At 40.8% G+C, this 57671-nt stretch carries 46 protein-coding genes, 1 pseudogene and 1 riboswitch; of the genes and pseudogenes, 22 read left to right on the forward strand and 25 right to left on the reverse strand.

What is annotated here, in order from left to right:
• Window positions 1-220 precede the first annotated feature (220 nt).
• From L2735_RS13420 to L2735_RS13445, 6 genes are all read right to left on the reverse strand, one after another.
• Window positions 221-1546, reverse strand: coding sequence for a hybrid-cluster NAD(P)-dependent oxidoreductase (locus L2735_RS13420; RefSeq protein ID WP_248985191.1), 1326 nt, complete (start codon window positions 1544-1546; stop codon window positions 221-223).
• A gap of 101 nt (window positions 1547-1647) precedes the next feature.
• The gene (hcp, locus tag L2735_RS13425; protein WP_248985192.1) at window positions 1648-3306 is read right to left on the reverse strand and encodes a hydroxylamine reductase; all 1659 of its coding nucleotides are present in this window, start codon (window positions 3304-3306) and stop codon (window positions 1648-1650) included.
• Window positions 3307-3591: 285 nt separating this feature from the next.
• A complete protein-coding gene (locus tag L2735_RS13430; protein ID WP_248985193.1) occupies window positions 3592-5175 on the reverse strand; it encodes an FG-GAP repeat domain-containing protein in 1584 nt (527 codons plus the stop codon).
• 174 nt (window positions 5176-5349) lie between these two features.
• Complete coding sequence (locus L2735_RS13435) at window positions 5350-6138, reverse strand: EcsC family protein (protein ID WP_346348138.1); 789 nt, start codon at window positions 6136-6138, stop codon at window positions 5350-5352.
• Window positions 6139-6269: 131 nt separating this feature from the next.
• Window positions 6270-6764 carry a peptidylprolyl isomerase gene (locus L2735_RS13440; RefSeq protein WP_248985195.1) on the reverse strand — a complete coding sequence of 165 codons (495 nt, stop codon included), beginning with the start codon at window positions 6762-6764 and terminating at the stop codon, window positions 6270-6272.
• 128 nt (window positions 6765-6892) lie between these two features.
• On the reverse strand, window positions 6893-8239 hold the full coding sequence (locus L2735_RS13445) for a M20 metallopeptidase family protein (protein WP_248985196.1): 1347 nt from the start codon (window positions 8237-8239) through the stop codon (window positions 6893-6895).
• 195 nt (window positions 8240-8434) lie between these two features.
• Between L2735_RS13445 and L2735_RS13450 the strand changes: the two genes are divergently transcribed.
• The 3 genes from L2735_RS13450 (at window position 8435) to L2735_RS13460 (ending at window position 11527) form a co-directional block, all read left to right on the forward strand.
• Window positions 8435-8881, forward strand: a complete 447-nt coding sequence (locus tag L2735_RS13450; protein ID WP_248985271.1) for a cold shock domain-containing protein — start codon at window positions 8435-8437, stop codon at window positions 8879-8881.
• Between the two features lie 83 nt (window positions 8882-8964).
• On the forward strand, window positions 8965-9495 hold the full coding sequence (locus tag L2735_RS13455) for a GNAT family N-acetyltransferase (protein ID WP_248985197.1): 531 nt from the start codon (window positions 8965-8967) through the stop codon (window positions 9493-9495).
• Between the two features lie 202 nt (window positions 9496-9697).
• Window positions 9698-11527, forward strand: coding sequence for a mechanosensitive ion channel family protein (locus L2735_RS13460; protein WP_248985198.1), 1830 nt, complete (start codon window positions 9698-9700; stop codon window positions 11525-11527).
• Window positions 11528-11623: 96 nt separating this feature from the next.
• Here L2735_RS13460 and L2735_RS13465 read toward each other — a convergent pair whose 3' ends face one another.
• A complete protein-coding gene (locus L2735_RS13465) occupies window positions 11624-11884 on the reverse strand; it encodes a DUF5062 family protein (protein ID WP_248985199.1) in 261 nt (86 codons plus the stop codon).
• A gap of 173 nt (window positions 11885-12057) precedes the next feature.
• Between L2735_RS13465 and L2735_RS13470 the strand changes: the two genes are divergently transcribed.
• The 4 genes from L2735_RS13470 to L2735_RS13485 all read left to right on the forward strand — a co-directional run bounded on the left by L2735_RS13470 (window position 12058) and on the right by L2735_RS13485 (window position 18506).
• The gene (locus L2735_RS13470) at window positions 12058-13197 is read left to right on the forward strand and encodes a phosphotransferase (RefSeq protein WP_248985200.1); all 1140 of its coding nucleotides are present in this window, start codon (window positions 12058-12060) and stop codon (window positions 13195-13197) included.
• Window positions 13198-13471: 274 nt separating this feature from the next.
• A complete protein-coding gene (locus tag L2735_RS13475) occupies window positions 13472-16729 on the forward strand; it encodes an nSTAND1 domain-containing NTPase (protein ID WP_248985201.1) in 3258 nt (1085 codons plus the stop codon).
• Window positions 16730-16744: 15 nt separating this feature from the next.
• On the forward strand, window positions 16745-17125 hold the full coding sequence (locus L2735_RS13480; protein WP_248985202.1) for a DP-EP family protein: 381 nt from the start codon (window positions 16745-16747) through the stop codon (window positions 17123-17125).
• A gap of 142 nt (window positions 17126-17267) precedes the next feature.
• Window positions 17268-18506: a sensor domain-containing diguanylate cyclase gene (locus L2735_RS13485; RefSeq protein WP_248985203.1), complete on the forward strand. Its 1239-nt coding sequence runs from the start codon at window positions 17268-17270 to the stop codon at window positions 18504-18506.
• 202 nt (window positions 18507-18708) lie between these two features.
• Here L2735_RS13485 and L2735_RS13490 read toward each other — a convergent pair whose 3' ends face one another.
• A complete protein-coding gene (locus L2735_RS13490) occupies window positions 18709-18978 on the reverse strand; it encodes a DUF6482 family protein (RefSeq protein ID WP_248985204.1) in 270 nt (89 codons plus the stop codon).
• Window positions 18979-19167: 189 nt separating this feature from the next.
• Here L2735_RS13490 and L2735_RS13495 point away from each other — a divergent pair, with 189 nt between their 5' ends.
• On the forward strand, window positions 19168-19545 hold the full coding sequence (locus tag L2735_RS13495; protein ID WP_248985205.1) for a DUF805 domain-containing protein: 378 nt from the start codon (window positions 19168-19170) through the stop codon (window positions 19543-19545).
• A gap of 340 nt (window positions 19546-19885) precedes the next feature.
• Window positions 19886-20014: riboswitch (glycine riboswitch) on the forward strand.
• Window positions 20015-20445: 431 nt separating this feature from the next.
• Window positions 20446-21825 carry an alanine/glycine:cation symporter family protein gene (locus L2735_RS13500; protein WP_248985206.1) on the forward strand — a complete coding sequence of 460 codons (1380 nt, stop codon included), beginning with the start codon at window positions 20446-20448 and terminating at the stop codon, window positions 21823-21825.
• A gap of 74 nt (window positions 21826-21899) precedes the next feature.
• Here the strand turns inward: L2735_RS13500 and L2735_RS13505 are convergent, their stop codons facing one another.
• On the reverse strand, window positions 21900-22631 hold the full coding sequence (locus L2735_RS13505; RefSeq protein ID WP_428848315.1) for a substrate-binding periplasmic protein: 732 nt from the start codon (window positions 22629-22631) through the stop codon (window positions 21900-21902).
• A 373-nt stretch (window positions 22632-23004) separates the two neighbouring features.
• On the opposite strand from L2735_RS13505, the gene L2735_RS13510 reads away from it, so the two are divergent.
• Window positions 23005-24495: a BCCT family transporter gene (locus tag L2735_RS13510; protein ID WP_248985208.1), complete on the forward strand. Its 1491-nt coding sequence runs from the start codon at window positions 23005-23007 to the stop codon at window positions 24493-24495.
• Between the two features lie 65 nt (window positions 24496-24560).
• Here the strand turns inward: L2735_RS13510 and L2735_RS13515 are convergent, their stop codons facing one another.
• The 3 genes from L2735_RS13515 to L2735_RS13525 form a co-directional block, all read right to left on the reverse strand.
• The gene (locus L2735_RS13515; RefSeq protein ID WP_248985209.1) at window positions 24561-25463 is read right to left on the reverse strand and encodes a cation efflux transmembrane domain-containing protein; all 903 of its coding nucleotides are present in this window, start codon (window positions 25461-25463) and stop codon (window positions 24561-24563) included.
• A 188-nt stretch (window positions 25464-25651) separates the two neighbouring features.
• A complete protein-coding gene (locus L2735_RS13520) occupies window positions 25652-26530 on the reverse strand; it encodes a LysR family transcriptional regulator (protein WP_248985210.1) in 879 nt (292 codons plus the stop codon).
• A gap of 54 nt (window positions 26531-26584) precedes the next feature.
• Window positions 26585-27445, reverse strand: a complete 861-nt coding sequence (locus tag L2735_RS13525; RefSeq protein ID WP_248985211.1) for a hypothetical protein — start codon at window positions 27443-27445, stop codon at window positions 26585-26587.
• Between the two features lie 258 nt (window positions 27446-27703).
• Between L2735_RS13525 and L2735_RS13530 the strand changes: the two genes are divergently transcribed.
• The 3 genes from L2735_RS13530 to L2735_RS13540 all read left to right on the forward strand — a co-directional run bounded on the left by L2735_RS13530 (window position 27704) and on the right by L2735_RS13540 (window position 30333).
• Complete coding sequence (locus L2735_RS13530; RefSeq protein ID WP_248985212.1) at window positions 27704-28018, forward strand: hypothetical protein; 315 nt, start codon at window positions 27704-27706, stop codon at window positions 28016-28018.
• 426 nt (window positions 28019-28444) lie between these two features.
• Window positions 28445-28810, forward strand: a complete 366-nt coding sequence (locus L2735_RS13535; protein ID WP_248985213.1) for a response regulator — start codon at window positions 28445-28447, stop codon at window positions 28808-28810.
• 314 nt (window positions 28811-29124) lie between these two features.
• A complete protein-coding gene (locus tag L2735_RS13540) occupies window positions 29125-30333 on the forward strand; it encodes a conjugal transfer protein TraF (RefSeq protein WP_248985214.1) in 1209 nt (402 codons plus the stop codon).
• 134 nt (window positions 30334-30467) lie between these two features.
• Here the strand turns inward: L2735_RS13540 and L2735_RS13545 are convergent, their stop codons facing one another.
• Together L2735_RS13545 and exaC are read right to left on the reverse strand one after the other, a co-directional pair.
• The gene (locus L2735_RS13545) at window positions 30468-32534 is read right to left on the reverse strand and encodes a S9 family peptidase (protein WP_248985215.1); all 2067 of its coding nucleotides are present in this window, start codon (window positions 32532-32534) and stop codon (window positions 30468-30470) included.
• Window positions 32535-32952: 418 nt separating this feature from the next.
• Window positions 32953-34473 (reverse strand): acetaldehyde dehydrogenase ExaC, encoded by a 1521-nt coding sequence (gene exaC / locus L2735_RS13550; RefSeq protein WP_248985216.1) that lies wholly within the window; start codon window positions 34471-34473, stop codon window positions 32953-32955.
• 184 nt (window positions 34474-34657) lie between these two features.
• Here exaC and L2735_RS13555 point away from each other — a divergent pair, with 184 nt between their 5' ends.
• Window positions 34658-35566 (forward strand): AraC family transcriptional regulator, encoded by a 909-nt coding sequence (locus tag L2735_RS13555; protein WP_248985217.1) that lies wholly within the window; start codon window positions 34658-34660, stop codon window positions 35564-35566.
• Between the two features lie 179 nt (window positions 35567-35745).
• On the forward strand, window positions 35746-35997 hold the full coding sequence (locus tag L2735_RS13560; protein ID WP_248985218.1) for a DUF2999 family protein: 252 nt from the start codon (window positions 35746-35748) through the stop codon (window positions 35995-35997).
• Between the two features lie 169 nt (window positions 35998-36166).
• On the opposite strand, the pseudogene L2735_RS20195 reads toward L2735_RS13560, so the two are convergent.
• Window positions 36167-36364 (reverse strand): annotated as a pseudogene (locus tag L2735_RS20195) (hypothetical protein); the annotation flags it as partial.
• A 162-nt stretch (window positions 36365-36526) separates the two neighbouring features.
• Between L2735_RS20195 and L2735_RS13570 the strand changes: the two are divergent.
• On the forward strand, window positions 36527-37567 hold the full coding sequence (locus L2735_RS13570; protein ID WP_248985219.1) for a polysaccharide lyase family 7 protein: 1041 nt from the start codon (window positions 36527-36529) through the stop codon (window positions 37565-37567).
• 412 nt (window positions 37568-37979) lie between these two features.
• Window positions 37980-39803, forward strand: coding sequence for a S8 family serine peptidase (locus L2735_RS13575; RefSeq protein WP_248985220.1), 1824 nt, complete (start codon window positions 37980-37982; stop codon window positions 39801-39803).
• Between the two features lie 95 nt (window positions 39804-39898).
• On the opposite strand, the gene L2735_RS13580 is transcribed toward L2735_RS13575, so the two are convergent.
• Entirely contained in the window at window positions 39899-41068 is a 1170-nt protein-coding gene (locus L2735_RS13580; RefSeq protein WP_248985221.1) for an MFS transporter, read from the reverse strand.
• A gap of 511 nt (window positions 41069-41579) precedes the next feature.
• Between L2735_RS13580 and L2735_RS20115 the strand changes: the two genes are divergently transcribed.
• Entirely contained in the window at window positions 41580-41810 is a 231-nt protein-coding gene (locus tag L2735_RS20115) for a polysaccharide lyase family 7 protein (protein WP_248985272.1), read from the forward strand.
• A 151-nt stretch (window positions 41811-41961) separates the two neighbouring features.
• On the opposite strand, the gene L2735_RS13590 is transcribed toward L2735_RS20115, so the two are convergent.
• The 5 genes from L2735_RS13590 to L2735_RS13610 form a co-directional block, all read right to left on the reverse strand.
• Complete coding sequence (locus L2735_RS13590; protein WP_248985222.1) at window positions 41962-43452, reverse strand: lytic polysaccharide monooxygenase; 1491 nt, start codon at window positions 43450-43452, stop codon at window positions 41962-41964.
• 788 nt (window positions 43453-44240) lie between these two features.
• Window positions 44241-44975 (reverse strand): hypothetical protein, encoded by a 735-nt coding sequence (locus L2735_RS13595; RefSeq protein ID WP_248985223.1) that lies wholly within the window; start codon window positions 44973-44975, stop codon window positions 44241-44243.
• Window positions 44976-45029: 54 nt separating this feature from the next.
• Window positions 45030-46196, reverse strand: a complete 1167-nt coding sequence (locus tag L2735_RS13600; protein WP_248985224.1) for a BamA/TamA family outer membrane protein — start codon at window positions 46194-46196, stop codon at window positions 45030-45032.
• Window positions 46197-46647: 451 nt separating this feature from the next.
• Window positions 46648-48441 (reverse strand): sensor domain-containing diguanylate cyclase, encoded by a 1794-nt coding sequence (locus L2735_RS13605; RefSeq protein WP_248985225.1) that lies wholly within the window; start codon window positions 48439-48441, stop codon window positions 46648-46650.
• A 257-nt stretch (window positions 48442-48698) separates the two neighbouring features.
• Window positions 48699-50027 carry an MFS transporter gene (locus L2735_RS13610; RefSeq protein WP_248985226.1) on the reverse strand — a complete coding sequence of 443 codons (1329 nt, stop codon included), beginning with the start codon at window positions 50025-50027 and terminating at the stop codon, window positions 48699-48701.
• Between the two features lie 299 nt (window positions 50028-50326).
• On the opposite strand from L2735_RS13610, the gene L2735_RS13615 reads away from it, so the two are divergent.
• Window positions 50327-50791 carry a YHS domain-containing (seleno)protein gene (locus tag L2735_RS13615; RefSeq protein ID WP_248985227.1) on the forward strand — a complete coding sequence of 155 codons (465 nt, stop codon included), beginning with the start codon at window positions 50327-50329 and terminating at the stop codon, window positions 50789-50791.
• 425 nt (window positions 50792-51216) lie between these two features.
• Here the strand turns inward: L2735_RS13615 and L2735_RS13620 are convergent, their stop codons facing one another.
• Window positions 51217-51657, reverse strand: a complete 441-nt coding sequence (locus L2735_RS13620; protein WP_283104641.1) for a hypothetical protein — start codon at window positions 51655-51657, stop codon at window positions 51217-51219.
• Window positions 51658-52175: 518 nt separating this feature from the next.
• On the opposite strand from L2735_RS13620, the gene L2735_RS13625 reads away from it, so the two are divergent.
• The 3 genes from L2735_RS13625 to L2735_RS13635 all read left to right on the forward strand — a co-directional run bounded on the left by L2735_RS13625 (window position 52176) and on the right by L2735_RS13635 (window position 55136).
• Entirely contained in the window at window positions 52176-52664 is a 489-nt protein-coding gene (locus tag L2735_RS13625) for a TIGR00645 family protein (RefSeq protein ID WP_248985228.1), read from the forward strand.
• 337 nt (window positions 52665-53001) lie between these two features.
• The gene (locus L2735_RS13630; protein ID WP_248985229.1) at window positions 53002-53979 is read left to right on the forward strand and encodes a DUF1852 domain-containing protein; all 978 of its coding nucleotides are present in this window, start codon (window positions 53002-53004) and stop codon (window positions 53977-53979) included.
• A gap of 122 nt (window positions 53980-54101) precedes the next feature.
• Window positions 54102-55136, forward strand: coding sequence for a methionine synthase (locus L2735_RS13635; RefSeq protein ID WP_248985274.1), 1035 nt, complete (start codon window positions 54102-54104; stop codon window positions 55134-55136).
• A gap of 285 nt (window positions 55137-55421) precedes the next feature.
• Here the strand turns inward: L2735_RS13635 and L2735_RS13640 are convergent, their stop codons facing one another.
• From L2735_RS13640 to L2735_RS13650, 3 genes are read right to left on the reverse strand one after another with little or no spacing between them, the layout of a single operon-like run.
• The gene (locus L2735_RS13640) at window positions 55422-56147 is read right to left on the reverse strand and encodes an amino acid ABC transporter ATP-binding protein (protein ID WP_248985230.1); all 726 of its coding nucleotides are present in this window, start codon (window positions 56145-56147) and stop codon (window positions 55422-55424) included.
• On the reverse strand, window positions 56140-56820 hold the full coding sequence (locus tag L2735_RS13645; protein WP_248985231.1) for an amino acid ABC transporter permease: 681 nt from the start codon (window positions 56818-56820) through the stop codon (window positions 56140-56142). The genes L2735_RS13640 and L2735_RS13645 overlap by 8 nt, the downstream gene beginning before the upstream one ends.
• 7 nt (window positions 56821-56827) lie before the next feature.
• Entirely contained in the window at window positions 56828-57565 is a 738-nt protein-coding gene (locus L2735_RS13650; RefSeq protein WP_248985232.1) for a basic amino acid ABC transporter substrate-binding protein, read from the reverse strand.
• Window positions 57566-57671: the final 106 nt, after the last annotated feature.

The raw sequence follows: 57671 nt of genomic DNA on the forward strand, positions 1-57671 counted from the left end.
AGAGACTTTGTGGTGTAGTTATTCTACATAAAAAGTCGATAACGCAGTAAAAATGGCCAACAAACGCTGCCCAAAGGGTTCGACTAAAAGTGTTTTACTCTTTGTTGGATGCATATTTTTAAAAAGAAGTGCTTAGATGACTAGGCATCAATCCATCCGCCTCAATTAAAACACTTTTATCTCGAACAAAATTTAACCAGCAAAGATCAACACGCCCTAGCTACATTTTTAAGGTCACATCTGAAGTGATTTTAGTTGAACAAGCCAATACATAACCCGCTACTATTTCATCTTCAGTCAGTGTCATTGTACTACTCGACTCTGTCGTTCCTGAGGTGACTTGGCATTTACACGCGCCACAAACACCGCTTCGACACGCTGCAATAATCGGTAAACCTTCAGACTCAATACCCTCTAATAAGGTTTGCTCAGCCGATAATGGAATATTTTTATCCGCGATTTTTAGCATGAACTGCGCACTGCTATTAGCATCACTACTTACTTTATTAATAACACTGCTAGTGTTAGCAGCGCCGCCAAAGCTTTCTTGATGGAAGTTAGCCATGTTAAAACCACTGGTCTCAATTAACGATTTAACGGCTGCCATGTAAGGTTCAGGTCCACAAACAAAGATGGTTCTTTGCTTAAAATCAGGAATTAACAACGCAAGTTTTCCAATATCAAAACGGCCTAACATTCTGCTGTCATTGCCAGTGTGGTTAACGCCTTCATTAAGCTCTGGAGCGGATTCCAGTAAATAATTCAGATTAAACTTAGCACTGCGATGCGCCATTGAACTTAAGCCATCAGCAAAGATGATGTCATCGTTACTGCGTGCACTGTGTACAAAGGCGATATCACTGCCGACTCTGGCATCTAGTAACCAGCGAGACATGGAATACATTGGCGTAATGCCACTACCAGCACTTAAAAATAAGTACTTCTCGGCAGGAATATCCACTAAATTGAATACCCCATCTGGGCCTAAAGCTGAGATTACATCGCCTTGATTTACCTGCTCTGCGACAAAGTTTGACACCTTGCCACCTTCAATTCGTTTAACCGTGACCACAATAGAGTAAGGTCGCGAAGGTGAAGAAGACATGGTGTAACTGCGATATACCATCTCTCCATCTATCTCTAACTTGAAGGTAATGAATTGCCCCGGTTTGTAATTAAATTTAACTGGGGTTAAACCCTGAAATCGAAAGCTCACTACATCATGGGTTTCGTGCCACTTTTCTACACAGCGAAGTTTGATGTCGCCGCGCTGCCAATCATCTGCACTGAGTAATGCTTTATCAACATCACTGACTTTTTCAGCTTGTGCGTCAAGTTTTGCTTCAGCATCTGTCACTGTTTTAGCTTCCGAGTTACTGGCCACATTTGCTAAAGCGCTGCTTTTTAGGGCACTAGACATTGAAAAAGTAGCTTTAGGCGCTTCTTTAGCCTTTTCAGCTGAAGTAGGTTGTACTGAAGCTGATTGTGCAGAAGCTGATTGTACTGAGGAGAGTGCTGCTGAAAATGAAAATCCAGATGAGCTCATAGGGCACCTTTCACGAAATCAAGAATTGAAATTGGACGTTTGAAACGAAGAAAATAAAACGGTGATATAAGCTCATCGCTTATATCACCATAAACAGCCTATTAAGCCGCTTTGATCATTGCTTTAAGATCTGATTCAACATCAGTGGTGTTACGAAGGCCGAACTGATCTTCTAACACTTTAGCGAGGTTTTCAGTTAAGAACGCTGGCGGTGTAGGACCAGTACGGATATTTTTAACGCCAAGTGAAAGTAACGTCAGTAATACCACAATCGCTTTCTGCTCAAACCAAGACAATACCAGGCTTAAAGGCAATTCGTTAATGTCACATTCAAAGATATCTTTTAATGCTAACGCTAATTGAATCGCTGAATACGCATCGTTACATTGGCCCACATCTAACAAACGTGGAATACCATTAATATCGCCAAACTCAAGTTTGTTGAATTTGTACTTACCGCAACCAAGGGTCAAGATAATAGTGTCATCAGGTACTGATTTAGCTAAGTCAGTAAAGTAGCTACGTTCAGATTTATCACCGTCACAACCGCCGATTAAGAAGAAGTGCTTAATTGAACCGTTTTTCACATTCTCAACTACTGTTGGCGCCGCTTCCATTAAGGCATTACGGGCAAAACCAATGGTGATCTTATGAGGGATTTCGTCGTAAGTGAACCCTTCAAGCTCAAGCGCTTTTTCAATCACTTCACTGAAGTCTTCGCCTTCAACGTGAGTGACACCAGGCCAACCAACGATACTACGTGTGAAAATACGATCTGAATATTCGCCAACATTTGGATCGATAATACAGTTAGATGTCATCACAACAGCGCCTGGGAAAGTGCCGAATTCACGTTGCTGATTCTGCCATGCACTGCCGTAGTTGCCCACAAGATGCGGGTACTTTTTAAATTCTGGGTAAGCTAATGCAGGTAGCATTTCGGCGTGGGTAAAGACGTTAATGCCCTTACCTTCAGTTTGTTTCAAGATAAGCTCAAGATCTTTCATGTCATGACCAGACACTAAAATCGCTTTACCTTTAACTGACTTGGTGTTCACTTCAGTCGGTTCAGGATGACCAAATGCACTGGTTTCACCGGCATCGAGCATTGCCATTACGCGGTAGTTTAGTTGGCCGATTTCCATCGCAGTGCCAAATAACTTATCGCCATCAACTGAATCTTCACCTAGGAATGACATGATTTGATGGAACTCACCAGCAACGTCTGCATCTGTTTGCTCTAATACGCGTGCATGCTCCATGTAAGCCGCTGCGCCCTTAAGGCCGTACAAACATAATAAGCGAAGGCCAAGAATATCTTCATGCACATCGCCACGGTTAGGCAGTGCCATTGGCGCTTGCTCTAACATTTCAGGTTTTGAAGCTGCAAGGTTTAGTACGCCTTGAGCGATAACCGCTTCAGGTTCAACACCTTTGTCTGCGCAAGCTTGCTCGTAAGCCGCTTTTAATTCGTTACGGTAATCTTGTGCTTGATAGGCATAGTCCATCAAACGTTCATCATCGAAGTTCACGTTAGTTAACGTGGCAAAGAAAGCTTTTGGCACAAAAGTATCAATTTCAGCGTTAATAATATCGAACTCACGCGCTTTAACTGCGTAGGCTGATACGCCTTGTAGCATATAGATAAGTAGATCTTGAAGATCCGAAGTCGACGCTAGCTTGCCACACATACCTTGTGAATAACTACAGCCATTGCCTGCAGGGGTTCTTACTGTTTGCTCACATTGAATACAGAACATTGCCTTTCTCCTGATGATGATTTCAATCATGCATTTAATTTACATGTTTAAGGTTAGTTTACGCTCATCATTAAAAAGCTAAACAGATTTTTACGATCTTTATCTGATAATTAGAAGCAGATCACTTTCAGCAAATGCTAATGTAATAGTGATTTTTAATAAAATGATGCTTATTCATAAGCTTAAATAATAGCCTCTTTATGCATAGGGTTAATGGCAAAACGGCACAAAAAAGCCAACCCGAAGGTTGGCTTAAAAGTAGAGCACTTAAATGCTAGCTAGATGCTAATTAGCAATTAATACACTAAAACGACGTTGTAGGCTTTCAGGGTCTTGTCTGCCAAACTTAAGCAATAGATCATCTTTGCCATCAGTATTAATGTCTATTGCTGACAACATTGCGCCTTCTACCGGAATTGCCATTTGCCATTCTTCAGCGCGCTTTTTAAAAGGCACTGTGCCCGCCTGACCGTAATATATATTCAGCTCTTCATTATCATCGGATAACAGTAACTCTTTATAACCGTCACCATTGATGTCGGCTAATGCCACTACCGGCTCGCCACTCTGACCAGATGTTAAACTAAAGCTGAGTTCCACTTCTTTGCTCACATTGGCTTTGTCAGCAAAAACACTGGCGTCATTCATTTTAAAAACGTGCACGTCTTGATCAATACTGCCAGACAGTAATGCGCTGACAATTTGAGTCACTCCAATATCAAACCCAGCCACAATCACTTCATCGACATTATCATTATCAAGATCTTCAAAGCGTAAGCCAGTTAAGGTGCCATCGGCTTTTATGATGGTGTTGGCTTCACGGGGGAAGACTAACTTGCCATTGTTGTTAATGCCTAAGTAAATTTCATAGTCATTGACTCTATCAAGTACGCCTGAGCTTTTAGTGTACCTCACCACAAGATCGCTAATGCCATCGCCATTTACATCGCCAATGCGCTCTACTTTTCGGTACAGCAAATCACTTTGATCCAAGTTTTCGCCATAGGCATCTCGCTTGTTCCACCAATCCACGCCACTTATCGGCTGGCTCACCGAGATAAACTCAGCAATCGACGAAAACTGACCATCTTCAAGCTGATGGTAAACTTCTAATGATCCCTCACCCACTTTGATAATATCGTCACGATTATCAAAGTTCATATCACTATGATAAAGCTTGGCATGGCTGTATTCAGCGCCGTTATTTTTAAGCTCTACCACAGGTAATAACGGCAATGACTGCTGAATAAACTCACCGTCAGCACTGCCTAAAAGCACTGCTGTTTCTCTAAAGTCACTGATCAAAATATCCGCTATATCATCATTATTAATATCGACGACAAAATTGCCTCGAGAAATAAAATCAGCTTGAGCCGTCACCGAAATAGATTGAATATCTGCCACTTTCTTTAGCATACCCACCTGGTTAGTCTTGCTTCCAACCTGGGTTTGCTCACTATCGCCTTTCGAAGCTGAGTAAAGCAGTAGAGAATCGTCAGTGACAAAAAACAATTGCTGGATCGCAGAGGTATTGGTTGATTCTAATTCGTTAATATCAAAGCTATAGATATCTTTTGAAAGTAATAACTTATCCTGTAAAACAAGCTTTTCATTATCAAAGCCGTAAATCGCTAACCAGCGATCGTGATTATCGTCAACACCAACCGCAATTAACTCATTACCTTGTTGCTCAAGAATATTGGCACTGATAATCCCTTGAGTCAGCTCAAAGTCAGCGTCGATATGATGAGTGGTAAATTGCGGAGTAAATGAGGTTTCAGCAGCACTGGCTTGAAAGTTAACGGCCAATAATAGCCCTGTGCAACTTGCCAAAAAGGTATTCAAACTGGCTCGATTAAATAAATTCATCCTGAAATCGTATCCTTAGATTCTTATATTACATCAACATTATTGATTGCTTATGTAATTAAGATAGCGAGGATTGATGAAAGTTCACACAGTTTAATTGTTACGAGTTACTTTTACGAATGTGGAAGAGACAAGTGGAAGACATAAGTAGACGATTAAAATTAAATAAGCCGCTTAGGTTAACAGTAATCCATCGTAAGCTAAGCGAACGGTTTCTTCACCGTAATGGCGTTCAAGTCGGCGTACAATAAAGTGCCCTCTGGCCATGTCTTGAAAGTGATCGATAAATAAAGTGTTAATGATCGCACCACCTGCTGCGCCAATGGCAGGAACCGCCTGAGCAGCCATTTTTTGGGTGACTTGCACACCAAAGCGCTCGGCAATAACCGCCACCAGCTTAACCATCACAGGGCCAGCCTCTTTGCTTAAGCCTTTGGTTGCTATGTATTCAGCCGCTTCTGCAATGCTATTCGCCAGCACAGTGCGCACGGCAAAGTAACCTTTCTCAGCTTGATCATCCGCCGCTGACTCACCGCCTAATGCAAACACCTCTAAGCAGGCCATTTGGGTTTGGATATCATTAAGCTGCTCGCCTTCACTGCGGGCGACATCTGCAATCGATCGCAGCATGATGGTAGTGGATACAGGTAACTCAATGGCTAACGCTGATAAGCCAAAGAATCCACCGACACCACCGCTCACAGCAACACCTAATTTATGCCAGCGATCAGACGAACTACCAACATAACCGTCTTTCATGGTAAACAAAGCGGCATCAAATGCTTTCATTAACGCCATTTGAGTGACTTTACCAATCCCACCACTGACACTAGCAGGCAGCAAAGAAAATCCTTTCTCAATTGGCGAGCCAATAAAATCAGTCATTTTTGCAGCAAGGCCTGGATTTTCAAGCAATTGCTTGGCCTGAGTTAGCTGTAACATATCTGCTTGAGTAAGACTCACATTGGCTCCTTTGACTGATTGGATTGATTGGATTGATTGGATTGATGAAAGGAGTCGATAAAGGGACTTGTTCATTATCAACCGCTACTTGCTAACTGCCATTTTTCACTTCCAGCATCTATTCGTACCAGCTATTCAGAAATAGTCACTTTTTCAATCACTATGGCAGTTTTAGGTACGTCATCGTGACCTGCAATAGTGGCAGTTTTGGCTTTTTCAATTTCTTTAACGACTTCAATGCCAGTAACCACTTTGCCAAATACCGCATAACCCCAACCATTGTTAGTGGTTGCAGTGTGGTCAAGGAAGGTATTGTCACCCACATTAATAAAAAACTGGCCAGTGGCTGAGTGCGGCGCATCAGTTCTTGCCATTGCAATGGTACCTAATACATTGCTTAAGCCACGATTCGCTTCATTGACAATTGGGTCACGTGTCGGCTTTTCTTTCATCTTGGCAGTAAAGCCGCCACCTTGGATCATAAAACCTTTAATCACTCGATGAAAAATCGTGTGCTCATAAAAGCCATCTTTACAGTACTGTAAGAAATTTTTTGAGCTGACAGGCGCTTTCTCCATATCTAACTCAATGCAAATATCGCCAAGGTTTGTAGTAAACGTAATCATAATTGTAAATACCTGATTTTTTAATGCTTAGTGAGCGACTGATGCAGGCTCAACATGGCTTAATTTGATGCTCATTATACCTGTTCAGAACGTCTAAAGTGACGCGTCGATAGTCATAAATACAAATACTATTGATTAAATAAGTCCATCGCAGTGCGCGTCATCGCTCGTACACCTGTCCTGATCGTTAACGGGTAATCTGGCGCAAATTTGCTTGAATGCAGCGAAGGTAATGCTTCACCACTATCAAGGCTTGCTTGATATTGCTCAGGGTTAACCCCTCCTAACCAAAATAGTGTGATAGGAATATTTTGCTCCGTACGACCATATAAACCAAAATCTTCTCCGGCCATTACAGGCGGTGCTATCACCACATTATTCTTACCTAACTCGGTTTCGATACTGGCTTGCACCTTGGCTGCAAGTTGCGGTTCGTTATAGGTCGATGGGATCGTTTCGTCTTGGTGCACGTATACTTCAGGCATTAATTCATCAGGTAAACCTGCACTTATCGCAATACCTTTAGTAATGCGTTTAATAGCGGCAATTTGTTGTTCACGCACTTCAGGATTATAAGAGCGTAATGTCAACTGTAACTTCACTTCATTAGAAATAATATTATGCTTTGAGCCACCATGAATAGAACCCACAGTCACTACGTTCGGTTCAAGTGGTGAGACTTCACGGCTTGGAATGGTTTGTAGTGCCAGCACTGTTCTTGCAGCAATAACCACAGGATCGATCGTAAGATGAGGGTAAGCGCCATGGCCGCCCTTACCTTTAATAGTAATATCCACTGAGTCCACATTCGCTAAGGCATAACCGCTGACGACACCGACTTTACCCGCTGGAATCCCCGCATTCACATGTAAACCAATCACACTATCAGGGGTTGGAAACTTGCTAAACAAGCCTTCTTTAATCATCGCTTTAGCGCCACCGCCAACTTCTTCAGCAGGTTGTGCCACCATCATCAAGGTGCCTTTCCAATCAGACTTATGTTTAATCAGCTGCTCAGCCGCCCCAATAAAGCTGGTCATATGGATATCATGGCCACAGCCATGCATTATCCCGACGGTATTATTATGCTCATCCACTGTCGTGACTTTCGATGCGTATGACTTACCCGTTTGCTCAATAATCGGTAAACCATCGATATCAGCGCGGATCATCACCACTGGCCCAGCACCATTTTTAAAAATGCCAACAACGCCGTAACCGCCAAAGTTGTCTGTCACCTCAAAACCAAGCTGGGTTAACTCTTTTGCCATTCGCGCGCTGGTGTTTTTTTCTTGATACGACAATTCAGGATTTTGATGTAAGTGAGTATAAAGCTGCTCAAGTTTTGGCATTGACTTCATCACTGATGCATCAAGGTTTTCAGCATGCAGCGATGTACTGCTTATTGCCGCAACTAAAGCCAGTGTTATTGATAATGACGCGGGTATAGCAGCAAAGCGTGCTGGTAATTTCATGTTATATTCCTTGTAATCAGCTAAAAAACTCAGCCGCTGATAAAAACAATTTATTATGTACTGTTAATAACCTAGCATAAGCAATCAACTTCATAATGCTCTGATATTAACCTAGCATAGGGCAGTCAATTTTATAATGTGTTTTAAAGCAGGTTACAGCTTTAATAAAAAGTGGTAAGAGGAAAAATATAAGTGATGATGGAAACAGGTCAATTAGTTCGCTGGAATGGTAGTAAAGGTTTTGGGTTTATAGAACCTGATGCAGGTGGCAAAGACGTGTTTATTCATATCTCAACCCTTAAACATATGGCAAGAAAGCCCATTGTTGGCGATCAAATTGAGTTTACCCAAGAACAGCAAGCTGACGGTAAAGTAAAAGCCATCAAGGCAAATATTGCAGGTGTGGATATTAAGATTAAGTCAAATAATTCAAACCGAGCTAATGGCAACCAAAAATCGTCTCAACATAGGTCCGCTAAAAATAAAGGCCCGATAAAAATGCACAAGGCGACCACGGCTTCAGGCATCATGAGCCGAATTATTATCATTTTAATTATCATTGCTATCGGCCGTTTTGCTTATCAGGCCTACTACGACATTAGTAATGCATCAGGTTCGAGTACTGAAATTGGTCGCTTGTAATCATTAGTACTGTAAATATTATTACTGTAATAACTAGAACAGAAAAACGATCGCCAATTTAGCATCGGAGAATAAGGATATTAATGAAAGTCATCACCGAAACAGAGCGCCTTATCATTCGTGAATTTAATCTTGGCGATGCCCAAGCTGTGCTTGAGTTTAATTCAGAAGAAGTCACCCGCTACACAGGCGATGCTGGTTCATGCAATACCATTAACGATACTGAAAATATTATCCGAGAGATTTGGTTAACCGAATATAAAAAGTTCGGATTTGCTCGCTGGGCAGTGGTACTAAAAGCGACGAATCAAGTGATTGGGTTTTGTGGTTTCAAAAATGATTCACGGATAAATGCTATCGATATTGGCTATCGATTACACCAAGACTTTTGGGGAAAGGGTTATGCCACAGAGTCCAACCTTGCCTGTATTGAATATGCTAAAAAGCATATGCATATAGACATTGTTTATGGCGAAGTGGTGAACCTCAATTTGGGTTCGATAAAGATCATTGAAAAGCTCGGCATGACCTTTATCAGAGAATATCATGATGAAGGTTTTACTATTTTACGCTACGCCATCTCGTTAAAAGGCAACGCTTTGCCTAAAACTTAAATAGTCAACAAGACTTATCATTCCACCGTAATGTAATAGCTAAATTAACCTCTCAAGCCATTTTATTAAATAATCACACGGACTCGCATGTAACTAACGACAAGTAACTTTGTGAAATTTATGATAAATCGTGCTAGCAGTCTGCTGTTAAAACACATATATTTGATGGTGTTTCAGGACTTCTTTTAGGGATAAATTCATTATGCTGCACACTTGGCGTTGGCTATTTTCGATTGTATTACTCATTTCAATCAATTGTGTGTCATTTACTGCTCTTGCTGCCGACGATATTAACGTCAAAAAACTCGCTGAAGCGGAAAAGCGCAGTGAAGCAATTGCAGAAGCCCAAGGCGGGCTCTTACTGGCCCGTGATGGTGAAACGCCCTTATCGACATTAATTGCCATTGGCCAAGCCATAGAGGAAAGTGACTGGCAAACTGCCGCAGAATTTGTCGATTTACGTTACCTACCTAAAGGCATCAACGCTGAAGATGGCCCTGATCTGCTCCGTAAACTCGCCATTTTATGGAACAAACAAAACATCATTGATTTGTCACAAGTGAGCGACCAACCCCAAGGCCATGTTAATGACAAACTACCTAGCTATCGCGACTTACTGGGGGTATTAGAAACCAGCACAGGCCCAGTACCAGTTTACATGCAGCATGTCCCAGATGGTAAAGGCGGCAAAATCTGGAAAATATCTAATGCTACTGTCGCCAAAATTCCCGAGTTATGGGACGAATACGGTTACAGCCCGCAAATAGAAACACTTGCCAATTTCTTACCTGATTTTAAAGCTTTTCACATGGAAAATTGGCAGCTGCTGATTTTCAGTTTAAGCATCTTATTCGGCTGGATTGGTACCGGCCTTATCAGCCTTGCGGCCATAAGTATTGCCAAGCACTTTGAGCCTAAAATTGCTGGGCTAACCCGATTTTGTGGTCGTAGCTTACGTTGGTTTTTATACTTCTCTATGCTGCAATATGTGGCGCTTGCCCTTGGTTTATCTGTTCGTGCCCGCGTATGGTTTGATAACAGCACCCTACTTTATCTCGCCAACACCATTTTAATTATCGGTTTAGTCGAGCTTTACGCGGCCTATAAATCTAAACAACTTCACGACCAAGATAAAAGCTACAGTGTCGCACTGCTAAGACCTATGGTTGCCATTCTTAAAATCGTCATCGTGGTGGTCATTGCATTAATGTGGTTTGAAAGTTCAGGCTATAACATGGCAACAATTCTAACTGGATTAGGTGTTGGTAGTTTAGCGATAGCATTAGCAGCGCAAAAACCATTAGAGAATGTATTTGGTGCGCTGACGTTATACGCCGCAAGGCCAATTAAACCTGGGGACTTTTGTCGCTTTGGCGCGACCTTGGGAGTGGTTGAAGAGATAGGTTTGCGTTCGACTCGAATTCGAAAGCTCGATCGCACCGTAGTGCACATTCCTAACTCAGTTTTTTCTTCTCAAGAATTAGAAAATTTCTCGGTAATCGATCGCCGCCGCTATAAGCATGATTTACGCATCAGCCTCGACACCAGTAAAGAACAGCTGCAAATGTTATTGATGGAGCTACGTAAACTACTGTTATCACATCCAAGAGTACTAGAAGTAGCGCAGCGAGCACGATTCTTAGCCATTGAGCGTGATGCGTTTGTCGTCAACGTGAATGCTTATATTGATACTGGTGATATTAACGAATACTTTGGTATCGCAGAAGATTTAAACTTCCACTTACTCAACATCATGAAGCAACTGGACATTCAAATTGCTCCAGTAGGTCAAAGTGTTGTGCTGCAAAATGCCACCCCACCCGATCTGGAAGTGCAGCAACGCGCCGAGCAAACCATACGTCAACTCATTGATGAAGATGAATTGCCGTTTCCTAATTACAGTGAAGATACCCGCGAAGCCTTTAAAGACAGCGTATCGTATCCACCCATTGGCAGCGTGACTAAGCCTAAAGATGTGCTTAAATCACCAGAAGAGTTAGCTGAGGACGCTGAAGTAGAAGCAAAATCTTAAGCAGGTTTTGTTGAATAAATTTGTTGAATAAATTTGTTGAATAAAATCATAAAAAACCAAGCAAATGCTTGGCTTTTTATATTGAATCATCACAACTTAGTTCAATAGCGGATGCTCAGGCGGTAATTGCTTCGAGATCCACAAAACCAACTTATGCTTACGATTAGGGCCGTCATCTTTATCTTCCGCTAATCCTTGGATCAAGCCGTCTTGTACCAGTAAACGATAAATACACTCCACTTTATCCTTTGGAGAAATACCTTCGCCAAAATTCTTAAAACCTCTTTTTCTTGCATAAGCTTCACCAATTTCCATGGCAAGTTTTAGCAATTTTGTATCATTTTTTCCTGGTTTCATTCTGAGCTCCAACGGGGTTCAATGTTTTCAAATTACGCTAATTGGTTTAAAACTCAATGGCTTTCCCGCCAGACTTGAGAACTATTTCACTTATTAGTGAGTTAGCCATACAATTTACCCAGTGCTGCACCTTTATCAGCATGTTAAAGATGAAATTGAGATAACTGATACCAATGAATACTGATGCCTTTGAAGTTAACCCACAACTGCTTGAGCAAATTAAGCGGCAAACTCGTGCCACTGACATTACTCACGTCGAACTAATCCAATCACTTTGGAGTGGTTACGGAGAATTATTCAGAGCTCACTTATCAGGTTCAACCTATCACAGCGTCATTGTTAAACACATCAACTTACCTGTGATGGATTCAAACGATAACACTGCTGCTCAATCACACCCTAAAGGTTGGAATACAGCCCTTTCTCATCAGCGCAAGATAAAATCATATCAAGTAGAGTTTCATTGGTATCAAGATTACGCCAACCAATGTAGCCAAGATAATCGGGTACCTAAATGTTTATACCTTGAACAAAACGGCGATGACTGTTTATTGATTCTTGAGGACTTAGCCACTGTTGGTTTTAGCAAAGTGCTCACCCGTGCTGATGATGTCGCTATTAAAGCTTGCCTTAAATGGCTGGGGCAGTTTCATGGCCAATTCTTATTCCAAAACTCTGCTACAAAACCTCAACAGCAGCAAACTGACAGCATAAATCAGACCAGTAACAAAAACAGTAACCAGAGCAGCAACAAGAGCAGAAAAGTAAGTAACCACTTACACACTAAGCTCTGGCAACAAGGTACTTATTGGCACCTTGATACCCGCCCTGACGAACTAGCAGCTCTCGAAGATTCACGCCTCAAAGCCGCAGCACAACAAATAGATGCAGCGCTCAGTAATGCTCCATTTCAAACCTTAGTCCATGGTGATGCCAAGCTAGCTAATTTTTGCTTTACCGAAAACCATCAACAAGCAGCTGCGGTAGATTTTCAATATGTTGGTCAAGGCTGCGGTATGAAAGATGTGGCATTATTGCTGAGCAGCGTGATGAATTTTTCAGAAGGTGAAGCGCAAATTACACAATGGCTTGATTATTACTTTAACGAGTTAATGAATAGCACCAAGCACCATCACCCCCACATTTGTACAGATAAATTAGTGCAAACATGGCGGCCATTATATTCAATCGCTTGGGCCGACTTTCAGCGGTTTGTAAAAGGCTGGAGCCCCAACCACTTTAAGATTAACCCATATACCGAAGCGTTAACTGCTAAGGCACTGGAGCAGCTTAAGGGCAAACAGTGGCTGTAAGACAATAATTAAAAGATACGCTTAAGTATTTCTACAACAGCAAGGGAATACTCTTTACTTAAGCGACTATATCGCTGACAACAAACCTCCAACAGCTGATCACTCTCGAGCTCTTTTTTACATCCCCAATTAGTCTGTTTTTACTTCCTTTTACACTTTGAGTGGTTACAAACTAACCATAAATTGGTATAAGTAAATACTAATAAAACGCAATCGCGATTAGCTGTTACCGAATGCATGAAGCATAACACTGGGTTTTCAATGGAATGTGATAATGAAAAACGAGATTTTTTTCTTTGGTGAATGGCAGGTTGATCCCAATAGCAATAGCGTAAACCTTGGTAAAAAAACAAAACAGCTTGAACCTAAAGCTATGGATGTATTGGTTTTATTATGCCGACGAAGCGGTGAAGTACTCAGCGCAGACGATATCGTCAATCACTGTTGGCCTGATACCGATATTGGCGATAACCCACTGCACAAAATCATCAATCAATTACGCCGAGCATTCGAAGATAAAGCCACATCACCACGTTATATTGAAACCATTCGTAAGCGGGGCTACCGCACCCTCGCCGATGTTAATTTTCCCATAGGTCATGAAACTGCTGCAGCTCATCAGCAGTGGAATGCTGGCTCACCTTTCCCTGGTCTTCAGGCCTACTCAGAAGACTTTTATGAGGTCTTTTTTGGCCGCAGTAAACAAATTAGCGTGCTACTTGAGCGTATTAGCCAGCAAGTTAAATTCGGTCGTGGTTTTTGTTTATTACTCGGCCCGAGCGGCAGTGGAAAATCATCGTTAATCAATGCAGGTATTATTCCTAATCTTACCGTAGGTTCAGGGTATAACGGGGTGCATGTAGTCGCTTACAGCAGCCTAGACTTTGCCGACGTCGCTAAATCACAACTCTTTATCGAACTTGCAGGAGCGATGCTCGATTGGGAAGTTAATGACCAACCAGTGTTTGACGGCGACAGTGCGGATTCGCTATCCCACCGACTCATTACAGAACCACAAGTAATTGTTCATCAATGCAAGCAAGCCATTAAAGCTAATCGTCAACTTCACACTCATTTTGCCTTGTTTATCGATCGTCTAGAAGTGTTATTGTCTTCACCGCTTTTTACCCATGAACAGCGTTCTGCTTTTGTTAGCATACTCGAACAACTCGCCAATTCTGGCTGTATTATTGTATTAAGTGCTTGTCGTAATGAGTTCTACCCATTACTTGTTGGCTACCCTAGTTTAATGACAGGAAAGGGCCAAGGGGCGCATTTTGATCTATCGCCACCGACTCGTAGCGAATTGCTGCAAATGATCCGTTTGCCTGCTATTGCGGCTAATTTAACTTGGACTAGCGATCCTGATACTGCAACACCTTTAGATGAAATTCTCTGCGCAGAAGCCGCCAGTAACCCCGACGCACTGCCGATGCTGCAATACATGCTGCAAGCACTTTATTTAAAGCGCAGTAAAGACAACCAATTGCTGTTTAGCGTGTATCAAGAGTTAGGCGGCATTGAAGGGGCGATTGGCAAAAATGCCGAAGATGCTATTGCTGAGCTAAGCCCCCAGCAAAAAGCCAGTCTGCCCCATGTATTTTCACTGCTAGTGACGCTAAGGGAAGACGAGTCATCAATCACTAGTCGCACTGCGCGCTGGGCACAGCTTCACACTAAAGAAGAACGCACCCTGACTCAGGCGATGATTAACAGTCGCTTGTTCGTGTCCAATCTGCAAAACGGCGAACCCTGCTTCAGCATTGCCCACGAAGCGCTACTGCGCCGCTGGCCAAGGGCAACCTCATGGATAGCTGAGCATAACCAAAGTTTGCGAATTAAAAGCAGACTCCATCATTTATCCACCCGCTGGTTACAAGAAAACAAAAACCATGCTTACTTGCTGGCTGACGGTAAACCACTCAGAGAAGCCAAGTCACTCAAAAACAATCCCTTGTTCGAGCTTGAGCCTGAAGAAATTGAATTAATTACTGCATCGAGTAAGCACGAAAAAATCAAACGCTGGCAAAAAACCTTCACCATTTCGTTACTCTTTTTCCTCACGATCACCTCGATTTTAGCCAGCGTTAAAAGCTTCGAAGCTGAGAGGATGGCCCAACAAAAAAGGCAAGCAGCGGAAGACCTTCTCGGCTTTATGGTCGGTGATTTCGCAGACAAAATGCGTGGCATTGGTCGCATGGATTTACTGGATGGTATCAACAATAAAGCACTGGAATATTTCAGTGACGCTTCGAACCCAAGCGATACTAACTTAAGCTTTGAAGCCCGTTTTCAACACGGACAAACCTTAGAAGCCATGGGTGAAGTCGCCTACTCACGGGGTAAAACTATCGAAGCAAAAGAAGCCTTATTAGCTTCTAGAGAAAAGCTCACCGCATTATTAATTGAACAACCTGAACATTTCGAACTACTTAAAACCTTAGGGGCAAATGCGTTCTGGTTAGGACAGTTGGACTACGATCAAAGTGATTGGCAAGCAGCTAAATCATGGTTTGAACAATACTTAGCATACAGCCAGACCATGTATCGCTTAGCGCCAGATGATCATGAAGCTCTAATGGAGCTTTCCTATGCATATAATTCGCTAGGTTCAATCTCAAGTAAGCAACAAAAATTTGATATGGCCAAAAGCTCTTTTGAGCAATCCTTAGCATTAAAGCAAAAAGCTTTGTCAGCAAAACCTAATAATGCTCAACTGATGGCAGATATTGCAGATACCCGCTCTTGGCTCGCAAATGCCGTAATAGCACAAGGAGATGTAAATAACGCTATTAGATTACACGAAAAACTGCAGTTGGAGCTATTGAGCTCATCTACTGAACTAACCCCTTATGCGCTTGATCGATTATTTTCTAGCTATCAAATACATTCCAATTTATTACGTTATCAAAATCAACGGCAACAAGCTTTCGAGATCACTCAATTAGGGCTCGCTGCGATTAATAAAGCATTAACTCAGGATCCTCTAAATGAGCAATGGCAAATAGACCAATTTAATTCAATGTTTAGGTTACTAGAGGTGGTGGATGAGCAAAGTAAAAAAATTCTTAATTATGATATTGATTCTTTAGCATTATCACTAATAGATAATAAGTCATTAAAAAACTCATCTAAAAAGCAATTCCTATGGGCGAAATATTACCTTTCATCTGCAAGGTACTTTTTCAATCACAACCAATATAGTAAAAGTAATGAATATGCTGTAATCGCTGAAGATTTATTCTATGACATTGCTAATAGGCATACCCAAAATGTCACTTATAAAGCATTACTGTCTTCTAGCCAGTTACTTATTTATTCAAATTCAGCTTCTGTTAACCCCAAAATAGCTAAAACCTCTCTCTGTACTGAGACGAAATATAGATTAGAGGTCGTAACAGAAACAAACAGAAGTCCTATATTCACGATACCTTACCTTAAAGCATTGCAATGCTTAGGAGAGTTACCTACAGAATCTCAACTAATTAATACTGTTGTTCAAGCTGGAATAAACCTTACAAATGTTCACTAAACGAATGGAGTCATCATGTTAAATATCACAGGCAAGGCCACCTTTATCACTGTAACCGTCACAATTGATAAAAATGAAGTACCGACATTTTCATACAGTAATGAAACTGGATCTGTAGAAGTTTCTGGCGAAAGTACCATTACCTATTTATTAGATGACCTTACAGACAAAGGATTAAAATTTGTTGGCGCAGCCTTTGAAACCCCTTTTGATGGCGTAGTTGATGCCGTCACTACGAGTAATGATGGTCAAATAATTCAGTTAATGGACTTGGATAAAGTAGTCGGCACCACCAAGTTTCAATTCGTGTTAACTAACACGGATAACTCCTTACTTCTCCTTAGTGAGGACCCTCAAGTCATTAACAAGGGGCAAGGCAGTGTAGAAAATTGTTAATGGTGAAGAATTTAAAAATAATTAATTCAACATCTTAAATCGGAAGGTTAGCGAAAGGTTGTAGTAAACAGAGTTCGATAGAGTAATCACTAGAAAACGCAATCACTGCGGCGATATTAACTTTCTAGTAAGGATACTCGTTATGTTAGAACTCACTTCCACTGCTGAGAATCAATTAACCCAAATTTCTCAAGTGAATATGGACATGTTCATTGGCGGCACTAAGACGGGCAATAACAATTGCCAATTTGGCGTCAATGAACTTCCTCAGAGTACTAACTCTTTAAAACTTGAACCACAATTTTTATCAAACAATTTAGCCAATCACACTATCAGTAATCGCACTATTAGTAATCAGGCTTTTAGTAATCACACTACCGTCCATACTAATACTAATAACAGTGCTAATACCGGTGCGAATAAGGCTGATAGCAATCAAGTCAATACAGATGTTAACGCTATAGAAACTAAACTCGGTGGTAACGCCCTCAGCTCATTATCCACTTTAGTTGAACACATGATGGAAGTGATGATTGTTGTCGATGAGTTTGGCAATATTCAAATGGCAAATCGACACGCTGTTTCCTTACTGCTTGATTGTGATAAAAGCTCAGCAAACTCTTTAATTGGTCAGCGCTGGCAGTCTTATTTGTGTGAACCGCAAAAGTCGCACTATCAACAAATGATCCTTGAATCTAGATTAGAGCCCAGACCGCTGAATCACTTACCTAATGAAACGACACTTAACATGTCAAATGGCCAAACTATTGATGTGGAAATGTCTGTCACCCATTTTCCGATGTCTGAGCCTTTATTTGGCATCATCATCAGAGATTTAAGTAAGTATCGCGCTGAGTATCAGCAGCTATATAAATGGGCATCGACCGACTGCTTAACTAACTTGTCTAACCGCCGTGTATTTGATGCAGACTTAAAGCACCATTGGAAAACATGCATTGAACAAGGCGATCCAATCAGTGTGCTTATTATCGATATTGATCATTTTAAAAATTTCAATGATAACCATGGTCATGTGATGGGCGACCGCTGTTTACAAAAAATTGCTGCAGCCATACAGGCTTCATTACCCAACGAAGATTGCACAGCAGCTAGGTACGGTGGTGAAGAATTTGCGTTAGTCATGCCAAATTGTGACAACTCAGAGGTACAAGCCACCGCTCAGGTTATTCAGCAAAATATTAATGCTTTGACCTATATGGATATAGGCCTAGATATATCGGTATCAGTGAGTGTGAGTCAGGGACATGCCAGTGAAATAAATGGTCAATTCAGGACTGCTAACGCGCTACTTTGCGCTGCAGATACGGCGCTTTATCGTGCTAAAGCTGATGGGAGAAACCGAATTAATACCTGCTGTTAACCTGATGGTCATTTGTTTGATTGATAATGACCATTTTGTACTTGTCAGTAGATGAAGGATTTTCAATAGTTCCTCCATTCACCATGGGTTGAATAATTTTAATTCAATGGCTTTGGCCCATGGTGCTTTTACTTCATACAAGCACATACTCAAAATAATAAAGGCTTTAAAAAATAGCTTTGTATAAAGCCTATAAAAGTCACTACAGAGAAATAACCTGCTGATAATTCCCGCTATGCTCTAAGCCGCACATTTCATCATAAGCTGTTTGATACTCAAGATTCGCCACCGAGTAGTCATGACTTTTTAGCAGTGCTTTCGCTTCAACAATTGAATGTACGCATTCTCCTGCAGCTTCACCATTGAGCCCAGCAAAATTATCATTGGCATCAGTCAGCCCAACTAAGTAATGGGTTGCATCAGCAATTCCAATAATCGTTGCCATATGTCCAGATTGATTAACATTATCCATTTCTAAGCACCTTTTAACTGATTCTTTGATTGCAGATAAAATGTACTACGATAGATATTCGTAAACGGTTCAATACCCGCAACCATGTAGAGTGAACTCATAGAAAGAAAATAATAGATATATCGGCATAATTGGTTCACATTAAGTATATAAACTTAATTTAAATAAACAGGTTAATAAGAGGACATCATGGATTGGTATATCAAGGTACTGAAGAATTACATTAACTTTAAAGATCGCGCTCGTCGTAAAGAATACTGGTTCTTCGTTTTATTCAATGTGATTGCTGGGATTGTCTTAGGGATAGTGGACAACATGACCGGCACATTGAACCAAGAAACGGGTTACGGTCTATTAAGCGGCATATATTCATTATTAGTCTTTTTGCCTGCGCTAGGGGTCAGTGTACGTCGCTTACATGATACTGATAGAAGCGGATGGTGGATTTTAATCGCATTAATCCCAATTGTCGGTGCACTGATATTATTGTACTTCTTTGTCTCAGACAGTCAGGACGAAACCAACCGGTTTGGGCCTAACCCAAAAGGAAATGAAGTCGAAATTTAATTGCCATTAAAGCCGTGCTGATAAAGTTATCTGTAACTTTTTTCGCACGGCTTTTTTATGCAGTTATTCCCGTCTGGCTAAATTTAGCGCAACTAACTTACTCGCTATAAAACTGTGATCTACACCTCTTGAGTCATCTCATCATATCCCGCATGCTAACTGCCCTTTTTGAGGAATGAATCCTGTTATAAACAGGCGTTTTCAAAAAGATCCGTTCGGATGAAGGTAGCAGGAGAGTGGGGAATAACCCCACACCGACGAGGCAACTTTATCTGCCGCTAATGTTAGCAAGCAGTTAAAGCACTCTTTCAGGTGCCACTTTGTGGTGAGGACTGTTACTGGACGAGCCTCTGGAGAGACTGTAAGCAAAAGCGGTTCGTTAGCATTTGTCATTACAGCGCCGAAGGCGAAAGTGAGGCTGACTTTTCAGTCACGCGAAACGCTCAGGCAAAAGGACAGAGGAGAGGATGACTGTATTCATTTATGGTCACTGTCGTTTTTGCTGTGCCTGATATTTGCCTTTTTGATTTCTGTCAAAAAGGTTAATGCTGTGCTCTCTCCTGCCTCAGTACCACTGATCAGCCATATCTTTTCCTCCTCCATATAAGGGCCTGTTGCTCTTTCAAGGTTGTTTTTGCTGCGAATTGTTGACCATTTATACAAGGCAGAGACTTTGTAGTGTAGTTATTCTACATAAAACGTCGATAACGCAGTAAAAATGGTCAACAAACGTTGCCCGAAGGGTTCGGCTAAAAACGTTTTACTCTTTGTTAGATGAATTTTGCTTAGATGACTAGGCATCAATCCATCCGTCTCAATTAAAACGCTTTTAACTCGAACAAAATTCAACCAGCAAAGATCAATAGGCCCTTATTAGTTGTTTAATATTCGAGGAACACCATGAATTTTCATACACTTTTAGCTGATATCAATGGCATTGTTTGGGGTCCTATTACCCTTTGCTTGCTGGTTGGTACAGGTCTTTATCTCACTATCCGCCTTAAACTTTTGCAAGTTTTCCAGCTGCCGTTTGCTCTCAGTTTGTTATTTAAACCCGCGACTGGTAAAGGCGATTTATCATCATTTGCCGCCTTATGTACTGCACTTTCAGCAACCATCGGTACGGGTAATATTGTCGGTGTTGCCACCGCCATTAAAATTGGTGGCCCAGGGGCTTTATTTTGGATGTGGCTAGCAGCTTTTTTTGGCATGGCAACTAAATATGCCGAATGTATGCTGGCGGTAAAATATCGCACCACAGATGCCAAAGGCAATATTGCTGGCGGCCCAATGTATTACATTGAACGTGGCTTAGGCCTTAAATGGTTAGCCAAAATCTTTGCTGTATTTGGGGTCGGTGTGGCCTTTTTTGGAATTGGTACCTTTGCCCAAGTTAATGCTATTAGCGATGCCATGACCATTGCCTTTAACGTGCCAACCTGGGTCACTGCGTTAATCCTTACAACTATCGTTGCAGCAGTTACGCTAGGCGGGGTAAAACGTATTGCTAACGTTGCCCAAAAGCTGGTTCCGACTATGGCTCTAGGTTATGTACTTGCGTGTATTTGGATTTTATTTAGCTTTTCAGAGCAAATCATACCTGCACTTGAATTAGTGGTTCATTCGGCATTTACACCCATTTCTGCTGCAGGTGGTTTTTTAGGGGCGACCGTTGCTCAGGCGATTCAAATTGGTATTGCCCGCGGCGTGTTTTCAAATGAGTCCGGCTTAGGCAGTGCACCGATTGCTGCCGCTGCAGCTAAAACCAATGAGCCCGTCGAGCAGGGCTTAGTCAGCATGACAGGCACCTTTTTCGACACTATTTTAATTTGTACCATGACAGGTTTGGTGTTGATTATTACTGGAGTGTGGGATGGTGATACAGCAGGCGCTGCAATGACCAGTGCTGCATTTGCTTCTGGTGGCTCAGTGATTGTTGGTCAATACATTGTGACAATTGCACTAGTCTGTTTTGCCTTTACCACTATTTTAGGCTGGCATTATTATGGCGAGCGTTGCTGGAATTACCTCACAGGTCAGCGTTTAGGCGATAAAGGGATTAAGGTATACCAGCTGACATTTTTAAGCTTAATTGCAGTGGGCGCCTTTATTCAGTTGGATTTAATATGGATGTTGGCTGATACCGTTAACGGCCTTATGGCTATTCCTAACCTTATTGCGCTTATCGGCTTAAGACATGTGATTTTAACGGAAACCAATCATTATTTTGATAAGAAAAAACAGCAGCTATCTCAACCACAGGCGTTCAAATCTAATTAAGGTCAATAATCGCTAATTTGTTAAGAGAGCTTATCTCTCAATCTTATTAAAAGTTAGCGGGTAATATCAGCTGACTATTGCGGATGTTGCGGATATTGCTGATACTGCTCATCTTTAGTGTATTTATCGACAATCCCTTGAATGATGCCATCGCTTTTAAGCTGAGCGATGGCATCATTGATTTTTGGCATCATCTCACTATGCTCTTTTCTGAGCCGCATCACTAACACTCCACTTGAATGAACTGCAGCAAGCGCAATAGGCATCTTTAATTGTTTTGCCCAATATAATGCTGGTAAATCCCCTGATATCGCAGCTTTAACGCGATCTTTATGTAAGGCTTTAATTAATTGTTTCTCTGAGGCAAAGTCCACCCGAGTAAACACATTATCATCATGATAAAGGTAGCCTCGCACCGTACCGATAGGCTCGCCAGTTATTTTATTAACATCTGCCCATTGTTTTTGGTTTTCCTCGAGTGTGATGATATTTTCTTGAATGGATAATATCGGTGATGACTGAATAAATTCTTGGCCCATCTCCCCTTCAGGAAACCAACTTGGACTAACAAAATCAAAATCTAACAAGCCAGTTTTTAAGGCTTGATTGGTCCGTCTTGGTGGGTAGTTATGCTTTTCGATTTCAATGTTAGCTGTAGATAAAATTAGCGGAACTAGCTCACCTAAAATACCCGAATTACCAGCTGCATCAGGAATATAATAAGGTACCCAACTACTTGAGCCATTAACGTTGTATTTAAGCGCTGTTGCCAATAAGTTCGAGGAGTACAACAATACAAATGCCATTGCGGCAATCAATTTGATTTTGCTCAATAATTATCTCCACCACAGCACAAAAATAAAAACTAACTAATCATTTTTTATCTTATCAATGATTTACACTAAAACAATTTACCAACATAGTTAAGTTATTATTCGCCTGCCATTGTAAAAACATCATCCTTTATTACGATAAATTAATTTTAATAAGCCCAGTTACCCTCTCCCATATATCAGTTAACCCCTTTCAGCATCAGCATTCACAAACTTTAGCACCTTCATGCTTTAGCACTACCAAATTTAGCAAAAGCTAAATCAATTAATTGCACTTTAAACTGCTAGTAATTTACGTCATAGTGAAAAATCTGAATACAGACTCGAATAATGGATATCGACAAGCTTGAAATCGCCTAATATCAGCCAGACACAGCAACAAGAAACCTCTACTAATCAGAAGCTAATGACGCCCAAATTAGGCTTTTATTTGCCTGTCATCATTATCGCGGGGTTACTGCTGGCCTTCCCCCATAAGACCCTTAGGGTGTTTAGTGCTTTCACCCAGTTTTTTTTAGAAAATTTTGACTCGCAATTTATTCAACTTTCGTCACTCTTGCTGTTACTGGCAATAGTGATTGCTATTAGCCCCATAGGAAAAATGATTATTGGTGGCCATGAAGCTAAAACTGAGTTCAGTTTTGCAAGCTGGATTGCCATGTTATTTACCGCTGGCATGGGATCAGGGCTAATATTTTGGGGAGTAGCAGAACCGGTTTATCATTTCGTCAATCCACCCGCTTTTTTGCAAGATGACTTTTCATCAGTACCGGGCGCTCTAGCGATTACTTACTTTCACTGGGGTTTACATGCTTGGGCCATTTACGCCATGGCGGGATTAGTCATGGCTTGGTTTGCTTACAATCGAAATCGCAGCTTACGTATCAGTGCCAGTTTTAGTGCTGAAAAACCTAAATGGTTAAGCATGTTAGATTTACTGGCGGTAATCGCTATTGTGTTTGGTATGGCTGGCACATTCGCTAATACCGTGGCCTTGATTCAAACTGGCGTAGAACAATCAATGGGCCTTAATATTGGTAGCCAATTATTCAGAATTGGTTTGATTGTGATTATTGCCATGCTGTTTACCCTATCTTCAATCGCTGGGCTCAATAAAGGCATTAAACGTTTAAGTCAGTTCAACAGCTTATTTATGATTGTCATGCTTGTGGCGGTAATTTTGTTAGTTGATCCATTTAATAGTTTGAGCTTAATGGCGCAATCAACGCTGGAATATATCAAGCTGTTACCTTCCGTCTCACTTGGTGCTGGAGAACCCGCTAAATGGAGCCAAGGTTGGAGTGTAATCTACCTAATATGGTGGATTGCATGGGCGCCGTTTGTCGGCCCTTTTATTGCCAGAATTAGCAAAGGTAGAAGCGTCAGACAGTTTTTAAGCTGCACAATATTACTGCCAACTCTAGCATCCATTTTATGGTTTTCAGGCTTTGCTGGTAGTGTGTTGACGCAACCTTTTGCCAATGAAGTGATGGCTGCAGTGAATCAAGAATACACCTTAGGATTGTTCAGCTTTTTTGCTCAATTACCTTTAGGTATGTTGTTCTCAATCGCTGCACTATTACTGCTAGTGACCTTTATTATCACCAGCGCCGACTCATCAATTTACATCACCAGTATGCTTACTGGCAGCGAAAGCCAAGTGGCTAAACTGCTTTGGAGCGCTGTATTGGTGGCCATCACCATTGCACTCGTGACCATTAATGATGTGGATTTAAATAAGCAAATCGCCATTGTTGGCGCGATCCCTTTTACCTTAGTGATGTGCTTTCAAATCGTATTTTGGCTAAAGGATGTATTAATCACCAAGAATCACTAAGCCCTAGAACTAAAAAAGCCTGATGAGTGCATCAGGCTTTCATTGATAGCAGTTAACTTAAGCGGTTATTTCGCTTCGGTCACGATATCTAAATTCAGTTTTACATCCAATGACAGACGGGCAAGATTCTTATTCAAAATTAATCGCACCTTATGTAAATCCGGTAGTAACTGGTGTGATTTTGTAGGGTTAACATTAATATTAACCATTAACTCTGGGCCTACTTTAGCAATACCCGTTAGTTTCAACTCTTGTGGACTTGAACCATTCGCTTCTGAGACGCTTTCATGTACCAAAGAACAAATTTCCTGACTCGGTTTCATCATCAATAATTCTCTGAACGCGCCAGTTAACATCATCAATGGCACTTTAATAAAGTATGCGCCGATAAGTAGCATCATCACTGAGTCAGCGTATACAGCATAAGCATGCCAAGGCGTATAGGTTAAGATCAAGCCCGCAATTAAGCCCGCACATACAGCGCCACTGACAACGGTATCCATTTTCCACAATTTGATTTCGGCAATAAATAATCCAGACCGTTTTGGCTCGTTTTGTTTAACTAAAAACCACCACACAGCCAAACAACCGAACAAGTTAACAAAACCAAATACAGCAGCAAATGACATATCGATTTCTCGGCCACCACTTAAAAAGACATTAAGCGCTGAGGATAAACTAAAGCCTAATAACATGAGAATGACGGCAGCTTTAATGGCCACAACAATTGGCTCAATAATGGCTTTACCAAAGGCGAACTGAGAACGAGAAGACCCCCCCATATAATTTGAAGCAGCTAGCGATAACATGGTGAGAAGTAAACCAATTAACGAGTAACCACCGTCAAATAATATGACAATCGAACCACTCATTAACCCCACTACAACCCCCATAACTGCAAATGTTAACGCAGCCAAAGCGGAAATAATAAGTAATTGTTTATCATCTATTTTATTTTGTTCACACATTCATTATCACCACTAAAAACCTGTGATAATTATTGCTGCACTCGGCTATTTTCTCAACAGCTCATCGGCTTGATGAAGTGCTTTAACAGAAGAGATTCAATTTACTTGATTATTAACAACAACTTAAAACAGCCTTCAGTGTCAACTTTATTGACACTGAGCGAGTTGGAGTGATTTTGACGATTCAGTTAAAACTTAAACAGGTAGTCACTGATCTGATCGCAGAGCCATGATACAGGCTCAGGGATCGCACTGCCTGGCATGGAAAACATACAATAGTCTTCATGGGTTAACCCGTAAGTGTGTTTGATGACAGCGAGCTTTTCACTGCGAAGATGTGGACGAATGAGCGGCTCGGGTAATACGCCCCATGCCTTCTCCGACACTATGGTGTTAAGCATATATTCAAAGCTAGAAAAGCCAATATGCCTTAACGAGAACGGCTGCAGTTCAGGGTTATCTTTATCATTTAGATAAACCATTACCGCTTGCATCGATTCACGTAATTGACTATCTGATACTCGCTTAAGGCTGGCTAACGGATGATGACTTTCACATACTGACATCATCCGAATTCGGCCCAGTGGTAAGTAATCGGTATTGGCATCATCGACTCGTTCAAAGTCCACGCCAAAGGCAAAGTCCACCTGACCGGTATTAACCAGATTAGCTAAATCACCACTGGAAGCTAAAACGGTATTAACTGTAGTCGCATCAAAGTGGTTATTCAGTGAGATGATAAATGTTTGCCACACTTCATCAGGAAATGAGTCATCTCTAGCAAGCCAAATTTCGGAGCGAAACTTATCAATCGTTTGCTCGCAGGTCTGTTTGATTCGTTCACATGTAGACACCACGCTTTCGCAATCTTTGTAGATTGATTTACCCACTTCAGACAACACTAAGCTATTGCCTGAACGAGTAAACAGTTTGGCTTCTAAACTCGCCTCAAGTGCTTTGATCGCCATGCTCAATTGGGTGCGATTACTGTTGAGCTGCTTAGCCGCTGCGGTAACAGAGCCCGCATCAGCGATGGCGCAAAAAATTTCTAACTGCTTTAGGTTCATAAATTATCCACCGACAATCTAATCTCACTGTGATATGGAGCCGTTACTGAGACTTTAATTATTGCTTTCTTGTCTAAGCTTATACTGATTTTCTGCTAACTTATTGTACTGCGATAATAAACTTTGCTCAGCATCACTTGCTGATAACGCGATTAAATCAATTTTTAACTGACCTTGACTATCGTACTGGCTAGCAAAGGTGCCCATGTTAATCATATCCACTTGCCAATCTGTTAATTTGCCAATGACGTAATTGCCAAACTGAAACGCTTCGTATTCATTAACAAGCGTTAAAAAGTCACTGAAACCAAAGCCTGTTAATTGTTTCTGCGCAGTAAACGCGGCTAAATAACCTTGTGAGACAGCGTCAGACTGTCCAGCCATTGCCCGCTGAAACTGATATGAGTGACGGGTTTCATGGATTAAAAATGCCAATGAGGCAAACGCCTCTTCTTCGGCTAATTTATCAGGATTCAAGTACACAATACCATTACCACCAGCCTTAACATCAAAGTCAAAATACACCATTTTTTTAGGGTAGCTGTGATTATCGATAATTAGCTGTGGCGCCTCAGTGCCAAAGCTTTGCACTTCCAAGGCAAACACTTTTTTAAGCCAAGGGATTTGTTCATCCATGGTGAGTGAAGGCCACTTTTTTATTGCGTTAGTTAAAGCTTTATCCTGTGCAATAAGCTCAAGTAAGCTGTCGGCATGAGCGATGGTTAATTCATATGCTGGGGCTAAAAACGCCTCACTTTGAGGCTGTAAAGCAAATGCTTGTGGTGCTTGTTGTTGCAGTGTTTGGTTAGCATAAAAATTATCGGCTACAGCAGAGAAGGTTAAACCAGAAACAGATAAGCCCGCGCAGAAGATTAAGCGGTTAAACAGGGTCGATTTAAGTTGATTTTTAAACATAGTAAACGCACTTCCATTAAACTAGTTATAATTATTATGATTTTGCGGTTGAAGAGTATCACTAATATTTGGCTTGTTCAGTATCCTTAAACTTTTAGTAATGCGCTGTTAATAATGAGCTTTGAGCAATTGACGATGAACAATCAGCTTTGAGCAATTAACGCTGAACTACTGAACTTTGGCCACGGCATAAAGACTCATGCTTTAATAAGGCTATATTGCTCCATCACCTTATGTTTTTACATTGTAGAGTTTGACATGAAACCTGATCGCACCACGGCAATGCTGCAAATCATATCTCAAGTAAAATCCGAGTTTCCATTAACTGAACCGGAAACGTTTGTTTGTGGGCCAGAAGGCAATTGTCAGGGCTGCCCTAAAAAGCTATTAGAATTGGTTGATAGTGAAATAAGCTACTGGGAGGCTGAAATAAACAATGGTAACGCTCCTCAATTAGGCGATATCAGCCGTTTTGGTAAGTTATGTAAAAATGTAAAACGTGGTTTAGATAGAAATGGCGTCATTGAAAAGTATCGCCAATATAAACAACCCTTATATACCCAAACAACTTGAAGATACGTGTTTCAGAGCTTCACCGTGTTTTCAATACTAGGCGCGGTAATGCGGTAATGCGGTAATGTAGGTACCTTATAAATTAGCGCAACAACGTAGTGGAAACACGGTGAAACTCCCTGAGGGCAAGTTTTACACGCGTTTATGCTGCGTTATTGATTTTGAAAAGGGAATAACCATTACCCGCAATCAATGCCTTGCCTAAACGCGTGTAAATTCTTGCTGAAATCGAGCATCTTCAGGTTGTTTGGGTATAAAACATCGTCATCGCGAACAGCGAATACTATGATTTCTACCTGCACTTATCGTAAATCTTCATCAAGTTAGCCTATACTCTATGCTGAAATCCCCCTAGTAATTATCATTTATTTCAATACAATGATTATTATATCTACACAATAAAAAGTATGCTCAAGCGAGGCAAGAATGGAAAAATCCAAAATAGTCGTTATTGATGATGATCCAGTATGTACCAGCATGCTGCTTGCCATTTTAGGGGATGACTACATTGTGTTAACGGCTAATTCAGGTGATGGGGCGATTGAATTACTGTCATCGGTTGAACCAAATTTAATCTTCCTTGATATCACTATGCCAGATATCAACGGTTACCAAGTGATGAAGTACGTTAAAGAGCAAACATCCAATAAAGAAGTGCCCATTGTTGTAGTCAGTTCATTAGTTGAAGAGTCGGATCAAGATTTTGCTTTAAAATTAGGCGCTGATGATTATCTCACTAAGCCGATTCAACCAAATGCAGTGCAAAAGATGATGGATAAGTACTTACCTTAATTCTTACTTTAGTTCTTAACTAAGTTAAGGACTTAGCTCTTAATTAAGTACTTATTTGGCTCCTTACTATAGATTTTGCATTAGCTCTTTATGCCCTCAAAATTTACCAGCCTTCACAATAAATGACTATTGGAGCTTATTTTAAGCTCCTTGTGACTTCCCCATGGGTTAACCCCGCAACACATACAAAACCAAAATCTCACTTCACCCCTCAAAATTACACATTTTCAATTCAATTAAGCGACATAACTGTTACTATCCACTCGCAAAAATTAAGAGCAAACTCTATATGTAACAATATGTTGTAGGACAAAATGAATAACAAAAAAATAAAAAGTTCAATTGGGTACTTGCCACTAATCATTGCCGCTTTAATTGGGTCTAATGCCCATGCTAACAGCCATAGCTTTGACTCCCGTTCCCATGCCATGGGAGGTGTTGGGGTTTCAAGCGCTGATTACTTAACAGCACCATTTCATAACCCAGCTCTAGTCGCGCGCTTTGATGAATCTGATGACGTAGGAATTTTATTCCCATCCATTGGTGCTCATGCAAACGATCCAACCGATATCATTGATAATGTAGAATATTTTTCTGATATTTATGATGATTTCAAATATATCAATAACCCAAGCCTTGATGACGCTCAAGTGGTCATTGACCAGCTTGAACTGATCCAAGGCAACTATGCACATGTCCAAGTCGGGACTCAGGTAGCCGTTGCGATTCCTAATAAAGTGCTATCAATCAATTTCTTTGCTCAGGCTTATGCTGATGCACTTGTATTTGCTGATATTGCAGATGAAGATTTAGACCCTGCCAATATCGTCGATCAAGAATTAAATTCTCAAGCGATTACCATGGGCGTGATTGTTTCTGAGTTTGGGGTGAGTTTAGCCAAATCTCATAAGCTTGCTACCGGTGAAATTTATTACGGTATCTCGCCAAAGTATCAACAAGTTAATACCATCAACTACATCACTGACATTGAAAACTTTGAATTTGACGATTGGGACGATGACCGTTACCAAAACGATCAAGGTAATATGAACCTAGATATTGGTTTTGCTTACCAACACAATGCCGGTTACGGCGTAGGTTTCGTTGCTAAAAACTTGATAAAAAACACCTATGAAACTGAAGTCATCAGTGGCATAAAAGGTCAATATCAAATCAAGCCGGTATATACGATTAGTGCTAACTATCATAATCGCTTTATGACAGCTGTCATTGATATACAGTTAAACGAATCGGAAGGCTATGATGAGTTAAATGGCAGCTATAACCAGTTCGACACTGAATATGACAATCAACAGCTCGCTGCGATTGGCTTTGAATTTACCCCATGGAGTTGGACAAAATTACGTGCGGGTTATCAAACTGATTTAACCAATAATAATGACGATAGAGTGACAGCAGGTTTAGGCTTATCAGCTGCTGGCGTATTCCACTTCGACCTATCAGCCAGTTATGGTGATGACAAAGATATGGGCGTCGCGCTACAAACCAGCTTTACCTTTTAATTGTTAGCTAACATCTAAAGTGAGCTAATGACTATATTAAGATAATGACTCAATAAAAAATGCCGCAGTATCAATGATGACTGCGGCATTTTTGTATTCACATTATATTTACCAAAAATGAAAGCTAAAACCGTTTACTTCGCACCTGGCTCAGCATGTTGGTTCATCCACTTTTCAACTTCGTTATACCAGTAGATTGAATTGTTCGGCTTCATGATCCAATGGTTTTCATCAGGGAAGTAAATCATCCGCGATTCAATCCCTTTAGTCTGCAGCGTACGAAACAGCTCAAACCCTTGGCCAACAGGTACGCGGTAATCTAATTGACCGTGCACCACTAGAGTTGGCGTATCAAAGTTTTCAGCGCCGTAATGTGGAGAGATTGATTTGTAGATCTCTGGTTTATCCCAGTAATCGCCAAAGCGCGTGCTATGCACCGAGAAATCAGCAGCCATTTGCGAGTACATGTTATATACCGCAGCGTGAATAAATAACGCATTAAACGGCTGATCTTTTTGACCTAGAATAATCGATGATAAGTAGCCGCCGTAGCTTGCACCACCAGCAACTAAACGCTCGTTATCGATCCAGTCTTTTGCTTTAAACCAATCGGTTGCTTTGAAAACATCTTCTAATGATTTGTTTTTCCAGTCTGGGTTAATGCTATCGGCATAGTCTTGTCCAAAACTGTTTGAACCATGGAAGTTAGGCCATGCAGTGACATATCCCCAAGACGCAAAGGTTTGTGCATTCCAGCGGTAATGGAAACCATCAGAAATCGCACTATGAGGGCCACCGTGGATCAGCATCATTAACGGATACTTTTTGCTTTTATCAAAGCCTGCTGGGTAATGAACCCACATTTGTACGTCTTGGTCGTTATAACCTTTATAGGTCACAGACTCATAAGTCCCCATGTCGACATTCGCTAAAATGTCATCGTTAAAGCTGTCTAAACGAGTGATTTTGCCATTACTTGGGTTAATTTTCACTAAACGTGCTGGGTGCAAAAAGCTGTCGTTAGCTGCGACGATAGTACCATCGTTAGCTATCGATGGCGCGCCAAAGTTGGTTTGCTTAGTAATCGGTTTTACTTTGCCATTTTTAGCATTGATATGGAAAATGCGGCGTGTCGCGGCATCATCAATCGCAGCGTAAAAACCTTTGTTATCAGCAGTCCAGTTAAAGCGAGCAACAGAGCGATCCCAATCAGTTGTGATTACACGTTCAGTTCGCTTGTTCACATCAAACAAGACTAGGTTCGCTGTGTCAGCGTAAAAACCATGAATAAGCTGACGGGTAAACGCTAAGGTTTTACCATCTGGGCTAAAGGTTGGGCTTGAATCTGGCGCTTCATTTTTAGGGGTTAAGTTTTCCACTTTACCACTGCCAATTTTTGCCATGAAAATATCAATTTTAGGGTCAACCTGGTTCGCCCAACCATTACTGTTAAAGGCAATTAACTCACCATTTGGCGAGATATCGTAATTGCCACTGCTTTGAGATGAGCGTGGTAGCTGCTTGTTTAATGGTTGTGTGATGGCAACAATGTCGCCACCTTGAGCAGGAATGCTGAAGACATGGGCTTCACGATCCTCTTCAATCCAATGATCAAAGCTTGAAAAAGGCAGTGCATTCCATTGGTGTGCAGACACTTTATTGTCTTTGTTTGCTGCTAGCTGAGTGGCCATTTCATCCCAGTCTTTACCTGGAAATATACGGCTGATGAAGTAAATATTATCACCGACCCATTTAATCCCTTTCACACCACCAGGGACACTGGTTAAACGCTGGGCTTCACCCGCTTTGTCCATTGGTAATAAATACACTTGACCGGCATCGTCTTTATTACGCTTGCTCACAAAGGCTAATGTTTTACCATCAGGTGAAAAAGTAGGTTCGCTAACTCGCATCCCCTCAGCGGTTAACGCACGTTGCCCTTTACCGTCTTTATCGAATAACCATAGCTGAGTCGAACCTTTATCTTCAGGTACATCGTACTTGGTCACAGGCGCAATAATGAACTCACCGTTTGGTGAAATAATTGGATTGCCGATTCGGCTTAGCTTCCACAACACATCCACTGATAATGTGGTGTCTTTTGCTGCTGTTTGAACTGATTGTGTTGATTTGACTTGCTCTGCAGCCATTGACGCCGTTGGCATCAACAAGCACATAAGCACTATCCCGACTTTCTTCACGATAGGTCTCCTTGATCTAGTTATTGTTATTTTTCTTCCGCTGCCATCATTAGTAAATTGCGGCAGTAAGTAAAGCTAGCGATGAATGTTAATCGAATTAACACCGAGAGAACGGGACAACCATCACCCTTGTTACATCAACATAAATCCATTGTCATGGTTAACAATTAAATAAAGCTTAATATCAAGATTAACTCTTAGTGACTAGAGCCTGTTTACCCTTTCAAGGTTATTTTTGCAGCGAATTGTTAGCAATTTATACAAGGCAGAGACTTTGTGGTGTAGTTACGCTAAATAAAAAATCGATAACACAGTAAAAAGTAGCCAACAAACGCTGGCCGAAAGGTTCGGTTAACATAAAAAGGACTGACACTTAAGTGCCAGCCCTTTTGCTTACGCTCACCTTGGGGAGGTTTGTTTAGAAAAATCCTAATGGATTCACGTCATAGCTCACTAATAAGTTCTTGGTTTGTTGGTAATGATTTAACGCCATCTTATGAGTTTCACGGCCAACGCCTGATTTTTTATAGCCACCAAATGCCGCATGGGCTGGGTACATGTGATAACAATTAGTCCATACTCGTCCCGCTTGGATCTTGCGACCCATCCGATATGCCAAGTTAGTATCGCGAGTCCACACACCTGCACCTAAACCAAAATCAGAGTTATTGGCCATTTCCAATGCTTCAGCTTCATCTTTAAAAGTCGTTAGCGAGATGACAGGCCCAAAAATTTCTTCTTGGAATACTCGCATGTCATTCGTGCCTTTAAGCAAAGTAGGCTGAATGTAATAACCTGTGCCTAAATCATTGTCTAACGCTTCAACTTCACCACCTAATAACACTTCAGCGCCTTCATCTTTGCCGATATCAATATAGCTAAGGATCTTATCAAATTGCTCTTTTGATGCCTGCGCGCCAACCATTGTGTCGGTATCGAGTGGGTTACCACGCTTAATCGCCTTTGTGCGCTGCAGCACTTTTTCCATAAACAGCGGATAAATATCTTCTTGGATCAGCAGTCTTGATGGACAAGTACACACCTCACCTTGGTTAAAGAAAGCCAGCACTGCCCCTTCGACGCATTTACTTAAATACTCATCTTCAAAGTTCACCACATCACCAAAAATAATATTGGGCGACTTACCACCAAGTTCTACCGTTGAAGGGATGATGTTTTCAGCTGCGCATTTCAATATATGTGAGCCTACTGGCGTCGAGCCAGTAAAGGCGATTTTATCAATCCGTTTGCTGGTTGCTAATGCTTGGCCTGCTTCTTCGCCAATACCATTGACGATATTGAGCACACCTGCTGGCAGTAAATCCCCAACCAGCTCCATTAAAAATAATATAGATGCCGGCGTTTGCTCCGCAGGTTTTAAAATAACGCAATTACCCGCAGCTAATGCCGGGCCTAACTTCCAAGCCGCCATTAATATTGGAAAGTTCCACGGAATAATTTGGCCAACCACGCCTAATGGCTCGTGAATATGATAAGACAGCGTATTAGCATCAATTTCAGCCGCGCTGCCCTCTTGAGCACGCAAACAACCTGCAAAATAGCGAAAATGATCCACAGCCAAAGGAATATCGGCATTGATGGTTTCACGAATAGCCTTGCCGTTATCCCACGTTTCGGCAACAGCTAAAGCAATGAGGTTTGCTTCAATTCTATCGGCTATTTTCAATAAAATATTTGAACGTTCTGCCGCTGAAGTTGCTCCCCAAGCATCTTTAGCCTTATGTGCAGCATCGAGTGCAAACTCAATGTCCTGCGCATCTGAACGTGGAATTTTACAAAAAACTTGCCCATTTACTGGGCTAATATTATCAAAGTACTGGCCATTGATTGGCTCAACCCATTGGCCACCAATGTAATTTTGATAAACAGACTTATAAGACATTTCAGAGTCTGCTTCACCGGGTGCTGCATAAATCATAATACTTTCCTCTAATTGTATTTGTTGGAAACCTAATTAAGCTAAATCAGTTAAAGCAGAAATGAGTATTCTGAGAATCCACAGCTGTTGACCCACAGTACAAATGATTGTGTAGCCTGTGTCTGACGCATTGCGCCAATAGCAAGGATTGTTGTAGTCCAAAGGATGAGACATAGGTGACAATATGATTAGAGGTAATTTGCAGCGTAAGCGCTGCCAACCAAACTTACTGGTAGAAAACAAAAATAGCTTTGCAGGCCCAGAGTCAGAACTGAGTATTTACGATACGTTTGAACAAGCATCGAGAGTGGCATTAAAGTCCGACCAATTATTGTTTTGCGGCATGGTCACAGGTAAAAAAGTGATGCATTCAGAGCAAGACTTTGAAGCTGCGTTTTATCCCCATGAGTCTTTCATCATGGCGCCAAACCAAACCGTTGAAATCGACTTCCCCGAAGCTCAAATACATAAACCGACGACTTGTTTAGCAATCGAGATCTCAACCGATCGTATTCAACAAGTTGCGGATCGACTTAATATTGACTCACCAATCCAACAAGATTATGGCCATTGGCAGTATCAACAGGCGTTAGTCCACACGCACCATACTCAACAAACTCAAGCTTTGCTGGATAGAATGGTGGGGATATATACCGAGAATGAACAGGATAGAAGTTGTTTAATTGATTTGGCAGTATCTGAATTAATTGTGCGTTTACTTAGACACCAGACTCGTGATTTCTTATTGCAGCACAGTGATAATAACCCTGAATTTAATGGCCTTAATGCCGCGCTGCAATACATCAGCCTTCACCTTAACGAGCCATTGGATATTAATGAACTGTGCCGCCGAGCTTGTATGAGCCGCAGTAAATTTTTCCAGCAATTTAAAGCCCACCTTGGCTGCAGTCCAGCGGCTTTTCAGCAGCAAGTGCGTTTAAAAAAAGCCGCCACGCTTATTGAGCAAGGTCAGCAAATAACCCAAGTGTGCTTTTCGTTAGGATATAGCAGTACCAGCCACTTCAGTCGGCTATTCAAAGCTTTTTTTGGCCTTTGCCCATCAGACTATAAGCAGCGTCACTTACACAGTTAATGCCTAATGATTTAGCGCTTATTTTCAGCCTCTTATTGGTGTCATTTACCATTATCACTTGGGGGCTAAACTTAGTTAAGCCCGAGCAAAACAGCTGAGAAATTTTTCATTCACCCTCTTTTGAGGTTAAATGGTAATATAAGCTTAATATTTGACTCAATTGAAATGAAGGTAACGCAATGAACCCTATTATTGCCCTATTAAAAGAACACAGCGTCAGTGAAGAAAAAATTAGTGAAGTGTTCCAAGCATTAACGCAAAACCCTATGATGGCGATGAACATCATCGGTCAATTGGGTATTCCAGCAGAGAAACTACAGCAGTTAATGGCTATGGTAATGCAAAATCCAGGGCTTATTAAAGAAGCGGTATTGGAATTAGGTTTAGATTTCTCAAAAGTTGAAGCAGCCAAAGCGCAGATGCAGCCTTAATCAGCTTCTCACTCTTCTGAGTAAGTCGCCTGCAAGATCTTTAAAACGGCCAATCTATGATTGGCCGTTTTAGTATTGTTTTATAACTTGCTTTCGATATTGGATCGGGGTGATATTTTTTACAGCGCTTAAAGCGATGACTGAAATTAGCTCCATCGCTAAAACCTATCTACAAGGTTATTTCTTCAACCGGTATAGTCTTCAATAACAGCTCTTCTGAATTACTAGGGCGTGTTGATCTTTCAAGGTTGTTTTTGCAGCGAATTGTTGGCCATTTATACAAGGCAGAGACTTTGTGGTGTAGTTATTCTACATAAAAAGTCGATAACGCGGTAAAAATGGCTAACAAACGCTGCCCAAAGGGTTCGACACAAGTGCTGAGGCATTCACTTCATTGGCGTTAGATCAATATTTACCTAATAATTTGCTTGAAACAGTAAATCATCTAACTCGATCACACTATTGTAATACAATAATATTGTAGTATCTTGTGGTAGGTATTAACGACATGCTCCATAAGGAAAGCTCAATGAAGACACTCCAACTTAGTTTATTGACTGCTACCATCATTGCCAGCTCTGCAGCTGTGGCAGCTCAAACTGATATCGCCAGCAAATTTAATCTAGATCCTACTAAGGCTCCTGCACAGAACTTTGATTTAACCAACTGGAAAATCACCCTTCCTGAGTTAACCGAAAGCGGAGAGCGTAAAGGTAAGGCGCTAGAAATTGATAAATATCAGCTAGGTAACACTAAAACTCCTTATGAGCATCCAAAGTGGTTTTATACGAATAAAGACACTGGCGCATTGGTTTTTGTCGCTCCTAATGAAGCACCAACCACCCCAAACAGTAAAAATACCCGTAGTGAATTACGTGCTATGTTGGCAGACCATTATGGTGAGCCGAAAAACAATTTCGTTGTTGCCTCTCACCCTGACGCCAAAGAGTATGGCGCCATTGGAGGCCAGCTAAAAGCGACACTTTCCGTTGACCAAGTCAGTACCAGTGGTAATGATAAAAAGAATGGCGCTTTTGCGGTGGTTATCGGTCAAATTCATGGCTCTGATAATGAACCTCTAAAAATTTCATACCGTAAACTTCCTGGTCACGAATTTGGTTCTTTATCATGGAACTATGAGTTAAACCCAGTGCCAGAACTGCAAGATGCTAAAGATGAGAATGGCAAAAAACTACGCCAAGATATCCGTCACAATGTATTTGGCCAATACAACCTACGTGAAGGTTCACCAGAACCAAAAGATGGCATTAAACTCGGCGAAATTTTTACATATCAAGTCGATGTGAAAGATGACACTATGCACCTAAGTTTCACTAAAAATCCTGGTGCTGAAAATGAAGAAGTGAAAGTATTCAGTGTTGACCTTACTGAAGGGAATTATCAAGGCCATGAAGTAGACCAAGGCTACGGTAAAGACTGGATGTATTACAAAGCAGGTGCTTATAACCAATGTAATACCAAAAAAGATAGCTCGGATTGCCAATGGCGCGGTATCGAAGCAGGTGATTACACCCAAGCCACTTTTTACCAGTTAGAGCTTAATCAATAGGCTCGAATCAATAGGCACGGATCAATACCCGATAAACAACTTAATTCAACTAACTGCTTAATAAAAAACGGCCAATATACATTGGCCGTTATCAAGTTCAATCTGTATTCATTTGAGAAAAACCACTCGCTCAACCTCAACCAAGCAGCATTTAACTCCAAAATCCATCCAGTAAGATTCACTTTACAGAGCATTACACTAATTATTAATCACTTAGCAGCTATTTACCTCAAGCAATACTTAATACAAAAAGTTTCTTTTGCTGCAAAACCGTTAAATACAGTGTTCTTGTGCTAAAACAAAATGGAAGGAAATAGTTGTACTTCATCCTGCCAGCTATCACAACGCAGTGAGCAAAATGCTTAGATATGCTGGTGAATACTTAAACATAAAAAAAAGAGTAAAGTATTTTATGAAACTTTCAACAATTTCAATATCTCTCATTGCACTAGGTTTAACTGTTAGTAATTATGCACAAGCGAGTGATGATCGCTATGTGATTCAGGTGAACCCGCAACAACAGGGTGTAGTTAAAGCACTAGCTAAACAAATTGGTGCAGAAGTTCATGTAGAAGGCGATGGTTTCATCGCTGCTACCTTTAGTGGTAAAGATTTAGAGCAAGTAAAAGGTTTACTTAATAATCTGCATATAACCTTAGTGGAAGTCGATCAAAAGCGTCATCTTATGGGATTTTCTGATGATGCTGGCAACCCAATGACAACACAAGTGACCCCATATGCAGTTTATCAATCTCAAGCTGATCAGGTCGCATTTGATCCAAATGCGGGTATCAAAGTATGTGTCATAGATTCAGGCTTAGACCGAAGCAACAATGATTTTAACTGGAATAATATTACTGGTGACAATGACAGTGGTACAGGTAATTGGGATGACCATGGTGGCCCACACGGTACTCACGTTGCAGGGACAGTAGGCGCTGCAGATAATGGATTTGGCGTTATTGGTATGGCGCCAGGTGTTGATATGCACATTATCAAAGTATTCAATGATGACGGTTGGGGATACTCATCTGACTTAGCTCACGCAGCTGACTTATGTTCTCAAGCGGGCGCTAACATCATTAGCATGAGTCTTGGTGGCGGTGGCTCAAATAATACAGAGTCTAATGCTTTTCAAAGCTTCACTGATGCTGGCGGCTTAGTTGTTGCTGCAGCAGGTAACGATGGTAATAATGTCCGCTCATATCCAGCAGGCTACACCTCTGTCATGATGATTGGTGCTAATGATGCCAATAATATTATTGCAGACTTTTCGCAATTCCCTTCATGTACTTCAGGGCGAGGAAAACGTGCCACTACTGATGAAACCATTTGTGTAGAAGTGACTGCTGGTGGTGTTGATACTTTATCTACTTATCCAGCTGGTCTTGCTACTGCCTCAAACTTATCAGCTGATGGGTTTGATTTAGCGTCTTCCGCGATGGAAAATTCAGGTTCAATTTCTGGTTCAACTTTTTACATGGGTACAGCTGAAAGCACAAATGCTGGTGCCAATGGTAATATCTGTATTATCGATAGAGGCGTGATTTCATTCCATGACAAAGTCGCAAACTGTGAAGCCTCTGGCGGTTTAGGCGCAGTCATTATTAACAATGAGCCAGGTATGCTTTATGGCACATTAGGCGATACTAACACTACGACTATTCCAGCTGTTGGTGCTGCTTTTGAAGATAGAGATTCACTGATTAATGCAACTTCCGCCAATATTAATATAGGTACCTCTGACTTTGGCTTTATGAGCGGTACTTCAATGGCAACACCTGCGGTATCTGGTATTGCAGCGCTTGTTTGGTCAAACCATTCAGAATGTACGGGTAGCGAAATTAGACAAGCCCTTAAATCAACCGCGCTTGATGCAGGTAGTGCAGGAAAAGATGAGTACTTTGGTTATGGTATTGTCCAAGCTGCTGCTGCAGATGCATACCTCAGTGAATTCGGTTGTGAAGGAGGAGTGACTCCACCGCCAACAGGAAGTGATATCAACCTCACACTTAATGGATATAAATCCAGAGGGGTTAAAAAAGTAGATTTAACCTATAACGGTGCAACCAGTACAAATGTCGATATCTATCGTGATAATGCTGTAGTAAGTACTTCGGCTAATAATGGCAGTTACACTGACACGATTACATCAAAAGGTGGAGGAAGCTACACTTACAAAGTATGTGAAGCCTCAACTGCAACTTGTAGTGATGATGTCAGCGTCTCTTTTTAAGCGACTCACAATATAAAATAGCTTGTTAAACTTAAGACTAGAGTGAATGTATCGCCTTCACTCTAGTCTTTTTATAATTGCTTTCAAAACTCTCACTAACCCACAATCGGCTTTTGGCCTGACGAAATCGTTTCTGCACTTTTCATCAACATATAAATACAGGTAGTGATTAGGCACACGCCTAAATAGATAATTAAGCCATTACCCGCCTCAGTGAATGTCGTCGCTAATAGTGGCCCTAATACTGAGCCTACGCTATAACACAGCAACATCATTTCAGTGGCCGACACCATTTTCTCAACGGGTAAGCTATCGCAAGCTAGGGTAATCGCAATTGGATACAGCGCAAAAGTGCTCGCCCCTAAGATTAAGAAGCTTAATCCCATCATAGCTAATGTTGAAGACTCCAAAACGCCCATGACAGCAAGACAACCTAGCATGCAAAATATTGCCATTAATAAGCTTTTACTCATGCGAGTCGACATCGCACTAGCAATGGGTTGCACTAACATTCCACCCATAATGATGCTCGCCATTAACAATCCTGTATGGTCTGAAAATGCACTCGTATGGGTTAAATATGACGGCATTAAGCCGTATATAGTTCCTAGCAGCAGCCCTGATACCATGCAGCCAATAATCGCTGGTCGATTAATATGACGAATTTCTTTACGGCTAATACTTTGTTGATCATGACTTGTTGGCTGACCTGAACGTATTAAAATCGGAGCCAGTGTCGCCATAAATAAGAGTAGTAATACATACAAGTAAGGCTGTATTCCGTCAGTGCCAAACACTGAAATAGCCAGTTGTCCTACAGCACTACCGCCATACAATGCCGCCATATATAAACCCAAGCGTTTCGCGCGCTGTTTAGGGCAATTGGCCATTAATAACCATGACTCTACGACAACAAACACACCTGCCACGGCCATACCCGCCACAAAGCGCGCAGCGAGCCAAGTCATTCCATGTGGCGCTAAAAGCATTAGCACAACCGTCAATGCGACTAAGGATAAAAAAGCAATAAACGAACGTCTATGGCCAAGGCGTTTAATCACACCTTGAATACACGTCGCCCCTAATAGCAAACCAAAATAAAACACACTCGCAAGCCAGGGCGTCAGCGACTGAGTGATACCGAAATGTGGTAATGATAAAGGAATAAGGCTCATTAAAAAGCCTGATGCGACAGCGAAAAAAGTTAAACCAACTACAGGGGTGGCGATGTTGCTTTCAACATTGTCGTGCGTGATTATCGTCAATTTCGTACTACTTAATTTAAAATTATGGAGGGTTAAATCATTCTTGGCGGCTAAAGGGTTAGAATACCCTAAGACTATTTTCGGCGAATGTAATCTCGAACCTAAAATAAGTAAAGCATTATTTCTTATCAAAACCCAAAATGATTAAATATTGAGTCACAAAGGCTATAAAGATCATATTTCGGTATAAAAAGCACACTAAACCAAACAAAAAAGGAAGCTGAAGAGTCAAGTAATGATACTAGCACTATGGGGGAAGTGATGATATGAAGTGATATAACTAAGTATTAAAACCACATACTTATACATCTAAATTTATACATATAACCATACTTAAGTTAGTAATATAAGCACTAGACAATATTACAAGCCGAAAGAAGTAAATATCAAAGTAATGCAAGATAAAATGAGTTTACGTTGCGCTTATTCGCAAGTGGAACTGTAATCATTGAGCTCAATCAGCCCTTTTAGAATAATGCCGTGATAACGGGCTTTTACTAACTGATAATCCATCTCTGGCGCTGAAAATGAAGAAGTAAAAGTATTCAGTGTTGACCTTACTGAAGGGAATTATCAAGGCCATGAAGTAGACCAAGGCTACGGTAAAGACTGGATGAATTACAAAGCAGGTGCTTATAACCAGTGTAATACCAAGAAAGACAGCTCTGATTGCCAATGGCGCGGTATGGAAGCTGGTGATTACACCCAAGCCACCTTCTATCAATTAGAGTTAAATCAATGATCTAATAGTTCAAGAGTCTATGCGAATGCCTAGATTAGATGATGACAATACTCTTTAACTAAATATAAAAACGGCCAATCAATGATTGGCCGTTTAACTATTGATTTCTGCTCAATTATCAAGCTAACTTAAGCAACCTCAAGCCTATAAGTTATCGCCAAACACCCCACTCACCAGTCGTACCAGGCTCTTCACCTTGAGTCCACCATTGAGCAGTCCATTGTTGATTATTATGGGTAACAGTTTCGCCGCCATTATAAACTTTAGCTGCGCTCCATTGGTCAATAGGCTCAGGTCCTGGGCCAGGGCCTGGCTCGACATCAGTTGGAGCCACACTAAAACTATAAATAGTTTTATCTTCCTCACCTTGGCCTGCTGCCGTTAACTCAAAGCTGAATGTTTGAGCGGTATTTTCTAGTAACGCGGTGTTAATAATCAGCTCGTCATTTTGACCAAGCTCAGTTTCAACAGGTAGGCCACTCACTTGCATCCAAGACAGTTGTTCAATTTCACCTTGGCTGTTTGCAGGAGTTAACACAACATATTCACCATGTGTTACTGTCGCATCAACAATCGACTTTAACACCGTAGGCGTGATCACCGCTTCAATGAATTCATTATTGGCAGTAATACTAAACTCACCATAACCCATTAAATCTTTTGAATTAAAGAAGTTATTATGTAGCTGACCCTGAAAATACATATAGTGAGTCATTTCAGCATGCCAGCGACCAATAAACACATTTCCTTCGTACTGGTCTTGGTAGTAACCATTGACTTGAGATGCTAACAAACGATCCCAATCCAATTGGTTGTCTTCAGTAATTTCTAGTGAAAAGCTTGAATGGATTTCGCCATTTTTATTGAATACTTTGTAGTTAACTGACTCACCTAATTGCGGCGTCGTTAAACTAACATCATCAGGAATAAAGGCATCGCCTTGCTCTAAGTATGGTTCGGTAGGTTCTGGATCAATAGGTGCATCGCCAGTAATGGTGATATCACTACAGTTATAAAAACCTTCCCCAACAGGGTCTTCACGTTGCCAACGAGTATATAAAATGGCATCACCAGAACGATCTGCAGGGATCGCAATATTCATTCGATACTTTCTATCCGCGCCTACAGCAACGTTGCCGTACTCTTGAATCAGTTCTAAATCATCCCAGTTTAATGGCTTAGAAACATCGACTCCTGGTTTGGTTAAGTAAAACTGCCAAAATGAAGGGTTGTGTGGCGCTGTTGCATTAAAAACATATTCGAATTCACCTGTAGACAACTCGGTGCGAGTCCATGCTGAATGCTCTGCTCCCATGCCACGTTTTTGCGCATCGTTGGCATAGCATAAACTGCCATCTGGAATAGCAGCTTTAACAACATCCATATCATTATAAGTTGGTGCAGGGATATTAATCGCAAATTCATTACGTTGAATAAATGGATAAGTACCAGAGATTTCCTTAGCTTGTGCACATGCTGCGTTTGGTGGAGTACCACTCCATAGACCGCCTTGCTCGTAACAAATAGATTGTCTTGCTTCAGGAAACTCTGCCCAACCGTGAGCTTGCGCTTGTTGACTTGGGATACCGACATATAAAGCTGAAATAGCTGCTGCAGCACCTATCAAATTCATTTTTTTCATTTACATTCCTTTTCTCATTTTTAGATTCCAGCGACTTTGTATACTGCTAAAAAGTGCCAGAACAACATCTTTACTACTATATTCACTTAGCTACTTTTGCAGACTGAATCATTTATTTGATGCCTGAACAAGAAAACTGTTATTCCATTAAAATGAATACTGAATGTATAAATGACAGATCGAGTTTCACTCACCATTATTCCCATAACGCACAATCGAATTTATATGCATACAATTGGAATATAAAAACAGATAAACAAAAGTCATCAAATATGTAGCGAGAGAATTATAATCATATACAAACAATTAAAAAGACAATAAAAACAAAATATTAAAATACAACTTCAATTTGAACAAAATATATAACTAAAGAGCAAAAAACCAACCATAAATAGAGTTAATACTCAGTTTTATATGTCATTTTTTTCAAATTTAGATTGTTAACACATATTAGAAATAAGACCGAATGTAATCTGCATAACATTGCAAAAACAACATTATCAACAGAAGCACTATATTCTTCGATACAGCACCTTAAATATCATCTAATGGCGCAATGAGCTGCCTGGTTATCCATACATAAAATATGGATGAATTAGCGAATGGATATAAAATAAGTAAAATAGGAGGGGATGAATCAAATTAGCAACAGTAATAGCAACAGTAATCTAATAATACAGCACTTAATTAAACAGCAGATTGTAATCTGCTTACACAAATTAGTTTGTCAACATTACAGTATGTTTAGCTATGATTTAAAATAATAAAAGCCCATATTGAATATTTGGTTAGTCACAAGATGAACTGTATTGGTTAAGCTCAAGAAGCCCTTTTAAAATGATCCCATGATAACGCGCTTTGACTAATTGATAATCCATCTCTGGGGCGAAATAATAAGTGACTTTTTCAGCACCTGACTGCTCAACAGGAATTAAGGTCACCTCTCCCCATGGTTCAATCTCTTCAGAAATAGGCTCTTTGACATAAAGTTGATAAGGCTCTATTGCATCAGATGCTTGCCTGACTAGTGCAAACTGAGTTCGACCTTGAAGTAAAAAATGACGCATTTGAATGGCTAAAGTATCCACATCTCGTAATGGGATAGTGGCTGAACTGTACTTATCTACATCACCGTCTATATCCACCTCTGATTCGAGACCGTCCTGACTAAAGGATACTTTCATGTCTCTAGCCCGAAAGCCTGTCACTAATTGATGGAAATTATCAGTAACCCATTCATCATGGGTATTAGACCAAGACAGTTCAGCACGCTGATCGTATTGAGTGCCAACGCCTAAAATACTGGCTTTACTGGTTGATGTGACGACTGCAGACTTGCCCTGCCAAACTTCGGTTCGCTCCATACTCCCCGTGTGGATCCCACTTAAATAAATATCATAGTGAGAAGTACGGCTGCACTGACTTTCGACAGCGGCATCCTGTTCATATGCAATGGCGTAAAGTGGAAACAAGCTCCCCACCAGCACTAATATTACCGCTATTGTCAGTTTTAATACGCTCATTACTTCTCTGCTATTTTACTATCGTGTTTAAACACACAACGTGAGTGATTTAGATTAAAAAACTTCGTTCACATTCAGGTAGAAGTTAGTTTCATTTTCGCCAACGCCAACATCAAATCGTAAGTTGATATTGTCTTTAATTTTAAAGCGGAATCCGGTGCCGTAAGAGGCTAATAAGTCATCCGTTAGACCACTTACAGATGGAGCGACACTGCCTACAGCGCCCCAAAATACCATGCCATAACGTTGAAAAATCGGTAAGCGATACTCAACTTGCCCCATCATCATTTGTTCATCACGGTAACGGCCTTTGATAAAACCGCGCATTGCACTAGAGCCACCTAAATCAGGCAGTAAGTTCCACGGCACATCGCCATTAGTAAAATGACCTTGTACTTGCCAAGCTATAAGACCTGGCGCATTACTTAAAATAGATGTTGAGCTTAAATCGATGTAATTTGCCAGCTCAACATTGTAGGTCGAAAACGTTGAGTACTCACTATTTTGATATATGCCAGCATCGATTTGAAATAACCAACCTTTGGTGGCATTTAATCTATAATCGCGGGAATCATAAATGCTGGTAACGACAACACCCGAGCTGAAATTGCTGGGTAAAATCTCATCTGTTTCTAACGACTTTTCGGTTTCAACCAACTCAAGTTTATCTGCACTTGAGTATATAAAGTCGGCACCGACACCAATATAGTAATTATCAGCAAATTCAGTCATCCAACGCGGCTTAAAACTATAATGTTGTTCTTCAAATTCGTGGTGATTACTGTCTAAGTTACCGTCATCGATACCTTTGCCATAATAAACCGCCGCTTCATTGTAGAGTTCAACATCCAAAAGTAGACGTTGTTTTCCACCATTGAAGAAGGTCATATTTTCCGCTTCAATACCGTATGAGTTATTCATCGACACAAACGAATTAAGTACCAATGAGGAAGGCTGCTCTTCAGGCGTAGCATCCTCTGTTTTGTATAACCCCACCATCAGCAATCCAACGCCAAACTTTTTCTCAGGCGTGTAATACGCAGTAGGTAAATAGCTCATATCAATGGCTTTACTGTCATCAAATTCACCATCAGCGCCGAACACCGACAGTATTTCATCGACCCAAGTTGGTTCCATATCTTCAGGAGTTTCAAACAAAGGCTCAACAGCGACAGCTGAACTTGAAAATGCCAACAAGGTAGGAAGTAAAATCCGTTTCATAAATGCTCTGATTCAGTGATGGAGGAAATGGTTTATATCGGTAGATAACTTGCGATGCGCATTCTACCACTACAATTGTTTTCAACAATTAAATTCTTTTAGCTAGTCCTATTGAATCTTTACGAGTTGAATTTTGTTCGAGTTAAAAACGTTTTAATTGAAGCGAATGGATTGATGCCTAGGGGCCTATTTAACCTCTTTTTTGAGCTGGTGTTTGTTGACCGACTCTACTGCGATATCGACTGTTACGAAGAATAACGACTGTTACGAAGAATAACGACTGTTACGAAGAATAACGACTCGACAAAACTTCAGCCTCGCATATGAGGTCACAAACATACTGCAAAGATAACCAAGAAAGAGAAAGAGAAAAAGAAAAAGAAAAAGAAACAGCCACTAACATTAACGTCAACAACGTCAACAACGTCAACAACGTCAACAACGTAACGTATTAACTCACTATTCTTACTTGATTTTTACCATCTTGCTTAGCAATATAAAGCGCTCTGTCGGCATTTTTTATCAAAGCCTCTAGGGTGCCTTGATGAATTGATGAGAGTTCAAATTTACCCGCAACCGTTCCCGCAACGCCAATACTCGCTGTTAGTGTTAACTCACCGTTTAACGTATCGAACGAAATACTTTCGATGGCCTCTCTAATGTGCTCTGCTTGCATAATTGCGCCATCGCGTGAGGTATTGGGTAAAAGAACAATAAACTCTTCTCCTCCCCAACGTGCTGCAATATCACCATCACGACAGCTATCAGCGATGGCTTTTGCTACCAGTTTGAGGACTTCATCACCAATATTATGACCGTGAGTATCATTAACTTGTTTAAAGTAATCTATATCGATGAGCGCTATTGAAACATTATGTTGAGCCTCAACAATTTCTTGCCATTTAGACTCTGTGAACTCTTTAAACCCGCGGCGATTATTAAGCTCTGTCAGTGGATCTGTGCAGGCATATTTTTCGGCAATCAGTTTGTCAATCTGCGCCATTCTGAACTGTCTTGCTAGAATCGATGCCAGTAAAATCGCTTCAAAAGCCATTCCTACTTCAATCGCTTTAAAGGTGTAATCATTATAAGGCACCAAAACGCCTGCAACGGCTAAAGTCGAAATGGTAATGCATACTGCGGCGGTCACTGACGATAAAATAAATATCACCGCAAAAGGTTTTTGGGCTTGCAGTGCTTTAACCCCCATTGCGATAAATAACATCACAAAGCAAGTGTTCAGTACAAACGCTAAGATCATCGAAAAGAATAAATGATTAAATACAAAACCCACCAACATACCCAGTGGAATATATAAGGTCGTCCGCAATACAAACCTATCTAGCTTGGGCGCGTAATCCTTGGTGTGTAATAGCGCGCGAGCAAAGTGCAGCCCTGCCACGCTATAGGTAATCATTAAAAAGATATCGAGCCAATCTTGAAAATATGCTCCAAAATCATAGGTAATAATGGTGTGTAGCTGCCCTGTATAGGACAAACTATTTAATACAAAACCCAATAGATACAGGCCGTAAAGTCCATATTCTCGCTGACGAATAAAGCCAAACAGCACCAAGTTATAAAGTGCCAGCGCCAGCATAATTCCGTATAGCGCACCATACTGATATCCACTGGCAATATCTCGGTGTATTGCTTGCTCGACTGAACTAAATTGCACTGGCAGCGCCATCGGCCCTTTGGTTTCTACCCGCATAATCACTTCGGTTTTGCCAGCTAAGAACTCATGTTCAAAGGCGTAAAAGCGATATTGCATCGGTCTTGATTCAAAGGGATATGCATCGCCCCCAATGATGTGCCTAACCATTTCCCCATCTTGAATAAGCCAAGTATCAATGTAATCAATCCAAGGCGTCTCGACGGATAGGCGATAATTGAGTGTCTGAGTTGAGCGGTTATTAATGGTAAATCTCATCCATACAGGTGCGACATCAATCCCTAAAGAAATTGAATTAGTGGAACCGTGGAATAACGAATCAGACTGGAACGCTGTAAGAGCAGACTCAAGCGACATTTTGCCGTCGACTTCTCTAAAGTATTGGGTATGTTTGCCTAAACTACCTTGGGTGAACTCAGGTATATCAATAGAGTCTGCACTTACAGTAAAGCTACTCAATACCGATAAACACACAGTAAAAACCAGTAACAACTCTATCAATAGAGACGGTAATTTTTTGCTGCTGAGCGCTATATTAATTTTATAAGTTAAGTCGCTAGGCTTAGGCATAAAGTCCAATGTGAAATTATTGTTATAATTTTATCTTACCACTGAACAAAACAATCTTCGATATCAACTTTAGAGTAGTCACAGCGCGCAATAACGTTACTGATGGCTAATTATCAGCATAATGAACATGTTTAACCACTGACAGCACTCAAGCTAAAACCATCAAAGCGTTTTTTAATTTAACCCTTTGGAAAAGTTCAAAAAATATATCTATTAGGACACTTTCTATATAAAGTTTTCTATTATCAACCTCGCAGTTACGACACTGAGGCAAAATCAGGGCGCGAGAATTTCGGCAGCACTTTATATAATCCCATCACTACAATGCACAAACCCGCGCCGATAATAAATAACCAACTTCCACCTAGTGAATCTAAAATAATACCACCACCAAATGGTGCAATTGCGAAACCAAATTCGTAAAAAGAAGCCGCGCCAAAGTAGGCACCACGTAATTTAGCTGGTGCGAGACGGTCAATATGCACATTCATTGTCGGGAACAAGATTGTTTCAGCAAGACTCATCACCACTATTGCGCCAATCCAGCCCCAGAACAAATCAACCGGGTTAGCTGCCATCCAACATTGAGATATCAATAACAACACCAGCCCACACTGAATTCGATGAGTTAGGCTATAGTCAGCCATTAATTTAAGCAGCAGAAACTGGCTTGAAATGATCACCAAAGCATTGGTAAAAATCATGCTCGATATTAGCGTCAGCAATTGCGGCGCTTGTTCACGAGTTAAAAATTGGATCAGTGAGCTGTCCATTTGAGCATAAATAAACATACATAAAGTATTCGCCAAAATAAGGCAGTGAAATAACTTATCTTGTAGCAAAATACTGGCAATTTGCTTACCTGAAACGGGCTGCGCATCAGCAGTAGCTTTCTTACTGTCTTCAAAACTTTCAGTAGAAACCCTAGCTTCTTTTACAATACCTTGATCGCAGTCAGGAGCAGAGGCCCCAGAGTTAATTTCACTTGCTTTATCAAGCTCCGCTTGGTGCTTGAAACCCCAAAACAATAAAATCAGCAGTACAACAAAAGCACCAGCGGTAATATAAAAGCTAGATTGCTGACCTGTTAAACCAAGCCAAATCCCAAGCATTGGACCCACAGCGCAGCCTACATTAACCACAAAATACCAAGACTGCATGGCAAGTTCACGGGTTTGCTTGTCGGGAATAATATCGCCAATTAACGCAGAACCTAAAGGCCGCCACAGCGATGTCGCAATTGAACACAGTGTCATCGCTACAACATAACCTTTAACCGTATCCACTTCAGCCAGCAGTGAAAAAGAAATAATGTACAGTATCCCTGTCAGATACATTAATTTTTGCCTGCCAACCCAATCAGATAGCGCGCTTCCAGCAAAGCTGGTAAACACTGAAATAACTGCAGCGCCAGAAAGTACCATCCCCACTTCAGTGGCGGTTAAAGCAAACTCTTCGTATAGCAGAACCGCAAGAAATGGCCATACCATGTAATAACTGCCACGGGTAATGAACGAGCCAAACAGTAAAATCCACATCAGTCGTGGAAATTGTTTAAGCCTTGCAATCGATACATCAGTTTGCATTTTTTATCCTTAAATAATGACAAAACAGACTTTTAAAAAGCCAAGTCATAGGGGAAATTATGTGACACACGAATTAATAAAAAATGAGCATTATCGATTTTTTAAAGCGAGTGAGTAGAAGGAATAAAACCACAAAGGAATGCATTCCAATTGCATCTCCCTTAAAACTCAAAACGTTAATATACTGTTAACGCAGATATTTTAAAAGGCACAAGCAGATGTAAACTTAAACAATGAAATGATTTTCTGACTTTCTAGGTCTACTCAGTAGCAAAGCTGTTAACTTCAAAGGAAGTGAGATGATAGGACGTGAGATGATAAAACTGAGTAAATTATTGCTGCCGCTAATTATGGCATTCGCAATGGTCGGCTGTACTAGTTTAAGCAATAAGCCTATTTATAATGACCAAGGTTATGCTGTAACGGGTTACGATGTCGTAGCTTACTTTACTGAAAATAAAGCAGTTAAAGGCAGCACAGAGTTTCAAGCTGAGTATCAAGGATCGCAATGGTTATTTGCCAGCAAAGAACATTTAGCTCAATTTAAACAATCCCCTGAACGATATGTCCCGCAATACGGCGGTTATTGCGCCTACGCGATGAGCAGCGGCTTTGTCGTCAGCAGTGACCCACTCGCTTTTACCGTATTCGATGACAAGCTTTATTTAAATTATAGCTTGAGCGTAAGAGAAAACTGGTTAGAAAATCGAGACAAATTTATTGAAGAAGCTGATGCGTATTGGCTTAAGAAGACCAATAAGTAGCTTGAGAATTCAGCAAAAAGTTAATGACTCACATAAAAAATGGCGGTTGAATAGGAATATTCAACCTCCATTTTGACAGTATTTTTTGGGAATTTTTTAATTACAGTTTAATTAAAAGTAATCCAATGCTAGTGAGCAGATTCTAATGAAAGAATGTATATACCCAAACAACCTGAAGATGCTCGATTTCAGCAAGAATTTACACGCGTTTAGGCAAGGCATTGATTGCGGGTAATGGTTATTCCCTTTTCAAAATCAATAACGCAGCATAAACGCGTGTAAAACTTGCCCTCAGGGAGTTTCACCGTGTTCCCACTACGTTGTTGCGCTAATTTATAAGGTACCTACATTACCGCATTAACGCGCCTAGTATTGAAAACACGGTGAAGCTCTGAAACACGTATCTTCAAGTTGTTTGGGTATAGCTACTTCACCCAACGCAATATTTCGTTAGATTGCATTAACGCATACTGCCTTTTAGTCAAACTTCCTGCAGGTTCAAACATTAACAATTCCGCAGGTCTAGCTTGGTATTTAGCAATGAACTGATCACCTTCTGGCGTGCCTATTCTTGCAATCAAAAACGATACATCATCGCCCAAGGTCGCGCGCGCTGCATTCATTTGCTCTGTCTGGCTGTTACTCACCGCAAGGTTAGGATCGTAAACAAACACTAATACAGGCTTGCCAGAACCAATGTCCTCATGTGAAGTTTTAAAGCCTTTTGGCAACACACTGAATACCACAGCAATCAAAATCGCAATCGAGGCAATAACGCCTAGCACGACCAAAGGCTTACGAGACTTAGCGGCTGAATTATTTGAATCCTTGATAACAATTTCCTCTTTAACGGATGAAATACACAATTGGGCTAATTGTAATAAACATACCTGAGAATTAGCTTAAAAAATAACAATAATTAAATACCAAAGAGTCTAAAGGCTAATGCAGACAGCATATATAGCAAAGCGACACAAACTGCTGCTCTGCTTTAATTGCGTTAACTACAACGAAAATTGTAAATAAGCTATAAATCAACAGATTATACATGACACCTATCTTCATAAATAAGCACGTCATTACATGGGGCAGATAATTGCTCTACCTCAACACCTTCGTGATAAAGCGCCCAGCCAAGCTTAACTTTACCTCCATCAGCATCCCTCATCCCACTCACAAATAGCCACTTCTATAATTTTTTGCTCAGAGTCCTCTTCTGGGGTGTCGAATTTACCTAACTCATAATAGTCAGGTAAAGAGGTCATAAACAAAGAATGAGAATACCGCCGTGATAAACCCACATCATAAAAGTTCATTTTGTTATGGTTATACTCTATTCTACGTAACCAATTTCAAGTGTTTATTAGCTAAGAAGTAGACAAAAATGGAAAAGATGTTTGAAAAAATGATGTACGCATCACGCTGGATTATGGCACCTATTTATCTTGGATTAAGTCTGGTTTTATTGGCTCTAGGTATTAAATTCTTTCAAGAAGTGTTTCATATTTTGCCTAATATTCTCTCCATGGCTGAAGTGGATTTAATATTAGTGACGCTATCACTTATCGATATTACTTTGGTAGGTGGACTTATTGTCATGGTAATGTTTTCAGGCTACGAAAACTTTGTTTCGCAACTCGATGTTGCTGAGAACAGTGAAAAACTCAGCTGGTTGGGCAAAATGGATTCGGGCTCACTAAAAAACAAAGTTGCGGCGTCAATTGTAGCAATTTCATCAATTCATTTGCTTAAAGTATTTATGAATATTGAGAAAATTGATAATGAAAAAATCATGTGGTACTTGCTCATTCACATCACTTTTGTATTATCGGCCTTTGCCATGGGGTATTTAGATAAAGTCACCCGTAAATGATAGCCTCCTTTCTAATCTAAATACACATTTGATGGGGCGACCAAAGCCCCATCCAATTCTATCTGTGCAAGTCACCTCTTTAGTAAGCCATTTAGTAAAGTCTCTTTTAAAACCCCAATTAAACCTTAGTCCCCTTGCAAAATCGCACGTTTAAGTAACAAGCCTATGAGTCATCAACTAGTCGCGATGAAAAGTCGCACTGCTACCCCGTTCCCCTAAAAAGCTCAACATGAACAAGGCTCATGTTGTAGCGGAAATTTAATCAATTTTCATCAAGTAATGAAACACGTATAAACATATTTAAGTTTTATTACACAAGATCGGATACCAAATCATCATGAATAACGCATTTACTTTTACGATTAAAAATATTGGTCTCGATGAAAATTATCAGCCATTAGACAGTACCCGTATCACCACTAATTTTGCCAATTTAGCCAGAGGCGAAAGCCGTCAGCAGAATTTACGTAATGCGTTAAAGATGATTGATAATAGCTTTAATGCGTTAGCTTATTGGGATAACCCAAAAGCCGACCGTTATTCAGTTGAACTTGAAATTGTCTCGGTAGATATGAAAATTGAAAACATTGACCAGACGTTCCCATCCATTGAAGTATTAAAAACTCATATAGTTGATCATCAAACCAATGAACGTTTCGAAGGCATTGTGGGTAATAACTTCTCATCGTATGTCCGAGATTATGACTTTAGCGTATTACTGTCTGAGCATAATAAAGGTCAAAGCCAATTTAGCATCCCAGATACCTTCGGTGACCTGCACGGCAAGCTGTTTAAGTATTTCGTTAATTCAGAAACTTACAAACAGCACTTTAACAAGACACCTGTGATTTGCCTGAGTGTCTCAGACAACAAAACCTACCAGCGCACTGGTAATCAACATCCATTATTGGGTTATGAATACCAACCCAATGAGTCGTCGTTGACTGAGCTGTATTTCAAAAAGATGGGGCTACAAGTACGTTATTTTATGCCGCCTAAAAGTGTGGCGCCTTTAGCTTTCTACTTCTTTGGTGATTTACTTAATGATTACAGCAACCTTGAGTTAATCAGCACGATTAGCACCATGGAGACGTTTCAAAAGATATACCGCCCTGAAATTTATAATGCCAATGCAGTTGCGGGAAACTGTTATCAGCCGAATTTGAATAACCAAGATCACTCATTAACTCAGATTGTCTATGACCGAGAAGAGCGCAGTAAGTTAGCAGTAAAACAAGGTAGATTTGCTGAAGAACATTTCATCAAACCATACCAAACGCTACTCGAACAATGGTCTGAAAGCTTCGCGGTTTAAATGTTGACCTTAAAAGCTCATTTAACTACTTATGTAATTTGAGTGATTTTCAACTCATTGTTATATCGATAATTTATCAATACCGGATCTGGACTGCAGCACATATTATGAATACAACAACGATTAAACGATTACTTCCTACATCAACGGCCGGCAGCTTACCGAAACCTTCGTGGCTTGCTGAGCCTGAAGCGCTTTGGTCACCGTGGAAATTACAAGGTGCAGAGTTAATTGATGGTAAACACGATGCGCTGCGTTTATCACTGCATGAACAGCAGCAAGCAGGCATTGATATCGTCAGTGATGGTGAGCAAACTCGCCAACATTTTGTGACTACCTTTATTGAACATCTCACTGGGGTCGATTTTGAAAACCGTAAAACGGTTAAAATTCGTGACCGTTATGATGCTAGCGTTCCCACAGTCGTCAGCGCAGTATCTAGACCCAAGTCAGTGTTTGTTGAAGACGCCAAGATACTTCGGCAGCAAACCAATCAACCGATAAAATGGGCATTGCCCGGCCCTATGACCATGATAGATACCCTTTATGATGCTCATTATCAAAGCCGTGAAAAACTCGCTTGGGAATTTGCCAAAATCCTAAATCAAGAAGCTAAAGAGTTAGAGGCTGCTGGCGTTGATATTATTCAATTTGATGAGCCCGCATTTAATGTGTTTTTTGATGAAGTGAATGAATGGGGCATTGCTTGTTTAGAACGAGCAATAGCAGGACTTAAATGCGAAACCGCTGTGCATATTTGCTATGGCTACGGCATTAAAGCCAACACTGACTGGAAAAAAACCTTGGGTTCAGAGTGGCGCCAATATGAACAGGTTTTCCCTAAGCTACAACAATCTAATATCGATATTATTTCGTTAGAATGCCATAACTCCCATGTGCCCATTGAACTGCTTGAGCTTATTCGCGGTAAAAAAGTAATGGTGGGCGCTATTGATGTTGCCACTAACACCATTGAAACACCTGAAGAAGTCGCTAAAACATTACGTGAAGCACTCAAATACGTCGATGCCGATAAGCTTTATCCTTGCACCAACTGCGGTATGGCACCTTTATCTCGTGATGTGGCAAGAGGAAAGCTAAATGCATTAAGCGCGGGTGCTGATATTGTTCGCAAGGAGCTTTCTTTAAGCAACTAGAAGAATAACTAGACTAGCTACTTCACTAGCAACTTAACTAATGGCAGCTAAATGAATAGCAAGAGAAAACGTAAACTTGAGCTGAAACTAATACTAAGGGTAAACCAACTCCGAAGGGGAATGCTTAAGCTGATCTTATTAACAGCAGTTTATAAGGATAAGGTTAAATCCAAGCCCCAAAAAGCCCCGACGCCATATGGCTTCAGGGCTATATTTGAGCATTATTTAGCAGTTAGCGACTCAGTTATAAATCAGTAATCTTTAGAAAAACCTTAAACAAGTTATTTATCTTAATACTTTACTGAGAAACTCTTGAGTTCTGCTCTCTTTCGGGGCACTAAATAATGCATTAGGCTCGCTGTTTTCTACAATGACACCGCCATCCATAAAAATAACTCTGTCAGATACATCTCTAGCAAAGCCCATTTCGTGAGTAACAATCACCATTGTCATGCCCTTTTGAGCCAGAGACTTCATCACATCCAACACATCGCCAACCATTTCAGGGTCAAGCGCTGAAGTCGGTTCATCAAATAGCATCAATTCAGGTTTCATGGCGAGTGCACGCGCAATCGCGACTCGTTGTTTTTGGCCACCTGAAAGGCTTGATGGATAGGCATCGGCCTTATCTTTTAAGCCAACCTGTTCCAATAACACATCTGCTTCACTATTGGCCTCTGACACTGTCATTAGGCCCAAGTTAACAGGTGCAAGCGTGATGTTCTGTTTAACTGTTTTATGAGGGAACAGGTTAAAGTTTTGAAACACCATGCCCACTTTTTGTCTTAATTTATCTATGCAAGCATCTTTAGCAGTGATGGATTGACCTTCGATAAAAATGTCACCACTGGTTGGTTGTTCTAGTAAATTAATACAGCGTAAAAAGGTACTCTTACCGCTGCCTGACGGGCCAATCACACTGACAACTTCACCTTTGTTGATCTGCTCGCTAATGCCCTTAAGTACTTGGTTATCGCCAAAGCTCTTATGTAAATCAGTTATCTTAATCACTTTGCTTTAACCTCTTTTCAAATCTAGACAGCATAAAGGTGAAAATGTAAGTCAGGAATAAATAGATCAATGCACAGGTAAACAGTGGAATACTATCTTCAAATGTGCGGCTACGTATTATCTCACCTGCCCGCATTAGGTCCACTCCGCCAATAAAACCAATTACGGCTGTCTCTTTAAGTAGCACGATAAACTCATTACCAAGAGAGGGAAGAATGTTCTTAATTGCTTGCGGTAAAATAACCTCTTTCATGGTCGCCCATTGAGACAGTCCTAATGAGCGCGCAGCTTCTGTTTGACCTTTATCAACCGCCTGTATTCCGGCGCGAATGATCTCCGAAATATAAGCACCACTGTTAAGACCAAAAGCAATAATTGCAGCGGTAATCTTATTCACATCAAACGAGGCGAGAATAATGAAGTAAAGGATCACTAACTGGATCACTACTGGCGTTCCGCGGATCACACTCACGTAGATATTAGCAGGCCAGTTTAAGTACCACTTAGATGACATCTTCATCAAGGTGGTTGTTACCCCAAGTATCGACCCCATTATCATGGCAAAGAAGGTAACAATTAAGGTAACCTTCAAGCCATTTAAAATGAGGTAAATACCGATTAAGCCATCGTCACCAATAGGGGTAAATAACGAAGTATTAATTGCATCAATCATCTACAGCTCACTTCATATGCTTGCTAACGAGCGCATCATAGGCACCGTTGCTTTTCATGTTACTTAGCGTGGTATTGATCTGGCTTAGCAACTCAGTTTGATTTTTACTTACTGCAAGACCATAAAACTCCGGCTCAAAATCCAATTCAACCATTTTCAATTGAGGGTTCTGATTTAAAAAACTAATTGCAGGCTCACTGTCGAAAAGCACTAAATCGACTTTGGCATTTCTCAACTCCATCACAGCTTCAAAACCCGTATTGAAAGCGGTAACATTGTCGCTGTAATTTTTAGCCATAATATCGCCAGTTGAACCTAACTGTACGGCAATACGTTTACCGTTAAGATCATCAATACTCTTGATACTGTCATTATCTTTGTTCATTAACACAACTTGGGTTGCTTCGTAATATGGGGCTGAAAAATCAACACTGGCTTGACGCTCTTCAGTGATAGTCATGCCTGAAGCAACAAAGTCTATTTTGCCTGAGTTAAGCGCAACGATAAGTGAGTCAAAATTCATATTTTCAATTTTAAGCGTCTTGCCAGCATCTTTGGCTATCTGGCGAGCTAAATCGATATCGAAACCTTTTACCTCATCGCCACTGGGACCACCTACATACTCAAAAGGCGGGAATGACGCATTAGTACCAACAACAAGGACATCATCACTCTTTCCGCAGCCAGTTAACATTAAAAGACTGGTTAACCCTAAACCTGCTAGACCCAAAATAGACTTTTTCATTTTGTTTTCTCTTCACTAAAATACTCAACTGCACCGACTATAAATGCACAGCAATTTAAGTCAATAATTATTCATAATAATTGACTAAAAAATCACTTTTAGAAAA

It is taken from the genome of Shewanella olleyana (assembly GCF_023283825.1).
Taxonomy (GTDB): Bacteria; Pseudomonadota; Gammaproteobacteria; order Enterobacterales; family Shewanellaceae; genus Shewanella; species Shewanella olleyana.

Coding starts and splice junctions, on each gene's coding strand:
- L2735_RS13420 (WP_248985191.1), bottom strand. CDS start 1,546: ATGAGCTCATCTGGATTTTCATTTTCAGCAGCACTCTCCTCAGTACAA.
- hcp (WP_248985192.1), bottom strand. CDS start 3,306: ATGTTCTGTATTCAATGTGAGCAAACAGTAAGAACCCCTGCAGGCAAT.
- L2735_RS13430 (WP_248985193.1), bottom strand. CDS start 5,175: ATGAATTTATTTAATCGAGCCAGTTTGAATACCTTTTTGGCAAGTTGC.
- L2735_RS13440 (WP_248985195.1), bottom strand. CDS start 6,764: ATGATTACGTTTACTACAAACCTTGGCGATATTTGCATTGAGTTAGAT.
- L2735_RS13445 (WP_248985196.1), bottom strand. CDS start 8,239: ATGAAATTACCAGCACGCTTTGCTGCTATACCCGCGTCATTATCAATA.
- L2735_RS13450 (WP_248985271.1), top strand. CDS start 8,435: ATGATGGAAACAGGTCAATTAGTTCGCTGGAATGGTAGTAAAGGTTTT.
- L2735_RS13455 (WP_248985197.1), top strand. CDS start 8,965: ATGAAAGTCATCACCGAAACAGAGCGCCTTATCATTCGTGAATTTAAT.
- L2735_RS13460 (WP_248985198.1), top strand. CDS start 9,698: ATGCTGCACACTTGGCGTTGGCTATTTTCGATTGTATTACTCATTTCA.
- L2735_RS13465 (WP_248985199.1), bottom strand. CDS start 11,884: ATGAAACCAGGAAAAAATGATACAAAATTGCTAAAACTTGCCATGGAA.
- L2735_RS13470 (WP_248985200.1), top strand. CDS start 12,058: ATGAATACTGATGCCTTTGAAGTTAACCCACAACTGCTTGAGCAAATT.
- L2735_RS13475 (WP_248985201.1), top strand. CDS start 13,472: ATGAAAAACGAGATTTTTTTCTTTGGTGAATGGCAGGTTGATCCCAAT.
- L2735_RS13480 (WP_248985202.1), top strand. CDS start 16,745: ATGTTAAATATCACAGGCAAGGCCACCTTTATCACTGTAACCGTCACA.
- L2735_RS13485 (WP_248985203.1), top strand. CDS start 17,268: ATGTTAGAACTCACTTCCACTGCTGAGAATCAATTAACCCAAATTTCT.
- L2735_RS13490 (WP_248985204.1), bottom strand. CDS start 18,978: ATGGATAATGTTAATCAATCTGGACATATGGCAACGATTATTGGAATT.
- L2735_RS13495 (WP_248985205.1), top strand. CDS start 19,168: ATGGATTGGTATATCAAGGTACTGAAGAATTACATTAACTTTAAAGAT.
- L2735_RS13500 (WP_248985206.1), top strand. CDS start 20,446: ATGAATTTTCATACACTTTTAGCTGATATCAATGGCATTGTTTGGGGT.
- L2735_RS13505 (WP_428848315.1), bottom strand. CDS start 22,631: ATGGCATTTGTATTGTTGTACTCCTCGAACTTATTGGCAACAGCGCTT.
- L2735_RS13515 (WP_248985209.1), bottom strand. CDS start 25,463: ATGTGTGAACAAAATAAAATAGATGATAAACAATTACTTATTATTTCC.
- L2735_RS13520 (WP_248985210.1), bottom strand. CDS start 26,530: ATGAACCTAAAGCAGTTAGAAATTTTTTGCGCCATCGCTGATGCGGGC.
- L2735_RS13525 (WP_248985211.1), bottom strand. CDS start 27,445: ATGTTTAAAAATCAACTTAAATCGACCCTGTTTAACCGCTTAATCTTC.
- L2735_RS13530 (WP_248985212.1), top strand. CDS start 27,704: ATGAAACCTGATCGCACCACGGCAATGCTGCAAATCATATCTCAAGTA.
- L2735_RS13535 (WP_248985213.1), top strand. CDS start 28,445: ATGGAAAAATCCAAAATAGTCGTTATTGATGATGATCCAGTATGTACC.
- L2735_RS13540 (WP_248985214.1), top strand. CDS start 29,125: ATGAATAACAAAAAAATAAAAAGTTCAATTGGGTACTTGCCACTAATC.
- exaC (WP_248985216.1), bottom strand. CDS start 34,473: ATGATTTATGCAGCACCCGGTGAAGCAGACTCTGAAATGTCTTATAAG.
- L2735_RS13555 (WP_248985217.1), top strand. CDS start 34,658: ATGATTAGAGGTAATTTGCAGCGTAAGCGCTGCCAACCAAACTTACTG.
- L2735_RS13560 (WP_248985218.1), top strand. CDS start 35,746: ATGAACCCTATTATTGCCCTATTAAAAGAACACAGCGTCAGTGAAGAA.
- L2735_RS13570 (WP_248985219.1), top strand. CDS start 36,527: ATGAAGACACTCCAACTTAGTTTATTGACTGCTACCATCATTGCCAGC.
- L2735_RS13575 (WP_248985220.1), top strand. CDS start 37,980: ATGAAACTTTCAACAATTTCAATATCTCTCATTGCACTAGGTTTAACT.
- L2735_RS13590 (WP_248985222.1), bottom strand. CDS start 43,452: ATGAAAAAAATGAATTTGATAGGTGCTGCAGCAGCTATTTCAGCTTTA.
- L2735_RS13595 (WP_248985223.1), bottom strand. CDS start 44,975: ATGAGCGTATTAAAACTGACAATAGCGGTAATATTAGTGCTGGTGGGG.
- L2735_RS13600 (WP_248985224.1), bottom strand. CDS start 46,196: ATGAAACGGATTTTACTTCCTACCTTGTTGGCATTTTCAAGTTCAGCT.
- L2735_RS13605 (WP_248985225.1), bottom strand. CDS start 48,441: ATGCCTAAGCCTAGCGACTTAACTTATAAAATTAATATAGCGCTCAGC.
- L2735_RS13610 (WP_248985226.1), bottom strand. CDS start 50,027: ATGCAAACTGATGTATCGATTGCAAGGCTTAAACAATTTCCACGACTG.
- L2735_RS13615 (WP_248985227.1), top strand. CDS start 50,327: ATGATAGGACGTGAGATGATAAAACTGAGTAAATTATTGCTGCCGCTA.
- L2735_RS13625 (WP_248985228.1), top strand. CDS start 52,176: ATGGAAAAGATGTTTGAAAAAATGATGTACGCATCACGCTGGATTATG.
- L2735_RS13630 (WP_248985229.1), top strand. CDS start 53,002: ATGAATAACGCATTTACTTTTACGATTAAAAATATTGGTCTCGATGAA.
- L2735_RS13645 (WP_248985231.1), bottom strand. CDS start 56,820: ATGATTGATGCAATTAATACTTCGTTATTTACCCCTATTGGTGACGAT.
- L2735_RS13650 (WP_248985232.1), bottom strand. CDS start 57,565: ATGAAAAAGTCTATTTTGGGTCTAGCAGGTTTAGGGTTAACCAGTCTT.